Consider the following 57,671-nt stretch of genomic DNA (forward strand, 5'->3'; position numbering starts at 1 on the left):
TAGTATATCAAAAGGCGCAAATTTATAACTTGCTAGCCAAGGTTGGAATTATCTTTGAAAAGAAACTTGGCCTAATATCTAAAGTGTAATTATTTATTGTACTTTCACCAAAATTGATGAAGAACCCATCCGACCGAAATGACTGGCACAAATCAAACCGTAATATCCACACTGGAGATGAAATACTTAAATTAATGAAACTTTACGAAAGAAATCCTACTTTGAGAAACGAGAAAGGTATACATGATATTTTAAAACAAAACAATCATTTACTTAAAGGTGAAGATTACTATAAATCGATTTACGAGAAACAGTTTTACACAAAAAAAGGAAGAAGATATGTCGAAAGTGATTTCATAAACTTTATTTATGAATATAGCTTAAAAAAGAATGAGATATATGAAGTAAAGCTACCAAATGAGAGATTTATTACAAAGACTGGAGCACCCAGGATTTTAAAAAGTTCACAAAAATACTTCGATCAAGTTGGTATTAAGTACAATAATTATTTCTCATCAACAGAGAATTATGAAGAAATGTCAAAACGCTTACAACAAGAAGGTATTAGTACGTTTTCACATGATTTTAACTTAAGTCTTTTAATGGGAAGAGAAGAAGACCGAAAGGAAAATTTGGATCTTATCAGTAAAGGATTAGTTTACGGAAACAAACGAGTAAACTTAATTACATATGACAATCTAATAGATAGACATCAATACCTTCACCAGAGGGTTACCAGATTTGGAATAAATTAGCCTAAGGACTGATAATCCAAATAATAATAAAATAAAAAATCGAAGATAAGACTGAAATAACTAATCATTGCAATCAAGATCTTTTTTTACTTTTTCAAAATAATCATAGGCTTCTAAAATAAAAAACTACTATTTTAGTGAATTATTAAGGATTCTATATCCTCAATCAATAACGCTATTTTAAATGTCTGAAGATCAAAAGAAAATATTAGAGCAACAGCTCTGGAATATTGCCAATACCTTGCGCGGAAAAATGAACGCAGATGAGTTTCGTGATTATATCCTAGGATTTATCTTCTATAAATACCTAGCGGAGAAAATGGAAATTTATGCAAATTCTATCTTGGAGCAGGACAATATCCAATTCAGGGATATAAAGGAAAATACACAAAAAGGTAAAGAATATATAGAAGCCATCAAAGAGGAAGCTCTGGAGACTCTAGGATATTTTCTAAAACCTTCTGAACTATTTAGCGAAATAGCGAAACGAGGAAGCAGCGGCTCAAATACGTTTATTTTGGAGGATCTACAAAAGATCTTAACAAATGTCCAACTAAGTACGATGGGTACACAAAGCGAAGAAGACTTTGATAACCTATTTGAAGACATGGATCTCAATAGTACAAAATTGGGTAAAACAGCTGAGGCAAGAAATGCTATTATTGCCAAAGTCTTGGTACACTTGGACGAAATTGATTTCAAATTAGAACATACAGAACTGGATGTTTTAGGTGATGCCTACGAGTATTTAATTGGTCAATTTGCCAGTGGTGCAGGTAAAAAAGCTGGGGAATTTTATACGCCACAAGAAGTTTCTAAAATTCTTGCTAAAATAGTTACCACAGGTAAAAACAGGTTAAAATCTGTTTATGATCCAACATGTGGTTCTGGCTCTCTTTTACTGCGAGTTGCTCGCGAAGTAAAAGATGTTAATAATTTCTATGGGCAAGAGATGAATCGTACTACGTACAATCTTGCGCGGATGAATATGATACTTCATGGTGTTCATTATCTCAAATTTGATATCAAACAAGAAGATACGTTAGAGCATCCCCAACATCTAAACGATATGCCATTTGAGGCAATCGTTGCAAATCCTCCCTTCTCAGCGAACTGGAGTCCCAATCCATTATTCCTCAATGATGACCGATTTAGTCAATATGGAAAATTAGCGCCTTCAAGCAAGGCTGACTTTGCATTTGTACAACACATGATTTATCATCTTGCCGAAAATGGCACTATGGCAATCGTATTGCCACATGGTGTTTTATTTCGTGGAGCAGCGGAATTACACATTCGGAAATACCTAATAGAACAGAAGAATTATTTAGATGCTGTAATAGGTTTACCTGCTAATATTTTCTATGGTACAAGTATTCCTACTTGTATTTTGGTATTCAAAAAGTGTAGAGAAACCCCAGACGATATTCTTTTTATAGATGCTAGTAAGGAATTCGAAAAAGTAAAGAATCAAAATATGCTCAGAGAAGAGCATATCAATAAGATTGTAGATACCTATCGTAACAGAGTAGCAATTGATAAATATAGTCACCTTGCAAGTTTAAAAGAAGTTGCTGAAAACGATTATAACCTCAATATTCCACGTTATGTAGATACTTTTGAAGCAGAGGAAGAGATCGATATTCAGGCCGTAATGCAGGAAATCAAATCCTTAGAAGCCAAACGTGCCCAATTGGATCAGGAAATTGATGTTTATTTCAAGGAACTAGGCCTTGCCTTTTAATTTTTTTAATCCTTAATGTTTATACTAACAAAAATTAAAGTATCAAGATGACGACTAAAAAATTAAAAGTAGGTAACGTTCCTAATTTGAGATTTCCGGGGTTTGAAGGAGAGTGGGAAAATAAGAAGTTGGGAGAGATTGGAGAAATTGTTACTGGTTCTACACCACCAACTAATGATGAATCATATTATGGAGGAGAACACTTATTTGTATCTCCTGCAGATATTCAAACAAATAGATATGTCAAGAATAGTAAAACTACTTTAACCTCAAAAGGCTTCAAAAAAGGACGAAAGATAAAGAAAGGAAGTTCCTTGTTTGTCTGTATTGGTTCAACAATTGGAAAAGTAGCACAAGCATCGGAAGATTGTGTGACAAATCAACAAATAAATGCCATTGTTTCATTAGAACACAATGTTGATTTTGTTTTTTCTTTGTTAGAATTCAACTCTAAAAAAATAAAAATGCTATCTGCAGAACAAGCTGTTCCTATCATAAACAAAACAACCTTTTCAAATGTTAAAATTAATGTTCCATTGTTTTCTGAACAAGCCAAAATAGCATCATTCTTGTCACTGATAGATGAAAGAATTCAAACCCAAAACAAAATAATTGAGGAACTTAAAGTACTAAAAGTAACGCTTTCCAAAAAAATATTTTCCCAAGAATTGAGATTTAAAGATGAAAATGGAAATTTATTTCCTCAGTGGGAAGCCAAAAAAGTTGGAGAGGCTTATTCATTTAAAAGCACTAATTCCCTTTCGAGGGATCATCTCGTTTATCAAAATGGGGATGTGAAAAATATTCATTATGGGGATATTCATACAAAGTTTAGGACACTTTTTGACATTACTAGAGAAGTATTACCCTACATAAATAAGAATGTATCACTCGAAAAAGTGTCAGAGGAAAACTTCTTAAAAGTAAGTGACATGATTTTTGCTGATGCTTCAGAGGATCTAAACGATGTTGGCAAATCAATTGAAATTACAAATCTCAATAATCAAAGAGTGTTATCTGGCTTGCACACAATCCTAGCCAGACCTCAATCCGGTATCTTTAGTTTGGGCTTTGGAGGCTATCTTTTCAAATCTCCCCAAGTCAGATTTCAAATTCAAAAAGAATCTCAAGGTTCAAAGGTATTAAGTATTTCTTCGGGCAGACTATCAAATGTAAAAATATTAATTCCTAAGATTGCGGAACAAATTAAAATATCAAACTTTCTTTCATCCATCGACTCAAAATTGGATATCGAATCTGAAATTTTTCAAAAGCTAAAAGAACAGAAAAAATTTTTACTGCAACAGATGTTTGTATAAATTCTACACAAACATCTGTTTTAACAAAGATTGCTTTTGATGCTCAAGTTGCTTTAAAATTGCTTTTTCAATTTGAATTTTTTGATCAATATTTGATAGAAAAGAAGCTATTCGTATTTGTTCTCTAATTTCAGGGACTGGTATTAGCATCTTGGAAAAATCACTGCTAGAGAAACTCATTCTGTCAGCTCTTGCACCATAATTTGCTATATTTTCCATATGCCCAAACCAAGTATCAGAATTGAAGAAATGTTCCAAGTAGTCAATATCACCTTCTCTAAACCTAAACACCATATAAAGGGGAGAAATAACTCCTACACCTACTTTATTCCTTGAAATTGGCCCAACTGGAGCTTCTTTTGAAATTCTTGGATTATAAACAAAATCGTCCTTTTCCACAATATAGTATCCATTAATATTATTCGGATTTGCTATCTCCTTATCAAAAAAATCGCTTTGGTTCATTATTCCAAAAGTAGCAGAGTTTGAAAGAACTGTTTTTATTGCCATCTCTTTATTTTTGGTATTTATTTTTTTCGCAATACTACCCAATTCTACTATATTCCAATCAGAAAAATTATCACCTTCTGCATTTTTAAACCTTATTTTTTGTTTGAAAATACCATTTCTAAGATTTTTAATTAGTGATTGATAATGTAATAGTATTTTGTTTTGGGTTTGTATTTTGTCATCGATAAGAGAAAGTAGGCAGGATATTTTCTTTTGTTCGTTTTTGGTAGGAAAATATATATCAAGAGAACTTAATGAATCTTGATTTATATTTGTGTTAGCACTTGTAGAGCTTAGGGAAATTAAACGATTTCGAAAGCTTGAAGTACTAAAACAATACTTTTTAAAATTGATATTTAGTTGGATCTTATTATCTCTAAATCTGATTAAGAAGCCGCTATAAACTGTTTTATATAAATCTTCTAAAATAACCGAAGTCTCTCCAACTCCAGATCTTTTTACAGAAGACCGAATAAATAAAACATCACCTTTTCTGAGGTCATATAAATTTACTTCTCTATCATTAGCATTTACTAATGAAAATTCCTCTTTTGAGCTTATATTAGATTTTCCAAAAATGTCCATTAAATTGACGAAAGGTACGCCAAATCCAAAATCTTCGCTTGATTTATTGATTCCATTTTTAAAATCACCAATTTCCCCCAACTTCTTCGTCTCCCATTCTCCTTCAAATTCAGGAAATCTCAAATTAGGAACCTTAGCGCCAAATCCAGTTGGAGGATTTGCTATCCTTAATCTTAAATTACTTTTATTTGAGATTCAATAAATAAAAATATAATGATTGAACAAAAACAACTTTCAGAAGTAATTGAATTGTGGAAAACAAACAAAAAACAGTATGTGAAAAAGTCAAGCTTTGCAGCATATATGCTGCTGATAGAAAATCATTTGCTTCCAGTATTCGGCGACAAATATTTAATAGAAGAGGCTGATGTACAAAATTTTGTCTTCAAAAAGCTAGCAGCCGGTCTAAGCCACAAGACAATCAAAGACATTTTGATTGTCTTAAAAATGATTATGAAGTTTGGCGCAAAGAATAAATGGTTAGAATACACACCATTTGACATCCAATTTCCGACTGAACGCGAAAAACATAGTATCGAAGTACTAAGTCGGGCCGACCAAAAGAAAATAATGAATTATATTCAAGAGCACTTTACTTTTAGAAATCTAGGAGTCTATATCTGCCTAAGTGCCGGTATGCGCATTGGCGAAGTATGTGCGCTAACATGGGAGGATATTGACACCGAAAACGGTGTCATCAACGTTAGTCAAACAATTCAACGCATTTACATCATAGAGGATGGAAAGAGAAGAACTGAGCTCATTCTAGACACACCCAAAACAAAGAACTCCATCCGGGAAATACCGATCAGCAAAGATCTTCTACGGATTTTAAAACCTTTTAAAAAGATTGTCAATCCTTCTTTTTTTGTGCTAACAAATGACGCTAAACCTACGGAACCAAGAACATACCGCAGCTATTACAAAAACCTAATGAAAGAACTCAAAATGCCTGAACTTAAATTCCATGGTTTAAGACATAGTTTCGCGACTAGATGTATCGAAAGTAATTGTGACTATAAAACGGTAAGCGTTTTACTAGGCCATTCAAACATCAGCACGACACTCAACCTTTACGTCCATCCAAACATGGAACAAAAGAAAAAAGCCATCGAACAAATGTTTAAAGCATTGCGATAGTCAGTTAAATTATGAATTAGGAGGAGCAAATTATAAATACTTTTATTAAATTTATCCCTAAGTCAAATAATTATTACTCCTAATTCATAACGATCTTGAGCAAGCAGTCTGAACAAGTTTTAGAAGAACATTTAATTATCCAATTACAAAAATTGGGATATAAATATGTCGTCCTACCTAATGAAAAAGCTTTATTGACTAATCTAAAAAGCCAAATAGAGAAACACAACGGTATTATATTTAGTGAGAGCGAGTTTGAAAAAGTCTTAAATATTTTAAACAAAGGCTCTGTATTTGAGAAAGCGAAAACATTACGTGAAAAGAAACATCATATCATACGGGATAACGGTGATAATCTATATTTTGAATTTCTAAATGTAGAACATTGGTGCCAAAATGAATATCAAGTAACCAATCAGATCACACAAGAGGGTAAATATGAGAATCGCTACGATGTTACCTTGTTAATCAATGGACTTCCTCTAGTCCAGATAGAATTGAAAAGAAGGGGGTTAGAGATGAAAGAGGCCTTTAATCAGATCAATCGATATCAAAAACATAGTTTTGGTGCTGGAAAAGGATTGTTCCATTTCGTTCAATTATTCATTATAAGTAATGGAGTCAATACCAAATACTTCAGCAATTTCGGCACGCACAACCAGGAATTTTTACAGACATTTCATTGGACAGATGAAAACAATATTCCACTCAATAATATTTTAAATGGCTTTACGGATACATTTTTAGAACCTTGCCATGTCAGTAAAATGATATGTAAATACATCGTCCTAAATGAGACCGACAAAAAGCTGATGGTGCTACGCCCCTACCAATATTATGCGGTGGAAAGTATCATTAAAAAGGTAACTCAAAATGAGATATTAAATGGATATAATATTGAGAAAAATGGATATATATGGCATACGACTGGAAGTGGGAAAACCTTAACAAGCTTCAAAGCGAGCCAGATCTTATCTAAAATTCCAGCGATTAAAAAGGTCGTATTTGTTGTGGATAGAAAGGATCTGGATTATCAGACGAACAAAGAATACGACAATTTCAGTAAAGGTTCGGTAAGTTCAGCGACCGACACGGATGACCTAATCAGGAAATTCAATGATCCTGAAATAAGGATTATTGTCACCACCATCCAAAAATTGAATAATGCAATTTCAGGCAGAAATATATTCAAAATGAAATCCATTCAGGACGAAAGAATGGTGTTTATTTTCGATGAGTGCCACCGTTCGCAATTTGGTGATACACATAAAAACATCGTGAATTATTTCAGCAATATACAACTGTTTGGTTTCACAGGTACGCCAATATTGGAAAAGAATTCTGATGGGATGAGAACTACTGCTAGCTTATTTGGGAAATGCTTGCACAAATATGTGATAACGGATGCCATACGTGACGAGAATGTGCTTAAATTCTCTGTCGAATACATACAGACCTTCAAGAAGAAAGATCATATCATCGATCTAAAAGTGGAGCAGATCAATGAAAATGAAGTGCTAGAGGCTCCTCAACGGAAAGAAGCAATTGTCGATTACATCATTCAATACCACGATCAGAAAACCCAAAACAGAAAATTCTGCGCGATGATGTGTGTACAGGATATTGATGCTGTGATCCATTACTATGAGATATTTAAGCGCAAAAAATTAAATGGCGAGCACAACCTTCGCATAACAACTATATTTAGCTTTGCTCAGAATGAAGACGAAATGGAAGATGCCACTTACTCACAGTTGAGCGTGGCTGCGGAACCTGAAATGCAATACGGAAATCCTAAGCCACACCGTAGAGAGTTGCTGGAAAACTATGTTCATGATTTCAACGAAATGTTTGGTGAAGCGCAGGATATCAAAGACAATGAAGGTTTCTATAAATATTATAATGCGGTGGCGGGCAAATCTAAACACCCTAAACACGAATCTGATATTCTATTAGTTGCAAACATGTTTCTAACAGGTTACGACAGTAAGAATCTCAATACATTATACGTAGATAAAAACCTTCAATTTCATGGATTAATTCAGGCATTCAGTCGAACCAATCGAATTTTGGATAAGAATAAAACGCAAGGAAATATCGTCTGTTTTAGAAATCTGAAAGATAAGACCGATGAAGCCATTGCCCTATTTAGTAATAAGGATGCTATTGACGAAATCATTGTTGAACCTTATGTAACTTATGTAGAAAAGTTTAATCAAGCGACACAGAAGCTCCTTGAGATCGTTCCTGGGGTAGATAATGTTGATGGGTTATATACGGAAGAAGATAAACTTAAATTTATTTTAGCTTTTCGTACAATGATACGGTTGCATAAAAAGATGAGTCATTATTCCGAATTTACATGGGAAGATCTAGATATCGAAGAACAATTATTTGCGGATTATACAAGTAAATATTTGGATCTGAAAGATGGGCTGAATACGAACTCCTCTCCTGAAAAAACCTCAATTTTAAATGATATCGATTTCGAACTTGAATTGATCAGAAGGGATACTATCAATGTGACGTATATAATTCAGCTCCTTATTAAATTCAAGTCCAAAAAAGCAGGCAAGGATAGAGAAAGTATTGAAAAAGATATCGCCAATCTCTTGAACACAGAGGTATCGCTAAGAAGCAAAAGGGAACTCATTGAAAAATTTATTCAAGAAAACCTACCGCATATTGAGGATACTGATACTATCCCGGATGAATTTGAAAAATTCTGGAATATAGAACAAGAGAGCGCATTGCAGGAGTTAATCAAAACTGAAAACCTGCTAGAAGATGACACCGAAAGACTAATTGAGAACTACCTTTTCACGGAGCGAGAACCACTTCGTAAAGAAGTTCTTTCTCTTCGCGCTGACGGAAGACCTAGTGTCCTAAAGTCCAAAGAAATTGGCGATCGCATCTTAAATAAAATTGTCGGGTTTGTAGATACTTTCGTGAGTGGGATAACTGGGCTCTAGTAAAAAGCTTAGCTTAAAGTAAGAAAGTGCGATCAATAACACCAAAAAATGTTAATACAAGTATAATAAAAAGAACTATGGCATTATATAAATTAAAAGCACCTAGGCAATTTGGCGATATGCCAAAAGGCTATGAATTTCAAGTTGTCTCAGCCACTATACCTACACTAATGCGAAGGATGTTGAAAAAGAAATAGCAAGATTAGGATTTAATAGACAAGCCCAGGGATATAGAAGTCCTGGCAATTTTGAAGTAAAGAAGATAAGTTAGAAAATCACTGAGTGATACTATTCCCATAAAACATTATCAATCAATGATTTTCATAAGAAACTTAAACTTATATTTTATTCGGATATCTTTGAATTCAAAAGATCGTTCGGATTGACCACGGGTAAGATGATGCCATTTAGATTAGTTTCAGCCAATCTACTGTATAAAATCCCTCTAAGAGTAGAGTAAGATAAGCCAATCAATGTACCCAATAGCTGGCCCGTAAACGCGGCCCTGCCATCTTTTTCACTTAGGAAATCTAGCATATTGTCGACCTTAAAATAAAAATCATACAGATATTCAGCGAATATATGTTCAGTACATGAAAACGACACCAAAAAGGATATTTTAAAAGATTTCCTTTCTAAATTATGCTTGATCGACTGAGCAATATTCATTTGGAACTCTTTGTCCTTAAGATCAAATCCTAATTCTAAATTCTCCCTTATTGGCTTTATTTTTTCAAGTGAAATCTTCTCTGCAATAACTTTTGCCTCGTTCATAACTTACTGATTAAGCAGATACGTATTCACCAATTGACACCGACTCTTCAAACGCTTCATCCTGAGCGAAATCGCTAGAAGGAATCCGACTATGAACAGTAAAATATATGTTCTGGTGAATAGGTTCTACAAAAATAATCTCTGTATCTAAAGCAGCTTCAATCGTTACAATAGTTTTGGTCGTAAAAGTATGCTGACCAGAAAGCCATTTCGAAATTTCGGATTTTTGCTTATTCATCAATGTGGCTAGATCCGAAGCTTTCATGCCCTTACTTATTAAAATCTGCGAAATTTTATCTGAAATAGCCAAGTTTTTCTTGACCAATTTTTCTATCGCTGGATCTCCATGTTTCTCCAACCACTGGTCTATTATATTCACCTCCAGTAGACCGCTTTTCTCTTGATTGGCTTTTCTTCGTGAAAGTTTCATTTTAATAATTTATTTTAAAATCTCTATTATAAAGAATGTCCCGATAATCATCACTCCATTCTATATCATCATCTACAAAACTCTGATCAATTAATCTGGACAAAATGTTTGCCAAATTAAAATGCTCCCTCACATGTGGGCAATCCTGAGCTTTCTTAGCTGTTTTAATAGCTCCCCCATATAAAATCACTACATGTTCATTCAATCGATGGCAATATAAGCGCAAGTTATTACTCGTATTCTGATCTTCTTCGATATAGGTCGGCTCCTTGTTCATTCCATTCGGAGGAAGAGCTTCAGCGGCCATTTCATGTCGAAAATAACTAGCTTTTGCTCCGTACCAATTTCCAATTTGTCTTATCCAGGCTAAGATATGATTTAGTTTAGCAGATTCACCCTTTGTATGCTGCTTTACGAAAGCCTCAAATAGCGATTCCTCATCTTCCTCACCATTGATAACGACAGAGTAAAAAACTACTTTTTCATATTCTCGAATGAACTTTATTGAAGCAAAGCTACTCATATAACCGTATTATTCAAAACTTAGTTCACTTAAAAGTGAACTTTTAACATTATTTTAAGAAATCTCGTTTGGCTTTTAAGGCTAATAATGTCAAATATACAAACAAGAGTAGAGTTATACAATATCTAGCACTTCGACTTTGTAAAAATAATTAACTTTATATACAAGGTCAATAATGGCCATAAGGCTTTAGTGCTGCGTCTTGTAATTTTTGCCGTCAGATGTAGTTATCCTGAAACTCCGGACAACTGCGAGGGATGGATGTACACAGGCTATCCTCCATTATAGCTGTTCAAAAAATTAGCATGTTCATGAGCCATGAACATGCTAATTTTTTGAACAAATTGATTTTTAATTACGGTAAGATTAGTTAAGTTTACAGCTTAACCTATTTTATCATATAAGAATATTTATAATGACAAATGAAGAAATAGCGCATTTATGCCGCCGAATCGAAGATGTCGACAAAAATTTCGAGCAAAATTCCTATTCGGGCGATATGACGCCACTCAAACAAGATTTTGATATCAAATCACTAGGTGTACCAAATTACTATCTCGAGCTGATGGACGAAATGAACGATATGCTTCGGAAATCGCGCGTATTATTTTTACATACACGCAAAGATATCCGGCAGTAGCGTAAAAGTACCTCGCCATCAGAAGTATTGAATAAATTGAACTCCATGTTCTTACTTTAGTCTAAACAGGCATAAAACTGACTCTTCCGACGGTTATTCACCATCGTCCTCCTTTGGACCGATAACCCATAGTTCTACCAGCCGTCGATAGATATATTCCTGTTGAATAAGTATACGTTCCATACCCCTCGCCGCATTGTATCGATCGATCAGCTGGTCTACGTCAGCGAACGCGATCACAGTATAGGCAAATATAATCGCTCCTTTGGAAATATCCGATAGCTATCATCGGACATCACATGAAAGGACAAACTAAAAGCTGTGATCGCCAAGAACGCAAGCTTGATAAATGGCTTGAACAAATCGAGGAAGTGACCCTCTCCTATTCAGCATTTCAGGGCAAGTACATCAAGTTCTTACCTTTGCATCATACACAGGAAATAGTAGTCGACAATGAAGGGGAACTGCGCGTGAAACTCAATATGTATGTCACCTATGATTTTGCCATAGAATTGCTGTCTGTAGACGCCGAGGTCAAAGTTATTGCTCCCGAAAGTCTAGCGGATAAGATGAAAGAAGAATATCGTAAATCTTTACAACACCAATCCTAAAAGCCGAGCTGATATGCAGATCATTAAGTTAAAGGAGCGAAACATACTCCTGTTGTCGGACACGCATAGAATGCACCGCCTGTTGGATATTCCGCAGGGGATAGATATCGTTATCCATTGCGGCGATGTCTGCGATTCGGGTGATATGCAGCAGCTTTCAGATTACTTTGTGTGGTATGCGGGGCTTCCCATACCACACAAGGTATTTGTCCATGGAAATCATGATCTTCCCTTTGAACTGGAACCGCTGCAGAGCAAAAAATTGGTATCCGAAGGAATCCACTGGCTAAACGATACTTCGGTCAGGATAAGCGGCATTCAGATTATGGGCATCAGTGGTTTTCCTTTTTTTCACCATATGGAATCCGACGTGCAGATTGATATCATGGTATCACACTATCCACCATCGGGTATTTTGGACAATGGCTATGGCAGCGCGGAGATCCGTGAGTTTGTTCTGGAACGATCCCCTAGCTACCATATTTTCGGTCATAACCATGCAGGCTACGGTAAGATAAAGGTTAAGGCAATTAAGTTTATCAACGCTTCCTTGTATGAGCTGCTGAAAGGAAAGGCGTGATTAGCATGGCTATTTTAGCTCTTACTTATTACTTTCCACTAATCTTTCTAATATGTCTTCTAATAATCTTACTAATAAAATTAATCTTGATTTTTCCATTAAAAGCGATTTTGAATGGTTTAAGGAGGATTTCTGGGAATCTATTTATAGACTCTACTCATAAAATCATGTATTCTTTCTACTTAATTATTCTAATTGGCCTATATATCCACGACACGGCTAAAACAAATAAACGAACATAGTTTTAGAAAGCTATCAGTCTATATAACGCTTCAATTAGGTTATATTTAAATAGGAAATTACGGAAGTCATGGAACATAATAATAAAGGTATATTTTTGGATGATATCAGAGTACCATCGGATCTGTCATACTATATACCAAAAGAAGAAATAACTCCTTATCTGCTGACCAATTGGATCATTATTCGTAATTATCCAGATTTTGTGGCCTATATATCCAAAAATGGGATTCCGTCGATCATCTCTTTTGATCATGATCTGGGAGTAAATGTTGACAGCACAGAAGCAGAGTCGGGGTATGACGCTGTGAAGTATATCGTGGATCTAATTATTGAACAGGAACATCGGGTTTTGCCCCAGGTATTATGTCACTCGCAAAACCCCGTAGGCAAAACAAACATCCTTTCTTATTGGAACAACTTTATGAAAACTATTGATCAGAGTTAATCAAGGCATTAGAGATTAAATTGACAATCCATTCTGTGGTGAGAATTCGCTATTGTCAGAAAGGACCTTGCATCATGAATTGATGTTTCAGACGGACGATAATTAGTGCTATACACCTAAGATCATTTTGTAAAAATCATAAGACAATGGAATTTATACAAGAGTAAAACCCACTTTCCAGCCATCTTTATCAACCTCATATGGTGAAATCTCAAAACCTTCAATCTGATCGCTGAAACCTCTAAATTTTGAGGTCCTTACTAAAGCTGCCTCAGCAAGTTCTTTGGAGCTATATACTCCGATCAATTTAACGTCCTCACCCCCAGCCAATGTTTCATCAACATAGGCGTGCCATAATAAATAAACATGTTTCATAAAAAAAATCTTTTATATGATCTAATGATGTCTCTACAGATAAGCTCTTTAATAAATTTATGACTTTTTAAGACAATATCCTATGTAAGCCTTTCTGAACTATCAATACTGAACATCCGATACGATAAATGGCTCCCCTTTTATAAACCTACATACTCCATTATCAATGTTAAAATAAACTAAGACACAAAAACCTCCCATCCAGGATTGATCCCGCACCCAGATTATTGTCGAGAATGCATTTTTTTCAAAGTTGTAGAATGGTCTTTGTAGTTCAACTTGGTTAAAGTCATTTTTCGCATATACGAGTCTATTTTCAACCAACCCAACCCCATTAGTCTGTGTTAAAGTGAATTCACATGAATCATTTGCCATTGAAAACCCAGGAATTGACCAAGAAAGGATATCATGATAAATCTCGTGGTCAATAAAAGTATGGTATACCTTCCAACTCTTTTTTTGGTACAGCTGCCCTGTAAAGTCTTTATCAAATTCCTTTTCACCTATTTTCATTGCGTTTACAACTAGATCAGTGATATCTAACTTGCAGGTATTTTCTTGCGGAGTATGGGCGAACAAGAATGACATTAGAATAATCAAGATCTTCATACAGTTTAAATAAGCCAATATAATTTATCAAAAAAAAATCACTCCAATAAAACTATTTTCAAATAGCCGTTGTTCTTACCATACAAAACGGCTACAAGCTGCCTTTCGAAAGAAAGGTTCAACATAAAAATTGGCGTCGTACAGTGAAAATCCAATAGTCTTTAAAAACATTGGATGACGAAACAAAAAAGAGGAAACGATAGGAAACATAAAAATTACTGTACAAATAAACGCTAAGAGAAAGGGTCTGATGAGAATCAGGCCCTTTTGACGTAAAAAAGCCACATCTCCCGATATGGCTCTACAACATATATATTTATTTGAGATGGCTCTTATTTATAAGAATTGATCGATTTGGATACTTTCCAGTCATTACCTACACGCTCCAAGGTAACTAAATCTGTTTTGGTGAAATTCTCAAATTTCGAAGTTACTTTAGCCACCATATAGTCTGCCGATTCCTCGATGATATCGGTGCTTACTGTACAGTTTAGCTTCTCTCCTTTTTGTTTTTTCAAGGATTTAACCACTTCGCTACGGCTATTAGACTGTACATTGGTAGCTTGGATCTTTTGATTAAAATCTTCGGCGAATAACTGCTCTACTCCTGCTGATTCTCCCTCTGTAGTTACCGCAACATAGTGCTCTAAAGCGAAATCTGCGGTAAAAAGGTTAATGTTAGCTTTTGTTGCTTTTGCTCCAGGTCCTTCAGCTGCCATAGCGAAAGTAGATACTGCGATTAAAGCTGCTGCTGCGAATGTTTTTACTAGCGTTTTCATAATGTCTTTATTTTATAGTGTTAGTTCTGTTGTTCTTATTTGTTGACTCAAAACTACAACACAATACGCCCCTAGCCTACGGGCTTTAGACTAACGATCTAGAAAACTCGGTGAATGGCGGGAATGGGGAGGTGAATTTTATTTTAGCAATTTAAAAATAACCAAGTTCCTATTAAAAGAAAAAATAAACGCCAGTTTGCCTTTTCACAGCTTCTTCAAACAGGCAAATAATTTCTTCCATAAGCTCCTGAATACGATCATCTTTTAACCTTACATTTTTTAAATATTTTAACCCTTCCTCCAGCTGTTGCTTATTCGTAATAGCATCGTCTTCAAAATCATCTATTAAACAGCCTAGCATATTATTCAAATCTGAAAATACACCAAAAGCATCTAATTGATAAAATTGCGACTCTGAGAGAACTAACTGGATCAAATGATGATCTCCAGCTTCATTAAAATCCAATAACTCTTCTGCCCTTTTGTCTTTTGGCGTAACGATATAACGATTTTTCATATAAAAGTAATCCTACGGTTGAAATGCTATGTACTTTTAAAATACTTTATTGAGACAGCTGCCGTCATATCAAGTTATCAAAAAAAATTACTCCAATAAAACTATTTCAAATTGACTGTTGTTCTTACAATACAAACCGGCTACAAGCTACCTTTCGAAAGAAAGGTTCAACATAAAAATTAGCGTCGTACAGTGAAAATCCAATAGTCTTTAAAAGCATTGGATGACGAAACAAAAAAGAGGAAACGATAGGAAACATAAAAATTATTGTACAAATAAACGCTAACAGAAAGGGTCTGATGAAAATCAGGCCCTTTTGACGTAAAAAAGCCATATCTCTCCTATTCAGCTTGACTTTAAGGATATAGGACAGCTTCTAGATTTTTGTAAGCGGTCACGTGTTTATTCTCTGACATTTTATTTAAATTGATTAATCTCCATTTCACTGAAGGAAGTTCCGAGACTAAAGCTGCGTCCAATCCTAAGAGTGCCCAATCAGGTGTCTTATTTTTGACAGAGAGTAAAAATTTACGTTCACTATCAGTCATCTCCTTGTTGATATCTGCAATCAGTTTCTCCCGTACAGAAAGTAGCTCCTCTAAAGAAACTTCAAGTTCTGCCATTTGCGCAAACTCCATTTCATATATACCTGAGATATCTTTTCGGTTTGGATTAAGCAGTTCTGCCATCGGTCGAAAATGACTTATTAAAAATACAAGAAATGTTTTTCGTAATTCTTCCGTTAATCCTTCATTTTCGTATAACTGTTTTACATCAAACAAATCACGGGGATGTTGACGATCTAGGGCAGCGCAAAGTTTACCAGCATACAGATCTGGGTGTGATGCAACTAGCATTTCAGCATAACCAAATTCTTTTTCAACCTGCGGTCGCACTTCCATTCTGACAGCTGGGAAAAGGCTTCCACGTATAACAGGAGATAGTTCTTTTTTAACACGAACATCATTAAGTGAAACTATTATTCGTAAAGAATTATCCTGTTGTAGTGTTGTATTTTGAACTTGGGCACCTGCAATCGATTTCTTTATGGAATCTGTTATTCTCGCTAATGCAGCTCTGATATTTTCAAGAGAGGCGTCGCAATCCTCCATTGGCAGATACAACAAATCGATGTCTACGGAAAGCCTTGGCAAATCTCTATAAAACAAATTAATAGCCGTACCGCCTTTAAGTGCAAAACAGTCTTCTTTATCGATTATAGGTAACAATCGGATCAATAAACGGACCTGCTCGGCATATTCTTCTTTCTTACTCATAAAAATCAGGAACAGTTATTTTATATTTCTTATTTAGTTTCCCACCTGTGACGATCACACGATTACCAGATCCAAAATCTATTTTCTCAGATTGAAGTTTTGTAAACCAGGTATGATTTTGACGCTCGGCAAGGTAAAAGAAAAGCCTGCGAACTTTGATATTTGTGCACAGTTCCAATAATCTTTGGAGTGTCCTAGGAGAAAGCGTATTTAATCCTTGCATTAATTCATCCGCATGTTCAAATGATATATTTTGGGGAACTTGATTCATCACTTCCAAAATAGCTCTTTCAGGAATGGATATACGTAAGCCTTCCTTTGTATTTTTCCAACTGAAAGCTCTAGTAAACTCAAGTAATGCTAGCGGCCTTTCATCTTCAAAACTATTACCAAATAAATAGCCAGAACTATGCTTAAGAAATTTGATCCCTGTTGTAAGGTTATTTATCCATATGGGAAGATTATCCCGGCCATATAAATGAATCAAGCGTTGATTAGACATCGGGAGATAATGGGTCAGTTTCTGAAGTTCTAAAGCCGATAGGCCTCCAATGGTTAGATCTGTATCTAGCTGTTTCTGCAGGAAATAGACAATATCCCCCCATTCCACTTCTGCCCCTTCACGTTTATATACTCCATTTTTCACAGTTTCCAATAGTCGACTCTTCAATAAATTATCGATCGCATGGCCTGTGAGATCATTCTGCTGTAGCCAAGATCTGGTAACCAAAGCTCCCTCCGGCACTAATTTTAACACATCTTTCCTTCTCTGAGAATACATATTCATGTTTAAACTATTTAAATTTATCGGCGAAAAACGCCGATAAATCAAATATACATAAACTGATTTATTTAACAAAACTCATATTATCGGCGTTTTTCGCCGATAATAAAGAAATATATAAACAAGTAAGTCTTTTCGGAAAAACAAGCATAATACCGTTACTCCTGATTTTAGAGAAATGGATGTAAAAAACTCATATTGATATCATGTTATCTGAATTGACTCGCCGAGATCCTCCGCTCTACAAAAAATACACCGATTGTTGCCAGTCACCTAAGACAACCGGAGCATCGCCAATGGCCAAAATCGATCTTTTGATGCCATCGATCTCTTGCTTATCCAATTTGTTTTTCAGCCTTTGCAAGCGGACCTGATTTCGCCCGCTGGGCTTAATCAGCACCAGATCGGACACATCAAACTGCAAAGTGCCTTTGATAGGATCGTAAAACTGCTCATTGGCAAAACTCAGTGTATTAAAAATACTGATCTTGGTTCGTAAAAGCCAGTCTCCAGAGGTCAGATAAAATGCAAAAGCATTCCTCATCTTGACATGTTCTTTAATACAGTAGCTAGCCACCTGGTGCACAGGCATAACTTTTACGGGAAGCCGTAATAATCTGTAATTTTTTATTCTTAAAATTGACAATATTGTAAAATGGATTGCAATAAAACTCAAAACACATTGATTTTCAATATTTTATTATATAGCTTTAATTAAATCATTAACCCAATCAAATACTGATATTATGGAATACAAAGTAGTACCTTTTGTAGCATCGATAGACCCAAGGACAGGCACATCGGATCAAGTAGCAGAACAATTAGAAAACCTGATTAATCAGGGTGCATCAGGAGGATGGAACTATGTAAGACTAGAAAGCGTCACAACTTATGTACATGCCGAAAATGGTTGTTTTAATAATAAACCTGGATATACGACGGCAAGACAGATGGTGGTATTTTCAAGGCCATGAAGTCTCTCCTATTGACCGCGATCCGATTGTATTGGTTGATCATCCCACCTGAAAGAAGACGTAAGTGTATATTTAGGCATAGCTGCTCTAAATATGTATTTGACGTAACTAAACATGAAGGCTTTAGGGCAGGTAGGAAAGCATTGCTTTCACGCATGAGAACCTGTAATGGTCACTTTGACATAATCACGGATTATAAAAGTGGTGAGCGGATGATGTACCTGAAAGGCGGTGTAGTGGTTGGCGAGGCCGAGATCGCGGAGAGGTTGTTGTAAATAGTTTAGGGATGGAACTGGAAATTTTGTCACGGAAGTTACATATAATAGCAAGCCTGGTATTTTCTCTTCGGAACTTAAGTTTCAGATTTTTTAACAAGATTGAAGAAAAACGTGATTGAAGGCTGTCGATGATAGCAGACTGGTAGACGTGCGCGCTATTTTAAGTTCTTCAAGTTGTTTCCAGATCTGTGGAAACAATACCTCATATTCTTTCTTCTGGTGATAGTAGTGCCCGTTATTGCCAAGGTTGATCAGTTTCAGACCTTTTTCTGCTGAGAAAAGATTGATCAGAAATGCTTCTAAATGTAGGGTAACGGATTTGTTGAACAAATGCGAATAGATCGCATGTCGTATTAAAAGGTCTTTCTTGCTGTCGTGTCTATTATGGCTTGAAAAGCGGTTCTTGATATCGATAGATTCACCGATATAGATTGACCTTTTATCGTTGAGCAGATAAACAAGTGCGCTGTTATAAAAATCTAGTTTGCTATCTGTATCCTTAACCTCTCCTGCGCTACCGACGGGAACAATATGAACTTCTTTAATATCCAATTCTGACATGCGTTATTAATTACAGTTCATTATACTTTTTAGCAGTTCCCTTGGCTTTTTCTACAGGATATTTTTCATTGTTGAGTTTCATCTTGTCCTCCACGATCTCCTTAACATCAAGGCCGTGCTTATCGGCAAGCAATAGCGCATACATGAGTACATCGGCAAGCTCATTTTTCAACTTGTCAGGATTGGCATCTTCATTTCCTTTCCACAGAAAAAGTTCCAGAAGCTCAGACGCTTCAATGCTCAATGCAACTGCGAGGTCCTTAGAATTGTGAAACTGTTCCCCAATCTCTCGCATCTCTGAATGCTCTGATCTGTGCTATTAACTGCTGAATATCCGACATGATAAAATCCTTTAACTAAAAACTGGCCTTTGTCCAAATATCCGAAATATTGTTTAGGAATGAAAGGAAAAAGCCATATCTCCCGATATGGCTCTACAACATATATATATTTATTTGAGATGGCTCTTATTTATACGAATTGATTGATTTAGATACTTTCCAGTCATTACCTACACGCTCCAAGGTAACCAGGTCAGTCTTGGTAAAATTTTCAAATTTCAAAGTTACTTTAGCTACCATATAGTCTGCAGATTCCTCGATGATATCGGTGCTCACTGTACAGTTTAGCTTCTCGCCTTTTTGTTTTTTCAATAGTTTGACCACTCCAGTACGGCTGTTAGACTGTGCATTGGAAGATTGGATCTTTTGGCTGAAATCTCCGGCGAATAACTGCTCTACTCCTGCTGATTCTCCCTCTGTGGTTACCGCAACGTAGTGCTCTAAAGCGAAATCTGCTGTAGAAAGGTTAACGTTTGTTTTTGTTGCTTTTGCTCCAGGTCCTTCAGCTGCCATAGCAAATGTAGATACTGCGATTAAAGCTGATGCTGCGAATGTTTTTACTAGCGTTTTCATAATGTCTTTATTTTATAGTGTTAGTTCTGTTGTTCTTATTTGTTGACTCAAAACTACAACACAATAGGCTCCTAGCCTATCGACTTTAGACTAACAGACCGGAAAATTCGGTGAATGGATGGAATGGGGAGGTGAAAGTTCTAATTGCCGTACCGCTATACCCCTATCTCTTCCTTTTAGAACCTATGATAGCGTTTTCGAACGCTACATCAACTTTACGGTTTCCCTTTTTTATTCGCTTTATCGATGAGATATTTTTGAATAAAAAAACAGCAATATGATAAAGAGATTTTTTACGATAGCCATTTTACTAACCGCCTACAGCTGCAATGGTATTTCTCAAGATGAATATGAAAAACTCAAATCCGAAAATCAGAGTTTAAAATCAGAATTAAATGAATTTAAATTTGGTTCAGCGAACTTGTTATCCAATGCTAAAAGGATGATTACAGGAAAATCGTTTGAAAATGCAAAATCAGAACTAAATTCTTTATTAGAAAAACACCCCGATTCAAAGGAAGCCATAGAGGCGAAAGAATTATTAAAGGATGTTGAATTTAACATTAATAAAGAAAATGAACTTAAGGAAAAAGCAATCGTCCAGGCTGAAAGATCAAAAAATGAAGCAATAAAAAGCCTTAGACAAAAAACAGATGACATAAGAAATATCACCTGGTATTCCGACAAATCAACTCCTCAATACACTAATTCTAATAGCTTTCATTTATATTTTGGAACTAAAAAAGACACTAAACCCTGGTTACAGCTTGCTATCAATTATACTGCAGATGATTGGCTCTTTATTAAAAGATATATTATAAAAACTGATAATGATACTTATACTATTAACCCTAGCTATAGTGAAATAAATACAGATAACGGCGCTGGCGAAATATGGGAATGGTATGACGTACCGGTAGATCAGGAAAAATATAAAATGATAGAAGATATCATAAAATCTAAGAACGCAAAGATACGTCACGAAGGTAAGCAATACTATAAGGATAGAGCCATAACTCAAAAAGAAAAGCAAGCTCTTCAAAATATCTTAACAGCTTACAAAGCGCTAGGTGGTGAACAACCAAACGGCTAATATTATTGTCCTGCTCCTTAAAAGCATAAAATAAAGGCTACAAAATTGCAGCCTTTATTTCTTATCGAGCGCTATTCCCCAGGTTTTCTTACGACGAGTACCGAATCCATACCTGCATTGAAATAAAAAATATTATCTGAAAGCACTTTTGCTCCAAATGCATTGCTTGCTCTGTACCGATGGATCATTTGAAATCCCTGCCGATCCTTTAATATTTTACGTTGCCTTATCATAATTCTTTTTCTTTCCTCCATATCAGTACTTTTTGAAAATTCATTTTGCAGATTAAAATACTCAGCACCGGTCCCAATCATATCGATTGATTGCAATGAATCCAAAGATCCAAATTCAATAGCCTCATAACTTTTAGGATCATTTGCATACTTAAGTATATATTCTTTGATTAGAGCTTTAGCCTTTTCTTCATTAGAAGGCTTTACACACGCTACCAGTAACAAAAAAGGTGTTGCGAGAAAAATTAATCTTTTCATAATTTCTAGGCAATAAAATAACTTTTAAAATATATTCGGTTTCTAAAGGTTTCTGCGCATCATTATAAGGATAATCAGTAGTTAACGACTGTATCAACAATCTGCTCAGAGTATTTGTAAATATCATCCAGTGAGTCCAGATCATATTTAGCTTCCTTTTTATCTTTGTCAAACAAACCGATACGAAGTCTATTGGGCGTAAAATAAAAACGACAAATTGGTTTGCGATTGTTATCGTCCAGCAGGATACCACAATAGGATTGATTATCACGCATAAATACACGTCCCACTTCAATCTCCTTGCGTAAAATAGATTTAATGATCAAGTATCCTTCAATCTCTTCTTCAGTTGTGACAATCAGTGCCTCAGGTTCTACTGGTGTTATAGTAGTATTCTTTTCTTCGGCTTCGGTTTCTTTTTTAAGTGCGCTTTTTAGTCTTTCGGCGATCTGATCATTGATTATCTGTGTGAACACGCGCTTTACCAATGGCGTAAACTGTTCCAAAACCTTTGCTGTAACAACACTTGGATAGGCTTGCTTCGCAAAAAAACGAACGAAATCGTCGCTTGGGTTTTGCATCTCGCCCATCGCTAAAATAGTCAACTCGTTAAAGTACTTTAATTCGCTCGCAACGCTGGAAATGCTTTCGAGATCAAATTCGGTCTTATGAAATTTGCGCAATTCGGATACTTCATTATCCTTGATGTCCATGATCTTGAACTCGAAAAATGGCTTTTCATCCATCTTATTTGGTGTCACGAGATCAGTATAAAAACGATACTCTACTCCATTGGTCAACAATCCAAACTTTGCTTCGGTCGTATGGAAGTAACGGAACAGTTGTGAATTGTGGGGGTCAAGTCCATCAGCATAATGTTTGCATTCAATTAATATAACAGGTTTTTCGTCACGTAAAATGGCATAATCAACCTTCTCTCCTTTTTTGATACCAATATCGGCTATAAACTCTGGTTGCACTTCGAAGGGATCAAATACGTCATATCCCAATATTTTCAAAAATGGCATTACTAAGGATGTCTTTGTAGCCTCTTCTGTTTTGATCTGTGGTAAAAGTCGGTCAACGCGCTTGGCAAATTGACGAATCTCATCTTTAAAATCCATAGTTTTTTAATTTTTATTAATGGCTTATTTGATTTTGCTAAAACAGCAATACATTTCTTTATTGTTGATAGTCAAAAGTAGGTACTAGGTAAGAGGACTATTTACGGGAAACCATAAATACCCGAAAATCTTAGTTTTAATTTTGAACCATATTATTCATCCTATTCATTTACTATTAAACAGCTTAAACATGTATGATCAATGCGCATGGTGCAACAAAGAGATTCAACCTGGTAAAGGAAAAAAAAGTTATAAAGGCAAAGGCTTCACAATGAAAGTACTCACCCTAATGTTCGGCAAATCTTATTGTTGTGAAAGGTGTCGAAACTCAGCCGAAAGAAGAAAAGGGAAAAGAAAATAAAACAGTAAAATCATGAACAAAAACATTTTATACGTCTGTCTCTTTTCAACTCTTTTTCTCGCTTGTAAACCCAAAAAGGAAAAACAAACGCAGCCGTTCGCGGCCTTTACAAGTGGAACCCTGAGGAATGACAAGGGTATAACCGAAGGCGAATATCAGATCACCAAGGTTTCCGATGGAGACACTTTCTGGTGTGTAAACAGGGAAAGCAAAAAGATCAAGGTAAGATTGATCGGAATTGACGCTCCTGAACCCCGTAATTATTTTCATAAAAAGGAACAACCTTATGGAAAGGAGGCCTCGAAATATGTAGAAAAACTGCTTATGAACCAAACTGTACGCTTGGAATTTGATGTCAACCCATTGGATCAATATGGGCGTACACTCGCTTACGCCTATTTGACTGATGGCACCTTTGTCAACGAAAAGATTATGAAGGATGGTTACGCCGTACTGATGACCATTCCGCCGAATGTTAAATATGAACAACGTCTGGTAGAGGCCCAAAAATATGCGCGAAATCACCTACTGGGACTTTGGAAAAACCGCTTATAATTATGATAAAAGCTATTACATTGATATTGACTGCAACATTAACTTCGCATTTTGCATCTGCACAGACCACAAAAAACACGCTTGCTTTTTTAGAACATGAAGTCGGCCGCTGCACAGGCTCGGCCAACTGCACTGCCTGTCGCAATTGCAGCAAATGTGCGCACTGCAACAGTGGCGGCACCTGCGGCGTATGTGATCTCGATATGCACAAAAAATCGGCTCCTAAGATTGAGAAAAAAAACAAGTCTGTAAAAACGCCACCTAAACCCTCCGACAACGGCACATCGGGAAATCAGGATTATTACCTAAAAACTGTTGTATTGAACGTGGAAAAGATGGATTTACTTAAGGGACCGGCAGCTGATTTCCCCAAATTGACAACGATCTATAGAAATCAAAAATTGACATGTCTTTCCAATATCGGAAATTGGGCCAAAGTAAAAACAGACAAAGGCTTGATCGGATTTATTAAAAGTGATGCAATACGGTTAAGTAACAATTAGTCTATAAAAGGGTAATCTTCCAAACAGATTACCCTTTTATTTTTAATAGGTATAAAAAGCAGCGCTCGAGCCATAGGTTGTACCATAGGCATTTGTCGCATAAGCCCGTACGTAATAAGTCGTATACTTATTAAATCCTGTGACCGATTTACTAAAATATCCGACACTAATGCCCGATACGGTCGTCTTTGTTCCACTGGACAATGTTGGATTACTGGATGTGGAATATACAAAACCGCGCTCCGTTAATGTACTACCACCGTCTGTAGCGATATCTCCGCTAAAGGTAACATAAGTGCTCCCAGTATTACCGACTTGATAAGTCGTCACCCCAGTGGGTGCCGTATATCTTGTAGTGGTAAAGCTTATGAGATTGCCATAGGCAGTTCCGGCTTCATTGGTCGCATATACCCTGGCGTAATAACTGGTACCTGCGGATAGCCCTGTCAATGTAGCTGCGATACTTCCGATACTACTCCCTAAAGTAACTGATGTACTATTCCCAATAGTGGGATTTGATGTACTGCTACTATAAACAATGCCACTCGCAGAAATGATCCCTCCACCAGCCGAGCCAATATAACCCGACACATAAGCTGAGCCTGGTGTGATACTGACAGCTCCATAAGTACTCAGGCTTGATGGTAGGCTTGGCAACAATGTTTTGAACGTGTACACATTTCCATAAGTCGTGCCGGCCTCATTCGTAGCGTAAGATCGGACGTAATAAGTTGTATTTTGCTGCAATCCGGAAAGTATAAGTAAAAAATTACCTGTTCCTGAACCACCAGATACCCTTGTACCATTGGTTAAAGAAGGTAATGAGTTGCTGCTGCTATAAACCACCCCTTTGGCAGAAATAGTTCCACCGCCAGCGGAGCCAATATATCCCCCGGTATATGCCGAAGTCATAGTCACATTATAAGGGGTAGCTGTTGAAACGTTACTTGGCAGGTCTGGCATCGAAGTTTTAAAACTGACCACAGGCCCATAAGCCGTACCTGCGCTATTGGTAGCAAAAGCGCGTACATAATAGCTTGTATTTACGACCAAGCCCGTCAATTGACCAGAGAAGCTACCGGTTCCGCTACCTATATTCAAAATTGTCCCACTACTGACACTTGGCGTAGTATTGGAATTGCTGTAGCATATACCCCGAGCTGTTACAATCGATCCATTATCATCCAAAACAGTACCACCAACAGAAGCTGAAGAGTAAGTAACTGAACTGACCGCCGCGGTCGATATTCCTGATGCGACAATTGGCGGAAGTGTCGTAAAACTTACCACCTGCCCATAGCCTGTTCCAACAGATGAAGTGGCATAAGCGCGCGCGTAATAGATTGTACCCGCCTTTAATTTGGTTAGATTAACTTTAAATGAAGTACTCTCTGTATCAACACTTACCTTGTCATTTGAAATCGTCGGGAACGATGATATATTGCTATAGCAAACCCCTTTGCTGATCACCGGGTATCCGCCATCATCGGAAATCTTTCCGCCTAGTTCGGCGGTAATACGCGTGATACTGCTTGCAGATTGTGTTTCCAATTTAGCAACATAACCACTCTGCGTAGTAAAACTCAACGGATCGCCATAGGCAGTACCATTTTTATTGGTTGCGAAAGCCCTAAAATAATAGGTTGTAGCCGGCTTTAAATTTTGAGCATATAGCGTAAACGCTCCTGTATCCAGATCGCCTGTCTTGAGCACTTTTTCATTGTTCACTGTTGGCTTTTGGTGGGTAGCATAGCAGATGCCAACCTGTGTCAATGTCTCTCCATTGTTGGTATTTACACGTCCGTTCAGCGTAGCATCATTTTTGGTTACACCGGTCATCTGTAAGGTCGTTACCGCAACTTTATTATGCTGATTAAAATCAAACTTGTCTTTATCATCGCAAGATGTCCAGGGGAGGATCAGCATAAACAGGGAATAGAGATATCGTATATTAAAGTTTTTGGAATTCATTTTTATCGAATATTAAAAGTAATACCACCGGTAAATTCGGGCTGGGTAAATTTTTTAGAAGAGAACTGTTTGTCAATAGCCATCATGGAAGCACCACCTATGATATTTACGTACCGACTAAGTCGTAAAGTCACCCCGCCGTAACCGGCGACATAACCGGTTTTTCCATGGCCCTCTCGGTCTGCGTAATCATCACGAAATAAATGGGAATAAACTCCATAGCCACCCCCGATGTTCAACAGTAACCAATCGACTACCTTAAAATTTGGCCCTACAATAAGCTCTGTTTTATTGGGTTGGGACGACCGCGTGCTTGAGTAATAAGAATCGAGCTGGTTATCTGACTTCAGCCCATAACGCACCGTTGCAAAGAATCCAACAAATGCACCACCAGTTTCAAATCGTAGACCAATTGGTGCCAATTTTCCATACTCATAGCCGATATTGGTAAATAGCTTTCTTCTAGCCCGACGCACTGCCGCCAGCTCCTTCTTCTCTTCCCGTTTAACCATCGCATCGTAAGCGTATTGCGAAGTCGGATAATTTTTGTGCAGATCTCCTAAGGCAGCAGATACCTCAATTTTAGAGGTCAAATCTTCCTCATTAAACTTCGTTATATACCCTTCAAGAGCAGACTTCACCGTCAATAGATCCGAAAAACTGTAGTTTCCCTCTCGTTTAAACAGCTGGTAACGGCTCATAGCCTGAAAGTAGCTCACTTTTTGATTATCACGGGATCGGTCCGGAAAATCATTTGTAGCTAAAATGACTTTACCATACTCCTGTGCATTGTAGCTGTCCGATATCGCATCAAATTTACGTTGCATCGCTAAGGCATAGGCAGCAGCACGTTTATCCTCTTCTTTTTTTCTGAACTCGTCAAGCGATTTTGGTAATCCGGCAACAATATTTTTGATCTTTTCTACTTCGGCCGTACTTAACTTAGCCAGAGAATTATGGTCACTGCTTAAAATAGCATTTCCAAGTGCAACGATAGATTCTACTTCATGGTATGTCTGCGAGGGGCTCTGATCATATAGTTTGTACTTCACCATAAAATCATAATACTGAACAGGACTCTCATCATATCCAGATTCTTTGGCAACCTTAATGGTGGCTAAACTCTGGGCATAATCTTGCACCTCATAGGATTTCCTGATCGCTGTCAGCAAAATCTGTTGCCTTTCGGTCTTTTTCTCCTGTAAGATTCGATTCTTGGTATCGTCATAACTTTGCTGTGTCTTTGGATACTCGTCCATTTTGTCGAGTATCCTTTTGACATCACCTTGGTTGCGCGATTTTGAATAATTTTTCAAAAACAGAGCGGCTTGGCTACGTACCTTATTGATGATCTCAAAAGATGGATAGTCGCCATTATCCAGTAATTTGAAATAATTTACGGTCTTAAAGTAGTCCACGAATTCTTTTGTCTTTGTCTTGCCGTGAATTTTATTTAGGGTATTTATGGACTCTTCATGCAAGCCGTTATCCATTTGTGCTTTGGCCTGGGCCAATAATTCATCGTTGGTCGCCTGCGCAAAGCAAAAAAAGACCAGCCCCATTAAAAAAAGGGTTAATAAATATTTCATATCTATAGATTAATCTATGTAGGTTTTATCTGATACAGCCACTTTTTAGCGGAAGGATCCTATTTTATAAATTCATGTTCAAATTCCAGTTTTCGTAATTCCGATGAAATTGTTGCAGTTTGCTTACGCCAGTATTTCTAACGGCAAGAACAGATTTCTTTCTTTTGAGATTTGCATCTAGGTTTGGCATCCGCTCCAGTTCGTTCATTAAAGCCCTATACCCACTCTCATCAAATTCCGCGAAGCCTTGATTGATCAATGAGTTTACACGTTGTGGCAGGACTTCCGTATAGTGATTCAAAGCTTTAACTTTATTTTTGATCGTTGCAACCTCTCCCGTAGGACCAAAAGTACTTTCGAGATGAGCGACAAGAATATTAAGTTCTGCCTGTTTAACAGGGTCCGAACGAAGCAATTTATTACTGCGCTCGATGCTCAGTTGAGTATATCTGCCATTGAGCTGCTGAAGCAGCATGTCCTGAATCGCTTTATTAAACAGATTCTGTGAAGCTGCATTATTGATCTCGATCAGCAAGTTGTTGTACTGGGCCGGACTTACATTGTCCTCGGAAAGCTCCTTGATCTTATTTTCCAATATTTTATGCCCACTTGCCATTGTGATAGCCGATTGCTTCATAACGTCATGCTGGGCTGGAGATGAACTCATCAGCTTCATCGAACCAACAATCAGTAAACCAACCCCTAGGGTGGCTCCCAAAAAATAAAGTCCCCTATACTTTTGATTCATGGTCTTTGGTCCCTCCTTTCGCTGGCTGGCTGGATTGTTTTTCAGGCTTCTCCGGCTGTACTTTATTATTTTTTTCGCTGGTGATCTCTCCGCTATCTATCGGTCTTGAATTGGTCGGGGCAGGCTTATCCTCCGGAATATCGCTTGGAATCTGTGCGGTAAGCTGATCACAAAAAAGAAGGATACGATCCTCATTATGAAAAATTGAGCGTAACTCGGCTTTGGTTAAAGGTTTCGTATTCTTCTCCTCTCCTTTTTTATAGAACTTCCAGCCTTCAGCTTTTCCTTTGTAATTGAAAACGTAACCTTGCAAGGTGGAATCGGTAAACTCGAGGTAAAGTACCCTACTTTTGGCCGTATCGATTTTGAAGGCAAAATTCTCGGCGGGTATTTCCTCTTTTACAACAACAGTATCGTTAGCTTCTTGTCCCGTTCCAAAAAAATTCATAACGAGGCCAATTCCCCAATAACCGATGGCAATTCCCAAAATTGGTCCGATTATCCAGGCCCATACCAGTCCGCTTGAGCTTTTTTCGGGTTCCAGTACTGGACGTTTAGGCAATACAATCTCTTCGGGACGCACCTCCACTTCTCCTTCGAAAATATTGACGTCCTTATAACGTGAATCAAAAATAAGCTTGTATTGCACACGGTCGCCATCTTTGCAGATGATAAATTGATCCTTCGCCAAACTAATCTCTTGCTCGTTGATCTTTACACGCAATCCATTTGTAGTGGTATTATTAAATGTAATCTTACGAACCTTTCCAAATAAGTTTTGCGCCGACTGAAAACCGAACTGTTGAGCGACGCCCTCATTTTGTATTGACTGTTCGTCCAGGAAATAGACTTTGCTCGCATATACCAATTTGGGATTGTTGAAAGCATCACTCTGATCCAAAGTGAGATTCAAAAATTGATAATATATTGTTTTATCCAATTCAATCACCGGTGTAATGCAATTGACTCGTTTGATGTCTTTTGCAGCCTCTTCTAGAATAAGATCGTAGTTTTGATTATTTAAACTCCCGTCCTTCATATGATTTATAAACTGTGTAGTGATCTGCAATAGATATTGCATGACACGTGACAGCAGTTCATTGTGCTTAACAATCAAACGCACTGCAAAAAATCCATTACGCTTTGCATTATCCTTCATACTCGTATTGATAACCGAATAAATCAAATGCTGCGATGTCCGCTTGATAGAATAGCAATACCCCTCATTAAACTGACCGACTTGACTGGTTTCATCAAATGAAAGCTGTAACTTTTCTAATTCATTTTTATTCAGTCCGGCCGAGACATAATCATAATCCAGACCATTCAGAGTACGTTCAATAATAAGATGCACTCTATTTCTATAATGTGTACTTTCCATAAATATTTCTTAAAAAAATCTTTTCCAAAATGCGCCGCCTTTTACGACAAAACTATCTTCCAACATATTCTTCACCAGTTCTTGCGGATATTTATCTTCGATCGTAGTCACAATCTTTTCGTAAACAAGATCACCAATGGAAAAGGGCAGTATTTTGATCTTAAACTGGTTTCTGGAATTTTCCCGTGCAGTCTTGCAGTTTTCGATAAGGGACAAAAACTCCTGATTCATGTAATCGAGGGCCAATTCACTTTCTGCCCTATCGTCATCGCGATATCTGGTCTGTTTGATATAATCAAACTTATTGACCACAAAATATACCGCATCGGTATTATCCAATACCTTGGAGTCTTTAAAAATGGATATGATATTGGTGTAGGCAATGCTTTGGTCTAATGCTCCAAAGAATTGTTCATCTTCAAAACGCTTATCGTGAGATAATGCATCAATAATAAATACCAGGATTTTTTTGTTGTTACTTTTGACGTAATTGATAAATTGGGGGATCTCCGAATTGTCAAAGCCCTGATTAAAGATCTTCACATAATTTTCACCCGGAACCTCGACAATATTGAAGGGATGGGTCGTACCTTTTTGATCTTTAAATGAAGTTGCGATATAGTTGTAACTTGCACTATCAGTACGTATCGGCAATACACCGTAATCTAAATTTCTCTTCAGGGTTTCCAAATATTTATTCCCATCGGGATTATAGCTATCGTGCATTAATATCCCCTGCTTATTGGAATGTTTGATGAGACTTGCCAAGATCGTTGATTTACCTGAAAATGGCATACCCACCATATAAAGATCGGTCCGTCCACTTTCCATGGGTGGCAGGTCCTCAATTCGCTTAAAGATCGTAATAGCAGAGGCACTGCTATAGAATTTCAATGCCTGAACCACTCTCTTTTCGACACCAATACTTTCAAGATAGTCAAACGTCAGTTTCTTCTCCCCGATAAGCTTTTTGATATCGTCGGCAGAAATTTCATTGTTCTTGATTTGTTCCAGCAATGTTTCACTGGACTGAATCGGAGCACTTGGACTGGTCATCGTAGGTAACGGAGGCATTCCTGGCATTGGCGGCATCAGCGGCAGCTCGACATCAATAGGTGGCAAACCTGGGATCGGAGGTGGCAAAACAATTTTGCCATTTCTACTATCATCCAAAAGCTGCAACTCTTTCAATTTGTCCCTGGTTAGACCATGCTGTTCCAATTCATCAAATGCGATAAATCCGCCCACTATAGCTTGATCTAAGGCAGGCAATGGAACCATATTGCAGTTCGATAAAATATTTTGTTTTTTATGCTTATCCATCTTTTAGGTATTAAAGTTCTATTGTTCCACCACGATTAATAATTTCTGCTTCAGCGTCCTTTAAGCGGGGACTGTTATACTTGCGCACCCGATACGTGAAGTAGGGGATCAAAATAAAGGCATGCATAATCAGTATAATAATCAGTGGGAGGAGATAATCGGGCGAATAGATCTTCGCCAATGCAATCGGGCTGTCCAAGGGCAAATTCCGTTCACTGATCGTAACTTTTATCGGTTCATTGTCAACGGGTAGCTCCTTGATTTTTTCATTCACAAGCGTTGCGCTACTTTTAACAAAATCGTTCAGGCCAACGTAGTTCGTTGCCAAACTAAGCCTATCCCATTGCTGAAAGATCTGATTATAACTATCTGCTTTTTTGAATACCAAACTGTCCAATAACTTATGGTTGTTGTTATATTTAACTTGATAAGCGTTCAATATGGCATTGGTACTCGCCGACACGTCAATACTTGCTGACGGACTGTTCAATATGGCTTCGGGCAGGTTAAAAGGTGGATTTCCCAATTCATTGCGCAGTACATTTGTTCGTTGATTTTTATAGGCCTGTAACTTACCTTTAAACAGCGCCTCAAAAGTCTGCATCGATTCATTTGCACGTTTATCGTATTGTATGGCTAAATCTTTCACAAGCAAGACTTTTTCACCTGCTTCTTTCTGAATTGCCTTTCTGCTGTTTTTCTCAATATTGACCAAATGGATCATAAAGACATAGCTAATCAAACCAAAAACAACGAATACAATAAAAAACAAACTGGCGGTACTCTTCAGATACCCTTGATTGAGCATACGCTCTTTATTCCGTTTCAGCAGCTGCAACACAAAATAATAACAGACTACAATAATCAGGCTGACGGCTAGGCTCAGCAACATGTTACCCTCTGTCATATAGAGCATTCCAAAGAAATTACAGAGTAACAGGATGAGCAGAAAAATGGATGAAACCACATCCACAAACAAAAAATTCTCTTGTTTCATATAGGCTAAATTTTCTTTACTTTTAGATTCAAATATTAAAGATTAGGCTGGCCCACCGGCGGCGGATCTAAGTGCGCCATGGAGGTTGTCTGCACCATGGAAGCAGTAGTATGTCTATATCTTGTAGGCGTCGCCAGGACCTTGCCTCGTCTTACCGCGGTGCCAGCAGTAAGGCAAAAGATCCAAAAAAGTACGCTTAGCAATACAAAAAAGACCAGGACCAGGTAGTAATAAAAGGGGTATTTTGACTGTTTCATCGGTCTTTATTAAAGTGGACAATTAACAATGTACTCCCAAACGGTACGGGGTGTTGGTGCCGAAACTTCCACATAGCAATATTTGGGTTTGCCAGGAGCAACTTCATAAATCCATTCCAGCTGGCCGGCTCCAGAAACAGGTCCATCTGTATGAGCAATAGGTTTACCATCGTAATACACTTTGATCTCATCTGGAATTGTTTTCGTATCATACTGCAAAATGACGCGTCCCGATTGATCGCCCAGGATATGCTTGGTCTTGGTGACTCCCTGACCACCGGACTCTACCTTTGCATCACAGTTAACGATCGTATTTTCAACTTTTTTGTCGTCCCCTGGCAGCGCCCGATTTTTATCAAGTTCCCCTATTTGCAGCGAATCAATATTGCCAGGCAAGGTATTGTCGCCCCCATCAACCGGTCTTGTAGAAGAAGCGGCATGGCTATCCCTGCAATCGTTCAGTTCCTGTCTTAGCACCTCTATCGTATTCTCAGGATTCCATAGCAAGGCATACACAAGCAAACCGATAAGCAGAAACAATAGGGGATAAAATAGCCACCAGTTGTTGGCGAAAGATTTGTTTTTTACATGTTCCATTACGATCTGTGGATTAGAGATTTAAAAAAGAATACTAAACAGATCAACACCAGTAAAACGATCAGCACCCACCAATAAGTCACCGCTATATATTTTAGAAAGGCCAGAAAACTTTCTTTCTTGGCTATTTCTACATCAATATTTTCTTCTTTGACATCAGCCATAAAATACTCCCCGGGGGCAACCGGCGATGAAATGGGGGGTTCAATTGCAGGTACAGGCTCCAGGTTTTGAGATTGTTTTGGTGCACTAATATCAGCGATTGGAGGATCCATATCCGGAATCTGTGGTGGCAATGGGGTATCCTCCGGACTAATTGACTCCTGAAAGCTATCACCAAGAAGGTGCGGTTTCCGATTTTGGTTATTCTCAAACTTCCAGCCCCAGATGATGCAGATATCATGCCCATTGGTGAAAATAAGATTGTCTTCTGGATTAAAAACTGTCTGAAGAATTGCCCCCCAATACTGTACGTTGGCGTCTCTATTCCGCATAAGATCTTCGATACGTTTTTGAAGTTCCTCCATGACGAGCCAATATTGTTTGAGACCATATTCCCGATAAGACGAATGCTCTACCGGCTGAAGGCCCATATGTATGCTGTACCAATCAATATCATAGTTGTTTTTGACCGGTTTAGCCAAAAAATTCCGATACTTTTTATCCAAGTTAAAGACGAGGAAATTACTGATTCTATCATACTGATTAAACAGGTAAGCATTGTCAAACGATAAGGGAATGTACCTATCCGTTGCTATTGAATGAAATTTTTGCATTTTTAAACCAGTTGAAAAGGTGAATACTGTTCGACCAATAATTTTAATTCCTGATTGGCCTGCTCATCGTAATCGATATATCCTGCATTGACAAGGAGTGAAAGGCGTAAATATTCAATCCATTTGTTGTACTTCTGTAGTGCTATTGCGCGTACATCAATATTTTCGGCGTCGAATAAAGCAGATATCGCGCTGGCGGATGTATCAAGTTTTCGTTCAAAAAATCGATTGGGATTAGCTACCAAGATGTTTCTGGCTTCCTCTTTCTCTTCTTCCGTAAAGTAGCTCACGTCAAAATTAAAAATCAGTTCATTGATCACCAGGGAGAAGGTTTCGGTCAAAAATATTTCATAACCATGGTTAACATCTATCTCAGAAATGATATCATTTAACAATCTGACCATTTTGCTGGCGACATTTCGCTTTTTAAGCAGTTCCTTAAAGTAGCTCACAACGAAAATCAAACTGTTTCTATTCAGTCCATATGCGATGAAATCCCTGTACTGATCCAAGTTGTTGATCTTCGTTAACCAAGATTCGATAATCAATTGAACGTAATACTCAGATTTTGATGAATTGGTCTCTTCCTGCTGAAATAATTCAGCGATTTCGATACCACTGTCTTTTAAAAAGTCTTCAACAGCTTCATGCGATGAAAGCCAAAGATGCTTTTGCAGAATGGTCAGCATTTCTGCTTTCGACTTCGCCTGTTTTAGCTCCGGATATTGAACCAATAGAATGGACTCCTGTGTGGTTTCATCCAATATGCGACGACTTGTATCAACCACCATATGTTCATTCAGCAACTGAAAAATATCATTAGGGTTAATCGAAAGACAGTCTATAAAGGCGTTAAACAAGCCAAGATCTTTTACTAAGGCACTGTTAAATGCCAACTGAAACTGATTTACCTGACGCATCTGCGTTTCGCGCATCACAGTGACATCATCCTTATGAATAAAACGTTCGAGGTCCCGCTGTATCTTGGTCAGGATTGTGTTTAACTTTTGAAGGTTATGATTGATCTTGGTTTTATTCCCCGATACCTTCGCCAGGGATTCAATAATCAACGCAGACCCATCATGATTGATGGTAGCAACGTGTTGCCATGTTCTTTCAGCATCCTGGAAATGATTTTGGACAAAACCATAGCGTGTAAAGGACTGCTTCATGACTTTCAAAAAATTCTCCCTTTCGGGATGGATTGCGAGCTCTTCCCCTTCCTGTTCAAATCCGACAAACGTATCGTTTGAATACTTGTAATCGCGCAACAGATAGAAATTCTTGAACAGATTTTCTTGGCTTGTCCATTTTGTGTGCCAGTTACGCGACTGCGTAACGATCTCCTGTTCAAAGAAACGCTCAAAACGCGTGTGCCATTTGTAGTTTAATTTTTCAGCAGATTCCAGGTATTCACCGTCGTTTGTGGTGTCAAACTTGATCTGATTATTGAAAAAGGTAAAGATGACAAACAATGGCGGCAAGCTTGCTTCTTGAAGTGATTTTGATCGTTCTTCGACACTCCCGCCTACATTGTTCTCGATCCAGTTGTATAACAGCGATGAAATTTCGTTGACTTCCAGCTGCTTGTCATTGGTACAGAACAAGAGATTATTGATATTAAAATCAAGAGAGTATTTATTAAAAAGATAAGAGACCTTACCCCGCAATAACATGGCATCAATATTCTTTGTCGAGATATCCGATTGATCCAATGCCAAACGGCTACGGGCTCCCGGAAAGTCCAATAAATCATTGTATTTTAAAAACTCTTTGGATTCGACAAGTCTTTCGGGAATCGAAAAAACAAGTTCGGCAATCAGCGCTGACAATGCAGGGACCTCAATCTGAACCTCAGCACCATTCGTCAACTTGAAAATTGTGCTACCCTTTCCAGAATCGGCACTGAGTTCGCCCAAGCGTTTGACATCAAGAATGGCTCCCCCCTCACGCAGGACATTTTCAAACTTGATATACCCATGGCGTGCAAACTGTACCAATTTCAGCTTATTGATCAAGTTGATAAAAAGATCTGTCAATAGAATTTCCTTATTCCAGAGGATATCAAATATGCGCGACCAATCTGTAGCCTCATAATGATGGATAATGCGACCTATACGTTCGAAGAACCTTATTTCATAAAGACCTTCAAACAAGATGGTATGCTGTGAAAGATTTTTTTCAAAGTACTCCTTAATCTCAAGCACATCGAATTCGGTTAAAAAATCCTGCTGAGTTCCTTTTTCCTCAAGCTCCAGCTTTTTAAGATGTGCTTCAAAATCCCCTTTTGACGGAAAGGAAGTAATTTTCTTGAGATCCAGAAAAAAAGCATCAAGCAAAACCAAGAGTATATCTTTTGCTGCCAGCAAGTTCACCTTTATTGGAAAATCTGGGAACGAGGGATCTTGATCAATCGTAAATCGAGTGACCAAGCCCGTACTTTCGGCACCAGTTCCCGGCGGATTTATTTGCTTTAGGAAATCATATTGTTTACCGTCGTTTTCAATCTCAAAGGGCCTGTTTGTATCGCTCAACAGGTTTTTGATCAGATAGGATTTTCCCACCTGACTTGCCCCAAAGACAGCGATGACCGGTTTATTACCGATATTGCCCTGAACCTTTTTTATGGTATTCAAGCTGTTCTTCAAGCTGAGTAGCGCTTTATTACGTTCTTCATACTTTAGATTTTTGTCAGCCCATTGAATCGATCCCTGTATAAGATCGATCTTACCGGAAATAAATTCCTCGATAAGCTTGATTTCTAATTCAGAATAATTATTCGACATTTCTTTTCTATAAAACGAATTCACAAGTATCTAACCAATATCCCTGAACACTATCCAAGGTCTGATAATGGAGCTGGAAGAAACGCCCCGGCTTCTCATTCCCTTCATTATCTTCGATATGTTCGATCTTCAATATTTCCTTACTTTCATCCCAATCTCGGGCGATGGTCACCTTCAACGGTAGATGTCGTAATATTTCACCCCGCTCTTTATCGACCTGTTCTTCATAAAATGACTCATCGCGACCGACAAAACGGTTCTTGATAACCTCTTCAATCTGCCTGTGATCAATACTTAATCTATAGAGACCTGAATAGGTGTAGTTTCGCGATAGATATTTCGCATAGCCAAACTCAAAAGGAAGTGATTTAAGCAGAAAAGTCTGTTCATGTTTTTGTGGAGTCAAAATGACTTCTTTTCTATTCTCCACTTTGGAAATAATATGATCGGCTGTTGAACTCAGGTTTTTGATCAGCTCCGTTGTATTTAAATTGAAGTCCTGTATCTTCTTCAATTTGGCTGCCATCAAAGCGATAATTGCCCCCACGGCAACAATCGTCTTGGGATCTTCAACATTCCCCAAATTGTCTGCAAACGGATACCATTTTCCGATCCAATAATTATTGAGATTGATCACATTGGTCGGCGAAACAAACAGAAATTTTTTGAACAGTTCCTCATAGCTAAGCAGGGATGCAGGCTTTCCGGACAGGACCACAAAATCACACTCAAACTGGTTAATCACCAGACACATTTGACGAACCAATCCCTCAAATACACTAGAAACGATCTCATTGACGACCTTAGCCGATATTGTCCATCGGATTTCCAAAAAATTAAATCCTATTATCCGCTCAAAATAGTTGACAAGTGCACTATTTTCAAATTTGTGCCCTATGATTTCTTCGAAAGACATTTCCAAAGATTCTTGCTGATTGGCCTGTTGTAGGTACTTAAGTACAATAGGCTGTGCTACCTGATGGACAAATGATTTGCGCATCATCTTTGCGAGATAGCCCATATTATTGGAGTTCTCCCCAAAAAATCCGTTGATCCGACTTTGGATGTCTATAATTCCCTTTGATCTCCCATAATTTTCTAATCCTTCAATGGCCGAATCATCCGTTTTTAGGGTACTGCGAATAATCAGCTTTTGGATCAACTCCTTCATCAGATCATCTCCTGCCAATTTAAAACTATCCCAAAATAGCGGTTGGGGAATCAATTCCTGAATCTTATTTGAGGTCTTAAGCTGATATTGATTGATGATAATATCAGTTGTTCCCGCGCCGATATCAATGGAAGCAATCTTTAACGTATTCTTATTATTGAATAAAAAATGGTCAATCACATAATTGTTGCTCCGCAGTTTTTTCGAAAAGAGGCTGTAAACAAACACCAGCTGGCTACATGTTGCCTCATCATACATCCAATCTTTTTTATCTTCCAGCTGGCTGAGGGTCTTGGATATATCCTGAATAGATGGAATAATCTCCGGCTTTTTAAACCAGTTTGTATTTTCATCCTGATCAAAGTAGAATCGTTGGTATCCATCCAGTAATTCACAGGCTTCTGCCGCTGCTTGTCTTAGGGCGATCTGCTCATGCTGAATCATACCAGTAGGGCATGATATCGTAATCCTTTTGATTGTCCTTGGCATAGTCATCTCGCCGTGTTCCTCCCTAAACTTAAAAGAATTGATCTGCACGTGCGCATGCATCAATACTTCCAGAAAAACAAACTTCATTAGAGAAGCCCTTGAAAACATCGATTTTGCACCAAATACCTCTCGCGAACTCTTTAAGCTACCGTCTAGGCTCAGTTGCTCTGATATGCCATTCAGATACACTTTCTTTACCCGATTAGTCTTAAGAGGTTGAAACTCCCATTCGCGGTCACTTATCTGATCATCCCATAAATAGCGTTTCGGGCTCGAGTTGTAAGTCTTTAGTTCGTAACCAAGATCTAGATTTGTACTTGCTGAATGGATCAATTTTTCTGCTTCAAAACCAATACGGGTCAAACTGGGAACAATAAATTTATTGTTGTGGTAATTATCTTTATCAATATTTCCAAAACTAGATTCGCTAAACATCATGTTCATCGGAAATGAGTTATTGTATTCCAGATGCGGATTGGTATAATCTTGAATGATAAGTTTCTTAACGCTATCAAAGTCAAAACTATCATCATCCTTATTCTCAAATAGAAGCGCACAGGTAGCCGAATTGCCGATATCAATGACGAGATCTACAGTTTTCTTTCTGATATTATCCGTAAAGAGCTGAATTTCGGGTGACTCCGTTTGAGCAGCCAGCCACTTCATCAGAAGAACATATTTGGCGATGTATTTTTTTATCGGATGTGTATATCTTTCTTCTTCATTTTTATCATAAAATAAGTCGGCCAAATACCGATCAATCCATGCAACAGAGTTGTCCTGCGTAAATAAGAAATTACTCAGATTGATTTCATCAGACTGGAGTCTGAAAACATTCTCATCCGGATTATTGCTCAACTGAGGACCAGTTTTATCATTTTCACTTCTGGCTAAAGACGTATCTACGGCAATGACGATTTTTGCCAGTGAAAACTCTTCATCACAAGTAAAAAACACGCGGACCCAATCTGTAGGATACAGCAAGTCTCTATTAATGGCGTTCTCCTTAAAAAAAGGCAACGGAATCCATTTATTTTGGTACTGCTTAAGTGTCTGCTTCAGATTACTTTCTTCGTAGACTTCAGTAACGATACCTGTACAGGTACTCAAATCAGCTTCATCTTTGAGACGCTTATTGATAACAAATCCCTTATCGATCAGCTCCTGTAAACGATAATAATTCTCAGTACCTTCCTTCGTAACCTTAAATAAGGGATCGAGAATAAAATCGAAAAAATTGGTATCGAATGGTTGGTGGTAATAAAATCTATTTTCCTTGCCAAACTCAAGATCAATATTTACCTCATACTTGTAATATTGAATGCTCGAATTAGCAATCAAAGAAATCCTTTTCATCTATCTAATATGGTTTTGTTAAAATCTTGTTTGGAAATTATCGCCTTTGGGATTGGGTCCGTAGTCATTTACGAATCTGTCACTTTCGCCAAATGCCATCCAAAGACCGTAAAAAGGAATAATCTGGAACCACCCGGAGTTTCCACGATCGTGACATCGCTTGGCATTTTGGGCAATGAGGAACCAGTAAAAAGGCAGTATAAATAAAAAGAATGCACCGCCCCCACCCGATACTCGCTCGATCCTAGCCGTTACTGCGGCAAGAAGCAAAAAATAGATATAGGCGATTATATAACTCAGCCAGTATTCAGTCCTTCTGATTCTTCCTTTAAAACCAAATGGATTTGAGAACATAGCTTGCTTCGGATAAATCAATTGATGTTGCGCACTAGCGAATGGATCGTCAATACCATGATATTGATTCATGGAAGAGGTATACGCCTTCAGTTTACTCTCAACACTATTTTGATAAACTGCGGGTGCATTGTCTACTGCAATAACAGCATTTTCGGAAATGGCTTCTTGCGTGGAAACAGGTTCGTCTTGGATTAATGGCTCAATGATTTCGATTGAATCTAAAGAGTCTTCAACAATAGGTTTTGTTTCTTCCGGCGGAAAGGAAAGATATAAAAATTCCTCCAGCTCACCGGCAGGTTGCCAATTTTCCAATCCCTCGTACCAAACCAATGTCTCTTCAGAAATATCGGTGGCTTTAATTTCCTCAAAGGATAGCGGACCGATCCTTTTACCGTCAAGTATGTAAAAATATCTTTTCATTTGAACATCCAATTAATAATCGCTAACTCGTAATGGTTAATACAAAAGTAGCTGACAGAGTTCGCATGATTTTACGGGAAGCCGTAAAGCGATAATTAAGATAAGAGTGGACTGAAGAGAACTTGAACACTTCGTGTACAACAATGTCCGAACGATATAATTATGGAAATTTTAGATACCTTTAGAAAAATAAAAACCAGCAATTTATTAATCTATGAGTGCAAATGTTCCTATTGTAAGGTCAGTGTCCTGGCCAGCTGTTTTAATCCTTATTGTCTTCTGGATGGTCCTGGTGGTAGCTTCCTTATTCTTATTCCAACTTGAGGGCATGATGGTCGCCTCAGTTCTTTTTTTCATTTTAGTAACAGCATTGCAACAGCTCATTCCAAAGAGCCACAAAAAGGGAATGAAAGCAGTCAAACAAAATAATTTTAACGGTGCGATTGAATATTTTAAACAGAGTGTCGATTTCTTTACAAAAAAGGAATGGTTAGATAAATATCGGGCAGTTACCATGTTTAGCGCTTCAAAAATGAGCTATCGGGAAATGGCGCTCTGTAATATTGCATTCTGTTATTCGCAGACTGGGCAAGCCGAAAAAGCAAAGGCGCTCTACGAAGAGATCTTGGAAAAATATCCGGATAATGGAATCGCTTACTATGCGCTAAACTCAATCAATACCTTTTCAAATCAGGCTGATTAAATGATCGCGCATTCAGCTCTGGATCCATCCTAAGGCTGACTGTTACAAATGATCATAAAAACAAATAAGGGCTATCGGTGGATAGCCCTTTCTCATCATCTTATTGGTTAAAATATGGCACTAAATATCTTGAATGCATCAGATATCGTATTTTCGGCAAGTAACCCAATCTCGTTATTTACCTTGCTTTCACAAAAGTAGCACGATACCCCCAAGATTCTTTACGGAAAACCGTAATCCGATATCAAAGATTATTTATATAAAACCTAATTCCTTGCAGTGTGCAACAAGCTGTTCATTTTTGGTAAAACCTAGTACATCTTTCATGAGGTTGAGCCTTTTCTCGATACTACTCAGACTCGACGGGCGGATATCACGCTGCTGGAGATATTCGGGCATTTCTTTTTGGGACACGCCTTCATACAGGAGTTTAATGATATGCAGGTCAAACTGCGTAAACTCGTGCGAGTTCTGCTCCTGAATAAATTTTTTACTGTCGGGCGATTGGTACGTTCGGTTCTGATCAACCGCTTGGAGAGCTTCGCGCAGATGTTGGCCATCGCGGCGTGCTTTGCGTACCAGGCCATCGATCTCGTTGTTTTTGAACATATCATTGATCAAGGACGAGCGGTCCTTGGCCGTCAGGACAATAACCTTAATGTCTGGTTGTACAATCTTGACAGCTTTGATCAGTGAAAGGCCATCCTTTATCTCCTGCGGACTATCATCATCTTCAAATTCGATATCCGTAATGAGTAGGTCATATGGTTCGCCATCGCGGATCGCATTTTTAATCCAGGTCAGTGCATGATCGCAATAATAAACGTATTTGGTATTGTGAATACCGAGGTCGTGCAAGGTTTTCTGCACGGAAATGTTGGCTATCTCGTGGTCTTCGGCAATGAGTACTTTCTTAAACATACATTATTGTCTTTTTATAATGGGATAACGGTCGTGATATTGAGCCCTTTTCCCGGTTCATTGACAAAGGTAATTCTACCACCAAGGCTTTCAATACGGGAAACCGTATTGGCTAAACCTTTTCCATTCGATTTTTCTTCAGGAATTCCAACACCATTATCCTTATAGAATATATTGAGTTTTTGCTCCGATTTTTCAAAACGTACGACGACTTGTTCGGCCTGACTATGCTTCTTCATATTAACCATTAGCTCCTGAAGCACATGCTTCACTTCATCCTTAATACGTTTGCTAATATCGTCCCACTGTTCGGCATCATTACCAGCGATTAATACCTTCCGATGGTCAGCGGCAAAGGATTTAAGTAGGCTTGCCAGTTGCTCGTTATAAGGTGTCTCTGTGATCGTTTCCTGTTCGACATCGTGGGAGATATCGCGTGACTGATGGTACATATTTTCCAGTTTATCGAGCACACCATCACGATCCACTTCATCGCCATGTTCAATTTCTGACATTACCCGATAGATGCCATTGGCCACGACATCGTGAATCTTTTTGGAAAGATGAAGCTGTGTTTCTTTGACCCGATTCTGTGCTTCGAGTTCAAGACGTTGCTTGCGCCGTTTGTACCAAAGCGTTCCTCCACCAACAGCTAATAGGAGTAAAAAAATACTTGCACCTGTAATGGCACGCTGTCTAACCAGGCGGTTCTGCTTTTCGGCATTTTCTTTTTCCAGCCGCAGGTTATCGGCTTTATTTTTTTCAACTTCGTAGCGGATTAGGGCGAATTGGTTTTTGGCGGCTGCTCGGGCCTGCTGGATGCTGTCGGAAAGCTGCTTAAATTTTAAAAAATACAACCGGATATCATGAGGGTCTGATATTTCAATTAATTTATTTAATGCGTTGATTTGGTCCCCAGGGCTATTTATGGTTTTTGAAGTTGAATACCGTTTAATGGCATAAAATAAAGCCGAATCTTTATTTACAAGTTCATAGTATTCTGCGAGATGTGTATAACTTGAATTTACTCCCCATAAATCACCTTTGGACACACGAATTTTCATCGCTTTTAGAAAATCAATATTTGCAGGATATTCGTGATTTTTTAACCATCTTGTTTTTGCCAGATTTGTTAATATCCTAGGATATTCAGCGTCTTTAGGTTGAACTTGTTTAAAAATATGTTCAAAAATTGCCAATGCATCATCATAACGTTTTGCATATTGATAGCTTAGGGCAAGGTTATTTTCGTATATTCTGCGGTTTGCCGAATCTGTCGAAAAATTGATAGCCTGTTTGTAAAAGCTAATCGCTTGATCATAATCCTTCAAGTAATCGGTAACGGCTCCAAGATTGTTATAATTTATACTAAGATAAAAATGATGTTTAATATTTTTTTTGTCTAGATAATCTAAAGCTTGTAGAGAGGTTTCTTGCGATCCAAAATAGTCTCCTTCTTCTCCTTGAGTGATAGCCATATTTATGATCGATTTAGCTACAGACAAGCTATCATTAATTTCCAGATATATTTGTCTTGCTTTATTGAAATAAAGGTATGAACTATCAGATTGTCTTATATCTACAAATGCTTTCGCTTTATTGTAATATAAGTCGCCTTCTTTTTGCGAATTTTTAAGTTGATTATCCTTATCACTCTCTATTCGCGTACAAGAAAGAAATATAAAAAGTAAGGAAATATATAGGCTTAAGTATCTCAACTATATGATTATTTAAATCTAAAATAGTAAAAGTATTTTTGAAAACAAAGTTGATCTATTCTTTAAAAAAAAGAGGCGGTAAACCGCCTCTTTTGTATGGATTAATTATGGACGTACCGTACCTTTGTCCCCCCCTGTTCCTGTTTCAGGTCCAGGATCTGTTGGAGGCTGATCAGTATCTGCCGTTTGTACTGTTGGTGTTCCTGCGCTTGGCTGTGAATTAGACGGTTGACCGATTCCAAATAGAAAATATAATATTAAACTCCACATAACTCAAAAAATTAAAAGTCAAAAACTTGGTAGGTCCCGTGCCCCATGCACGGGATTGCTACAAATGTTTTCAGAAGGCCTTCTGAATTTTTTGGGAAGTAAGAGTGTCAATCGCGGGAGGCAGAAGCTGCTTCCCAAACCGGCTAAAGACTACCGCGAGATCTTCTCATTGTGAAATCAGATTAGTATCTTAGTTTATATTTTAATCGATCCATCATCTGACTTCGAGAACAAAGTTATAGCCGTTAAAACCCTTTTTATCAAACGCTTCCAATGCTTCACAACATTTCATGATGTTTCATGATGTTTCAAAAACTCTGGAAGGTCTTCCAAATTTTTCCAAACGGTCGAGATGATTTTTAGCGTTGCTAAGCGTACGGTTTCCCGTATTTTCCAATGCTGCATAAATATTAATTTTGGAATCATGTTTGAGAATTTTCAAAAAGCTGTAAGAGACAGCTACCTAGATTTAAAGAAAAACAGACAACTTGGTTTCTCCCGCGAATGGCCTTCAGCAGGAGATCTTAAGAATTGGTCTATACAATGTTTCGAGAAAGGGCTCTCTGAAGCGGATGAAATTGTATTTACTGATTATTTCAGAGAAAAAGATGAAAAGAAATTACAAAAGCAACTTGGTAAGTCACTCAGGGAAATAGTTAAAGATTCCGATACGGATAAATTCAGGGCTTTAAGAAATTTTATCATTGGAGATACAAAACGCAGCCCAGACAGAGATGTCGTAAAATTTCTCGCTGTGCTGATTAATTTTCAACCGCGGCCCTACGATTTTAATTATAGGAACGAAGTCCAAACAGATGGTGCAGCACCAATCGATGATGCCGATATTAACGATGATACTTATACCTGTCCAAGCAAAGACAACGGAGATGAATTAGTTTACGACAAAAGTTCGGACCACTTAGGAGTTGACATCAATGATATAAATGAGCTAGCCTCTGACATACCACCCGATCATCCGCAAGGATCTCTATTTCCTGAAGAAACTTGTAGCGTGAGTATTTTTGAATATAAACCCGATATCATTCCAACAAAATCGGAAGATCAAATCGAAGACATTATTGGTTCAAGTGATAGTAAAAATGAAAACAGTGAAAATTTAGAAACAGAAGAAATTCGACCTGTAAGTGATATAATTAATTCGGATGAGATAATTTTAGATAACAACAATAAAGGAAATGCGAGTCAACAAAATGATCCCCGATCATTTTTCAATAAAAATAAACTTGTATTGAGGTTTTCTAGTGTAGCACTTTTGGTATTGGCAATATTGACTACCGTACATTTTCTGACGCCTGAAGATTGCATGTGCTGGAATGGAGAAAAATATATTGAGGTAGATTGTCAGAGTAAGACACAGCCCTATCAAGTGATAGGCTTGGATAAAAACAAACTCGAGGGATTTGTGAAAATAACGAGACCAGATACCCTAGGTCCCAAGGATGTAGGAAGAGTATGGTATTCAAAAATCAATCATGAGGTGGAATTTTTTACTGGACCGGGTTATCATCCCACAGAATTCGGACGTTCCCTAAAGGCGGCCACCATGCGGATTTTAGATAGCTACGCAGGAGCAAACGCCAAAAGCGATCAAAACAAGAAATATGGAATTATGCAAAAACAATAACCGTTATTTAATTCCAAATTTCCAAACGCAAAAAAGCCGCGACTTACGGCGCGGCCTTAAATAAACATATGATTCACTAGTGGTTTGTCTTTAATTGCTGGCAAACCACTAGTTGTATAATTCTATTTATACGAATTGATCGATTTGGATACTTTCCAGTCATTGCCTACACGCTCCAAGGTAACTAAATCTGTTTTGGTGAAGTTTTCAAATTTCAAAGTCACTTTAGCGACCATATAGTCTGCCGATTCCGCGATGATATCGGTGCTTACTGTACAGTTTAGCTTTTCGCCTTTTTGCTTTTTCAAGGATTTAACCACTTCGCTACGGCTGTTAGACTGCGCATTGGAAGCTTGGATCTTTTGATTAAAATCAGCTGCAAATAACTGCTCTACACCTGCTGATTCTCCCTCCGTAGTTACCGCAACATAGTGCTCTAAAGCGAAGTCCGCTGTGGAAAGGTTAATGTTAGCTTTTGTTGCTTTTGCTCCAGGTCCTTCAGCTGCCATAGCGAATGTAGATACTGCGATTAAGGCTGCTGCTGTGAATGTTTTTACTAGCGTTTTCATAATGTCTTTATTTTATAGTGTTAGTTTATCTGTTCTTATTTGTTGACTCAAAACTACGACACAATACGCCCCTAGCCTATTGGCTTTAGACCAACGATCGGGAAAACTCGGTGAATGGCGGGAATAGGGAGGTGAATATTTTTTATTATATTGATATGAATCAACGATCAAATTATTTATGAATATACAGTCTAATACAGCTGCTAATCAAGCGAAAAATAAAATGTATGGAGCATTGTTTGGCATCGCGGTTGGTGATGCATTTGGTGTACCATTTGAATTCAGGTCGAAAGAAGAAATGCTAAAAAATCCAGCTACCGAAATGATCGGATTTGGCAGCCATAATCAACCTATGGGTACCTGGTCAGATGATACATCTTTAACCTTGTGTCTTGCAGACTCGCTGTTAGGTGGATATGATTTGGTAGATATCTCCAAAAAATTTATAGCTTGGAAGGAAGGTAAGCTGTGGACAGCAAGAGGAGAAGTCTTTGATATCGGCATCACCACGGCTAAATCGATCGGTGAGCTTAAAGATATTATCGGATCCGGGCAAATCGGAGAGCTACATTTGCTAAAATATCGGGCGAGAGAACAAGACAACGGCAATGGTTCGTTAATGAGAATATTACCCCTTTTATTTGAGATCAAAGGACTTAGCCCGTCGGAACAATTCGAGAAAATTTGGGAAATTTCCGCCCTAACGCATAAGCACATACGCGCTGCAATGGCATGTTTTATCTATCTTAAATTAGCCGAACTCATTTTGCTAGGTTTGGCCAAGGAGCAGGCTTATGCTGAAATGCGGAATCAAGTTTCAAAGTTCTGGACGGACATCAATTTCCCTGAGTCAGAAATAATTCATTTTAATAGCACCATTTTGCATGACATCCGATCTAAGACACATAATCAATTAAGGTCCAGCGGTTATGTGATCGATAGTCTAGAATCAAGCCTATGGGTTTTTATGGAAAAAGACAACTATAAAGACACTGTATTATCTATTGTAAACCTTGGTGAAGATACAGACACCGGGGCTGCGATTGCGGGCGGATTAGCTGGTTTGTACTATGGGCTGGAAAGTATACCTGAAGATTGGCTTTTGAGCATCGCCCGCTATGATGATATCAAATTGCTAATAGAAAAAATAGCGAAGAGATATTCGGATTAGAAATTCGATAATAATGTCTAACAAGTAAGAGCTTATTTCAAAAATGTCAATTTAAAAAATCGAAACATTTATTTTTAAAACTATTTTAAATCGACAGCTGTTCTTACTATACAAAGCGGCTACAAGCTGCCTTTCAAAAGAAAGGTTCAACATAAAAATTGGCGTCGTACAGTGAAAATCCAATAGTCTTTAAAAACATTGGATGACGAAACAAAAAAGAGGAAACGATAGGAAACATAAAAATTACTGTACAAGTAAACGCTAAGAGAAAGGGTCTGATGAGAATCAGGCCCTTTTGACGTAAAAAAGCCACATCTCTCGATGTGGCTCTAAAACACTTATATATTTTTATTACAGTTCGAATTCTGTCTGGAACATTCCGTTTGTCGACGCATATGCACCGCCAAAAGAAATAGGAACGCCATACACATCCGTAGTATAGACTCCACCATTTATAATGAAGTTCTGAAATTCATCAAACCCTTTAACCGTACGGACAGCATCTTGGCCACTTCCTCCTATGATACAGATCGTGATCTGAGCTTCGGATAGAATCTTTTTTGTATTCGCATCTAAGGATACAGAACCATTTACTATACCTGCTGTAAACGCCGCACGTACAGCTACAGATAACTCACTGTAGTTTACTGATGATTCTACTAGAATTATCCCTTTGCGCCCATAGTTAACTGAATTAACATACACCGGATTCTTCGCTAAAAATCCCTGTCTGGTTGGCTCATCTTTAAAAATATTCCCGTCATCTGGTATATCCATTGATACGTTAAAATAAGTCTGGCTAAAATCACAGACTAGCGCAGAGGTTTGCAGAATTTTGCCGCTGGCGACTGATGCACTCATTGAAAAAACAGAGGCGATATTTATATTAGCTCCAAAAGCAAGCTTAGCTTCTTTATAGTAATCTATCTGTTTCATTTTGTATGTAAAGACCTGTGATTGTCTTCCGCTGAAATCTTTATCTCCAATAGCATCAATAACAGCATTATTTAGACCTGAGCGAGTTGGAGAAATCTCCTTCGACCGTACTGGCAGTGAAAATGAAGCCGTAACCTTCGGCTTTAATAAACTGGTATAACCTACAGGTTCATACAAACCGCTATTTATTGATTGTGCACTAAGTACTGAGCCTAAAAATATGTAATTGGGGGCCAATGTTGCTATCTCATAAAATTGTTCGACATTAGCAGTATTTGCAGAAGCACGAAGTTTAGAATTTGCTGAAGGAGTTATATCAATTTCTTTTCCATCTTTAATGGTATAAACTTTATCCCATTGACCTTTGTCTTTTTTGGCAACCCCTTCTTGGGTTACATGAGCTGTATCAAGACGATTTGCTCCTTCCTTATTACATGAATAAAGGAGAATAGGTACAGCATAAATTAATTTAAAAATCTGTTTCATAATTATATATTTAATTTAATAGATAGTAATAAAAAATGGACTCGACCTTAAGTTATAATTTAATTGATAATCTGTTGCTTCCCAATATCGTCTGGGTTCATCCGGCATGGGTTCGGGGCCATTACTTTCATAAGAGGAGAATTCGGTCCCCACAACCAGTCTGTTCGAAAGATTAATATTTCTTAGTTTTAAGAGGTCGGAGCTGCTCTGGCAATCCATCAAAATTTCAGGCCAATTGTTTTGATTGGGCGTATAGATACATTTATTCTCATATTTTTGCACCTCAAAATAGATGTCAGTATAGGGATAAGCAGGTTTAGTCTTTTCTCTATCCTTAAAGAAGTTTAAAACAATATTCGCCCTAGAACGATAATTGTTGCTTGATGCGTCCGGTTCATAGACACTATTCTCTCTGTTTACTTTTACATACAAGGGCTCCACAAATGACGTATTTACAAATTCTGTTTCAACCAATTGATGTGTATTTGCATCTGAAAATGAACACGCAATAGGAACACCAAAACTTGTTTCGGTAAACTTCGAGTTGTAAATCAAATTCAGAAAATAAGAATACCCTTTAAAAGTCTGTACCGTATAATCGCTATCCGCTCCCATAATAAGGACTTTAAACGATGTCTCGTCAAAAAATTTCCTTTCCTCTGTTGTTAAAGTTTCTGTTTTGTTATAGAAGATTCGGTCAAATTCTTTTCTTATACACGTTTCGGCAAACTGATACTCTTTATCTGTTTCGATAACAAGTATTCCCATTCTGCCATAAGTAACTGAGTTAACATAAACAGGTGGTTCACCAGAAGTACCTTGGATCGGCTGATCTGCTAGTGGTGCTATATCCATATTTACAGTAAAACTACCCTGAAAGAATTTCACATAAAGTCCGGTAGACTGCAATATTTTGTGAGATTCCGTACTGCTGTTCTCACTCTTCGAGGAGAACAATCTTTGTGTATTGACGTCGGTACCAAATGCCTCCTTGATCTCATCATAAAAAGTAAAACGCCTATATTGAAACATAAATTTTTCGTTCTGCTTAAAACTTCCACCAATAGCCATTTCTTTGACGTAATCATCCAGCTTAGAGTATGTTGGATTTGTAATGATGCGGCTTGTCGGCTTAGGGGTAGTGTGAGTCAAGCTCATTGAAACTGTTATCGGTTTTCTATTCGCAAGGAAAATAGGATTATAGACCTGTTTGGATATACTATTCCCTTCCAAAATCGCCCCTGGAAAAATAAAGTTTTTTCCCTGATACAACATCGCTTCAGTACTTTTTACCGTATGTCTTTTTGAGAAAAAAGCTTCGTCCTCAGGTGTCATCCCTGCTATAGTCGCTTTCTTTACAAAAAGAGCGTTACTTTGGTTATTTTTAACATTTGATTCAGAACGGCTACTGTATTCCCGTGCCATGACTTTATATAAAGAATCACCTTGATAAGCATATGACGAGTCTATTTTGATTTGATATGGCTTGCGTACACTCGCATTCGGCACCTGACTATTCTCGGTATGAATGGATAGATTATCCTTGTTACATGATGCAATTATGAAAAATATAAGTGCACCACAAAAGGTCCTGAAAACTTTCATGATTAAAAAATAGGTTAAATAAGAAACAAAAAAATGGTTAATATGAATTATAAAAAATTTGGTGATTCTTTAAATAAGCGGCCTTATACGCAATAGGATCTCCGTAATTGTTTACATCCAACGTTGTATCAATATAATTTATTAGTTGTTGCAATAGTTGTCCGGCACTGAAATCTAAATCACTGTGACGCCCTCCAAGGAAAGCAACATGATAATTGCAGTTTGCGAGAACGGCTCTTTCTTTATCAGCAAGCTTGTTCCCTTTAAGCTGAGCGGATAACGCTTCTTTGACCAATGTACCAGCTAAGTCCGATTCGACGATAACAACGGCCTTTCTTCCGAAAGAAAGTGTATTGATATAAATGAGGTCATTTATATCGTATTTATTAAGAAGCTCTTTATTTGTGTTAAAAGTTCCTTCGGCAGGTAAGTCCATATCTACTGTAAAAGCAATCTTTTCCATATTGATAGCCAGTAATGTCCGTGGTTTCTTTGCCGTTTCGGTGATGGAGAACCAACTTGCCAGATCAATCTGCTGTCCAAAATAAAGAGAAACATCATTATAGCCATTCAATTCTTTTATATCAAATGAAAAGCGCCTGTTATCCGAGCGTTTCCCTTGTAGAGCCTCTTCAATTGCTTTGTAAAATGATGTCTTTTCGGTTTTTATGACTTTACTCTTAACATTTAAACCGCCAAAATTGACGACAATATTATCTAATATGACATTCAGAACCGGGGGGATCGGAGAATTGATTGTATGCTTTTCCAATACTGCTCCGACATATAATTCTTCAGGTGATTTAACCGTTATGAGGGTTGACTTCTGTTCTTGACTCACGGCAATCTTTGAAAATCCGGTTCCTAAAAAGAGAAGTAGTGTGATGTATTTAATCATTATTTGGTATTATTATATAGTAAGTCAATTTTCAGCCAAATAAAATCTGTATTCTCAGCATTTTTAGACAACAGGTGATCATAAGATTTTAGATTATATTCTTGCCCTATCAAAAAATTCTGTGATGACTGAGTAACACTTTTCTTTGAATAAAAGCTCATGCTGAGCACAAAATCTGTTTTGTTCTTTTTCGCGCCGATTAGCTTCCACGATGATTCGTCGCTATCCTGGAGATAAAGATCATCCTTCTCCCATTTTGACTTGTAGCGCTCTGTAATACCATATTGTTTAATGAGGATTGTGGAGTCCTTTTCAACGATAATTTCTTTAGGTATTGACAGATCAACACGATCCTCAAAGTACTTTTTTATTTCCGATTCCTCCAGAGAAGACGCTGCACTGGAGGAGGTGATCTTTTGAAAATCAAGCACCTTTTTTGAATCTAGCTTCAACTTCAAATCATTCGTTTCTATCGGTGGATCTACTGGTGGCTTCACAACGCCATTTTCCTTTTTACAGGCAGCAAGCAGAAGAAACACCATGGCATAAATACTAAAATACTTTATATTACTTTTCATATATATTATTCTATTTAAAAAAAATTACTACAAAATCATATTTAATTAAAAAAACCTACAACGAAAGCAAACATACTACATATTCGATAAAAAATAACATAAAGAGAAATCAACTACACAAAAGTGTTCAAACAGAAGAAAATTAAGGATCAATAAACCAATAATTTCACAATAGTTATCTATTACATCAAATAACGACAAAAAAAACATAATTAATAATAAACACCAAAGAAGTAAAAAACTACTTTACATACAAAAGTTGAGGTAAAGCATCCAATTAACGTCAAACCCTTTTGACGTAAAAAAGCCACATCTCTCGACGTGGCCTTAATAAACATATGATTCACTAGTGGTTTGTCTTTTAATACTGGCAAACCACCAGTTATTGGATACTACTTATAAGAATTGATTGATTTGGATACTTTCCAGTCATTGCCCACACGCTCCAAAGTAACTAAATCTGTTTTGGTGAAGTTTTCAAATTTCAAAGTCACTTTAGCGACCATATAGTCTGCCGATTCCTCGATGATAGCTGTGCTTACTGTGCAGTTTAGCTTTTCGCCTTTTTGTTTTTTCAGGGATTTAACCACTTCGCTACGGCTATTAGACTGTACATTGGCAGCTTGGATCTTTTGATTAAAATCAGCTGCAAATAACTGCTCAACTCCTGCTGATTCTCCTTCAGTCGTTACCGCAACATAGTGCTCTAAAGCGAAGTCCGCTGTGGAAAGGTTAATGTTAGCTTTTGCTGCTTTTGCTTCAGGTCCTTCAGCTGCCATAGCGAAAGTAGATACTGCGATTAAAGCTGCTGCTGCGAATGTTTTTACTAGCGTTTTCATAATGTCTTTATTTTATTGTGTTAGTTTTTAGTTCTTATTTGTTGACTCAAAACTACAACACAATAGCCCCCTAGCCTATCGGCTTTAGACTAACGATCGGGAAAACTCGGTGAATGGCGGGAATGGGCAGGTAAGAAATTACTATGCTTATGAACTTTGACTCTATTATTATTCAAAGAAGGTATATTTCAAATTAAATCGCTTTATTTCTTCATGTAATTGTTCATGCTATCTTCAATTCCTTTGATGCTTTTAAGAAGATCCGCCCATGTTAGACTTTCTCCTACTATCATATTTTCACGCATGGTTTTATAATCCGTCTCCCACTCTTTTATTATCTCTTCAGGCGGAAGGATACTTAAACTCCCTTTTCGATGGTTGGAATAGTCAATCCCCCGAAGTGATGTGACTGTTTTTCGATGCTGGACTATTGTGTTAAATAATTCTTCGTCTTTAATGGCCTCTGTTCCAAAATCAGTATTCATAATCTTATCTATATCATAGAAATGCCTAGTTAGCCTATCTGTCCTGATTTTGTCAATCGGCTTAGAGAACTCTTCATGTAATAAGAGAACCTTTTCTATAAAAGTCCGTGTAGGAATTACAACTTTAACATTAAAAGCTGCTTGAGCAAACCCGGAATCTTTATAATTATCATCTATAAAAGATAGGACCGGTTGTGTCTCGAACGGTTCAGTTAGCGATCTGGCCCCCATTTCCAACAGTACTCTTTGCTTGATATATGCGTGACCGACTGGCGCTATCGGTTGGTAATAAATTTCCAGCGTATTAGGATCGCTAGTATCGTCAACATAAGTATTATAACGAATTTCATAGAAATCCTTAGGAACTCCCAATTTTTCCAATTGAAGAATCAATTCCTCTCTAAACTCATTGATAATAAAACCTCCGGAGGCCTTTCTCAGTTTTTTAATCTGGGATTTTGAATCTAATTCGTCGAAACCTAATAGGTGTCAGTCGATTATTAAATCAATGTCTTCTGAAAAGCGGTCTATCAGTTGATATGCCTTGCTTAGTGATGTACCGCCTTTAAAAATAATAGACGCAGCATATTTCGTTGCAAACACAGCCCTCAGAACAATACAAACCCACCAGTCTTTTTCAATAACAAAAGCTGGTAATCCCATTATACTGCTTAGTTGGTCTAGGACAAGATTCTTTTGTTTCGTGTTAAGATTTAGCCACATAATTTTAAGATCAGTGAAGATTTTCGATTGCTTTTTGAATCCATACTGGCGCATATTTCAATTGGGAATCAATGACTTGCTTATCAACTTTTTTAACGGAAGTTTTTATGGTATCTAAGAATTCTTTGGTAATATTTCTTTGCCCCTTTTCCTTAAATGCCTGCACAATCAGATGTAATAATTCATCTTTTATGGCAAAGCTTTTTGGAACTGTCCTTTTAAATTTTATACTGCGATTACCAATCTTGACTTCACGCTGTGAACCATCGGTAAGATAAACTGCTTTTAATGGTACTTGAGTAGTCAGTCCTAATAAATAAGAGGCCATCACACCTGTAGCAGAGATGCGAGCTTTGTCCCGTTTTGCGATTTCCTTAGCAATTTCTTCGATATTGGGATAAATAATTCCTAACAAAGGGTCCCGGTTAGGTTTTAAATAAATACCCTGCGCTAATCGAACTAATAGATTATCTTTCTCCAATCGCGACAGTACTTTACGGACATTATCCGATGAACCAAATTGAGAAAAATCTTCAGCGAAAAAAAAAGCTCCTCTATATGACTTTAAAACCTTCGTTCTAATTTGATTAACAACACTTTCCAACACTATAAAGAATTTAATTTGTCACAAATTTAGTCAAAATTTGTGACAAAAAGATTTATTATCAAAAGGCATCATATAGATTGACTTAGGTAAGAGAAAAATCTAGCTTGCTATCTGTATCCTTGACCTCATCTGTATTCCCGACGGGAACAATATGGACTTCATTAATATCTAATTCTGACATACGCTATTAATTACAATTCATTATACTTTCTAGCAATACCTTTGGCTTTTTCGACCGGATATCATCCGAAAAAACATCCATATCCATCATGATCGATTTCATCCAACAATAATTGCAGATTAGTACACTCGGGTTTCGGTTCATAAGCCTCCCATTTGCCCGATCCTCGCATCCAATAGAGTTTCCAAATTTTAGATGCTTTCACAAAGCGAAGCTTTGCAAACGGTAATTCTACAATATTCGTTGGGTCATTCCATTGTGGTCTAATTTCAAACAGTAAAGCGGTTTTCCCATCCCACGAATAACCAAAATCCAATTTTTTGCGCACTTCTGCATCTTTTGGTCTTTTGGAATCTATAAAGCTTTTCAACTGAATTTCAATCATTGAAATAAGTTCTTTTTTATCCATCATCATTACAAATTTAAATTTATCGGCTTATTTTTCCATCTCATACCAATGATCTAACATACTTTGCTGAACTAAAATTTTTATTTGCGCTTATTTATAGTTCTTTTTTGTAAACAAACGGCTGATACTCCGATACAATTTTATCGATTAACTCATCAGTACACGATGGATTGATGAGATCAAAATTAGCATAGCGTTTCCCTAAAATTCTTTGATAATCTTCGGCACACTTGTTTTCTTTAACTATTCCCATACTGAAACCAGCCCTTTCATTACATACTTTACTTCATCTGGTCTCCTGCAGTATGCGACCATTTTCAAAGTTATCATTATCGCCGAATCGAAATACAATGATACCTAAAAAGCCAGATCGCCCGACATGACCTTAATATATAGATGTTTCACGAGATCAGCCTTGGTAAAAACTTCAAATTTCAACATTACTTTTGATTCGAGGTTATTATCCTCAAATTCTTTATTAGGGAAAAAAGTACAATACATATCCACCATTATCCATTCCATTCAAACCAAGCTGATTATACCTTTGTATCATAACTTTTAAACAATTTAAACATTAAAAAAATGAAAACAATTATTGCAACAATCAGCTTAGTGATGACTTTATTGAGCACTTCTATTTTTGCTCAAGGGAAAAGAGTACCAGCTTCTGCCGGAAGAGCAGAATACATCGAAGTAGAAAAGGGAGTAAAGCTCCATGTAACCGACCTTGGCGAAGGTAAACCTATCGTATTGATTCACGGTTGGCCATTGAGCGATGAAATGTACGAATACCAATACCAATATCTATCCCGCAGAGGATTCAGAGTGATTGGAATTACACTTCGTGGTTTTGGAAAATCAGATAAACCTTACGGAAAATATGATTTTGATGTTTTTTCCGATGATATAAAAGTGGTTCTGGAAAAACTGGACATACAAAATGCTACGCTTGGAGGGTTTTCGCTCGGTGGCGCAGTGGTGCTGCATTATGTAACAAAATATAACTCCGCCCATATAAGCAAGCTAGCGCTGTTTGGGGCGGCAGCACCATCGTGGAAACAGCGGGAAGGTTTTCCTGACGGATTGCCGAATGAAGTGGTACAAGGATTGATAAACGCAACCAAAACACAAAGAGAGGATCTAATCGCAAGTTTCGGTGCAGGCTTCGTGGCGAAAGAGGGCAATATCTCTAAAAACGTAGAAAAATGGTTGGAGAATATCAACTTGCAGGCCTCTCCTTATGCCATGACAGAATCGATCACCGCACTCCGCGATTTGGACCTACGCCCCCAGCTTTCAAAAATCAATATTCCTGTAACCATCTTTCAGGGAGTGTATGATAAAAACTGTCCGCTTGTTTGGGCCGAACAATTACAGAAAGGCATAAAAAATGCAACGCTTATCCGCTTTGAAAACAGCGGTCATGCCTTATTTGTCGAAGAAATGGAAAAATTCAATACTGAGCTGGAGAAATTTGCAAAATCATGATGAATTGCAAAACAGGAGAGCAAGAATATTATGTTCTCCTGTTTCTATTTGAACTGAGATTTGTATTTTTAACCCCATTAGTTTACCAATATGGCAAGTGAAAAAGTATTTCGAAACGACCTAAAAACCATAGGACTTATATCGTTGCATGAAGAAAATGTCGATTCCATTAATGGCGCGGGTTATAAACAATACATAAAAGTACTGCTTCTTTCAATGGGAACTGAGTTACAGGTTGATCTTACTGAATATTCCGTAAAACAGCCCTCCCTGTTCTTTATAAGCCCCAATCAGCATCTGCATATAAAGAAGCTCGGACAAGAAGAGGGACACTTCATTTTTTACAACCGCAACTTTTATTGTATCCAGATACATGATGAGGAAGTAGCCTGTAACGGATTGCTGTTCAGCAACATCTACAATATGCCGATGGTGGAATTGGACAGTGGCGAAATTCCTTTCTTTAGCTATATTTTCGGACAGATGACGGATGAGTTCGGATTGAACGATACCTCGCTGGAAGAGATGCTTCGTACCTATCTCAAACAATTGTTCATCAAATCTGCACGATTGTGGAAAAAGCAAAATCTCGATAAAGAACTTACTGAACAGAACAGCGACCTGGAGTTTTTCAGGAAGTTTACCTTGTTGGTTGACGAACATTATAAAGAAAAGCACCATGTTGCCGATTATGCCGAGCTGCTGTTTATGGCTCCAAAAACGATTAGCCATAAATTTAAAAGGCTCAATCTGCC

At 37.5% G+C, this 57,671-nt stretch carries 59 protein-coding genes and 1 pseudogene (1 of these 60 running past the window's edge); 19 read left to right on the forward strand and 41 right to left on the reverse strand.

Going from position 1 to position 57,671, the window contains the following annotated elements; all coding sequences use genetic code 11:
• Nucleotides 1-116: 116 nt before the first annotated feature.
• From M2419_RS11070 to M2419_RS11080, 3 genes are all read left to right on the forward strand, one after another.
• Complete coding sequence (locus M2419_RS11070) at nucleotides 117-755, forward strand: hypothetical protein (RefSeq protein ID WP_259255041.1); 639 nt, start codon at nucleotides 117-119, stop codon at nucleotides 753-755.
• 184 nt (nucleotides 756-939) lie between these two features.
• Entirely contained in the window at nucleotides 940-2,499 is a 1,560-nt protein-coding gene (locus tag M2419_RS11075; RefSeq protein ID WP_259255042.1) for a type I restriction-modification system subunit M, read from the forward strand.
• A 47-nt stretch (nucleotides 2,500-2,546) separates the two neighbouring features.
• Complete coding sequence (locus tag M2419_RS11080) at nucleotides 2,547-3,818, forward strand: restriction endonuclease subunit S (RefSeq protein ID WP_259255043.1); 1,272 nt, start codon at nucleotides 2,547-2,549, stop codon at nucleotides 3,816-3,818.
• Nucleotides 3,819-3,821: 3 nt separating this feature from the next.
• Here M2419_RS11080 and M2419_RS11085 read toward each other — a convergent pair whose 3' ends face one another.
• The gene (locus M2419_RS11085) at nucleotides 3,822-5,036 is read right to left on the reverse strand and encodes a restriction endonuclease subunit S (RefSeq protein ID WP_259255044.1); all 1,215 of its coding nucleotides are present in this window, start codon (nucleotides 5,034-5,036) and stop codon (nucleotides 3,822-3,824) included.
• Nucleotides 5,037-5,126: 90 nt separating this feature from the next.
• Here M2419_RS11085 and M2419_RS11090 point away from each other — a divergent pair, with 90 nt between their 5' ends.
• On the forward strand, nucleotides 5,127-6,053 hold the full coding sequence (locus M2419_RS11090) for a site-specific integrase (protein ID WP_259255045.1): 927 nt from the start codon (nucleotides 5,127-5,129) through the stop codon (nucleotides 6,051-6,053).
• Between the two features lie 95 nt (nucleotides 6,054-6,148).
• Nucleotides 6,149-9,025, forward strand: coding sequence for a type I restriction endonuclease subunit R (locus tag M2419_RS11095; RefSeq protein ID WP_259255046.1), 2,877 nt, complete (start codon nucleotides 6,149-6,151; stop codon nucleotides 9,023-9,025).
• Nucleotides 9,026-9,370: 345 nt separating this feature from the next.
• On the opposite strand, the gene M2419_RS11100 is transcribed toward M2419_RS11095, so the two are convergent.
• Genes M2419_RS11100 through M2419_RS11110 form a run of 3 tightly spaced genes read right to left on the reverse strand, consistent with a single transcriptional unit; the run spans nucleotide 9,371 to nucleotide 10,752 of the window.
• Nucleotides 9,371-9,799 (reverse strand): hypothetical protein, encoded by a 429-nt coding sequence (locus M2419_RS11100; protein ID WP_259255047.1) that lies wholly within the window; start codon nucleotides 9,797-9,799, stop codon nucleotides 9,371-9,373.
• 10 nt (nucleotides 9,800-9,809) lie between these two features.
• Entirely contained in the window at nucleotides 9,810-10,229 is a 420-nt protein-coding gene (locus tag M2419_RS11105) for a helix-turn-helix transcriptional regulator (protein ID WP_259255048.1), read from the reverse strand.
• Between the two features lies 1 nt (nucleotide 10,230).
• Complete coding sequence (locus M2419_RS11110; protein WP_259255049.1) at nucleotides 10,231-10,752, reverse strand: hypothetical protein; 522 nt, start codon at nucleotides 10,750-10,752, stop codon at nucleotides 10,231-10,233.
• Nucleotides 10,753-11,167: 415 nt separating this feature from the next.
• On the opposite strand from M2419_RS11110, the gene M2419_RS11115 reads away from it, so the two are divergent.
• Entirely contained in the window at nucleotides 11,168-11,392 is a 225-nt protein-coding gene (locus M2419_RS11115; protein ID WP_259255050.1) for a hypothetical protein, read from the forward strand.
• A gap of 93 nt (nucleotides 11,393-11,485) precedes the next feature.
• On the opposite strand, the gene M2419_RS11120 is transcribed toward M2419_RS11115, so the two are convergent.
• Complete coding sequence (locus M2419_RS11120) at nucleotides 11,486-11,632, reverse strand: hypothetical protein (protein ID WP_259255051.1); 147 nt, start codon at nucleotides 11,630-11,632, stop codon at nucleotides 11,486-11,488.
• Between the two features lie 59 nt (nucleotides 11,633-11,691).
• Between M2419_RS11120 and M2419_RS11125 the strand changes: the two genes are divergently transcribed.
• The 3 genes from M2419_RS11125 (at nucleotide 11,692) to M2419_RS11135 (ending at nucleotide 13,271) form a co-directional block, all read left to right on the forward strand.
• On the forward strand, nucleotides 11,692-12,003 hold the full coding sequence (locus M2419_RS11125) for a WYL domain-containing protein (protein ID WP_259255052.1): 312 nt from the start codon (nucleotides 11,692-11,694) through the stop codon (nucleotides 12,001-12,003).
• A gap of 13 nt (nucleotides 12,004-12,016) precedes the next feature.
• Nucleotides 12,017-12,583, forward strand: coding sequence for a metallophosphoesterase (locus M2419_RS11130; protein ID WP_259255053.1), 567 nt, complete (start codon nucleotides 12,017-12,019; stop codon nucleotides 12,581-12,583).
• A gap of 310 nt (nucleotides 12,584-12,893) precedes the next feature.
• Entirely contained in the window at nucleotides 12,894-13,271 is a 378-nt protein-coding gene (locus M2419_RS11135; protein WP_259255054.1) for a cyclic-phosphate processing receiver domain-containing protein, read from the forward strand.
• Nucleotides 13,272-13,424: 153 nt separating this feature from the next.
• Here the strand turns inward: M2419_RS11135 and M2419_RS11140 are convergent, their stop codons facing one another.
• From M2419_RS11140 to M2419_RS11170, 7 genes are all read right to left on the reverse strand, one after another.
• Nucleotides 13,425-13,646, reverse strand: a complete 222-nt coding sequence (locus M2419_RS11140) for a hypothetical protein (protein WP_259255055.1) — start codon at nucleotides 13,644-13,646, stop codon at nucleotides 13,425-13,427.
• 102 nt (nucleotides 13,647-13,748) lie between these two features.
• Complete coding sequence (locus M2419_RS11145) at nucleotides 13,749-14,255, reverse strand: hypothetical protein (RefSeq protein ID WP_259255056.1); 507 nt, start codon at nucleotides 14,253-14,255, stop codon at nucleotides 13,749-13,751.
• 332 nt (nucleotides 14,256-14,587) lie between these two features.
• Complete coding sequence (locus tag M2419_RS11150) at nucleotides 14,588-15,034, reverse strand: nuclear transport factor 2 family protein (RefSeq protein WP_259255057.1); 447 nt, start codon at nucleotides 15,032-15,034, stop codon at nucleotides 14,588-14,590.
• Between the two features lie 172 nt (nucleotides 15,035-15,206).
• Entirely contained in the window at nucleotides 15,207-15,551 is a 345-nt protein-coding gene (locus M2419_RS11155; protein ID WP_259255058.1) for a hypothetical protein, read from the reverse strand.
• Between the two features lie 356 nt (nucleotides 15,552-15,907).
• Nucleotides 15,908-16,828, reverse strand: coding sequence for a nucleotidyl transferase AbiEii/AbiGii toxin family protein (locus tag M2419_RS11160; RefSeq protein WP_259255059.1), 921 nt, complete (start codon nucleotides 16,826-16,828; stop codon nucleotides 15,908-15,910).
• Nucleotides 16,821-17,615, reverse strand: a complete 795-nt coding sequence (locus tag M2419_RS11165) for a type IV toxin-antitoxin system AbiEi family antitoxin (RefSeq protein ID WP_153846609.1) — start codon at nucleotides 17,613-17,615, stop codon at nucleotides 16,821-16,823. Before M2419_RS11165 ends, M2419_RS11160 begins: the two co-directional genes overlap by 8 nt.
• 238 nt (nucleotides 17,616-17,853) lie before the next feature.
• Entirely contained in the window at nucleotides 17,854-18,156 is a 303-nt protein-coding gene (locus M2419_RS11170; protein ID WP_147430552.1) for a hypothetical protein, read from the reverse strand.
• 202 nt (nucleotides 18,157-18,358) lie between these two features.
• Between M2419_RS11170 and M2419_RS11175 the strand changes: the two genes are divergently transcribed.
• Both M2419_RS11175 and yidD read left to right on the forward strand, forming a co-directional pair.
• Nucleotides 18,359-18,586: a hypothetical protein gene (locus tag M2419_RS11175; protein WP_070570510.1), complete on the forward strand. Its 228-nt coding sequence runs from the start codon at nucleotides 18,359-18,361 to the stop codon at nucleotides 18,584-18,586.
• Complete coding sequence (gene yidD / locus M2419_RS11180) at nucleotides 18,583-18,861, forward strand: membrane protein insertion efficiency factor YidD (RefSeq protein ID WP_120335546.1); 279 nt, start codon at nucleotides 18,583-18,585, stop codon at nucleotides 18,859-18,861. Before M2419_RS11175 ends, yidD begins: the two co-directional genes overlap by 4 nt.
• Before the next feature lie 93 nt (nucleotides 18,862-18,954).
• Here the strand turns inward: yidD and M2419_RS11185 are convergent, their stop codons facing one another.
• The 3 genes and pseudogenes from M2419_RS11185 to M2419_RS11195 all read right to left on the reverse strand — a co-directional run bounded on the left by M2419_RS11185 (nucleotide 18,955) and on the right by M2419_RS11195 (nucleotide 20,339).
• Nucleotides 18,955-19,425, reverse strand: coding sequence for a GIY-YIG nuclease family protein (locus tag M2419_RS11185; RefSeq protein ID WP_182982635.1), 471 nt, complete (start codon nucleotides 19,423-19,425; stop codon nucleotides 18,955-18,957).
• A gap of 10 nt (nucleotides 19,426-19,435) precedes the next feature.
• A pseudogene (locus M2419_RS11190) lies at nucleotides 19,436-19,766 on the reverse strand (nucleotide pyrophosphohydrolase).
• Between the two features lie 126 nt (nucleotides 19,767-19,892).
• Entirely contained in the window at nucleotides 19,893-20,339 is a 447-nt protein-coding gene (locus tag M2419_RS11195) for a nuclear transport factor 2 family protein (RefSeq protein WP_259255062.1), read from the reverse strand.
• A gap of 277 nt (nucleotides 20,340-20,616) precedes the next feature.
• On the opposite strand from M2419_RS11195, the gene M2419_RS11200 reads away from it, so the two are divergent.
• Entirely contained in the window at nucleotides 20,617-21,432 is an 816-nt protein-coding gene (locus tag M2419_RS11200) for a hypothetical protein (protein ID WP_259255063.1), read from the forward strand.
• A gap of 71 nt (nucleotides 21,433-21,503) precedes the next feature.
• Here the strand turns inward: M2419_RS11200 and M2419_RS11205 are convergent, their stop codons facing one another.
• Together M2419_RS11205 and M2419_RS11210 are read right to left on the reverse strand one after the other, a co-directional pair.
• Complete coding sequence (locus tag M2419_RS11205; protein WP_182329716.1) at nucleotides 21,504-21,923, reverse strand: hypothetical protein; 420 nt, start codon at nucleotides 21,921-21,923, stop codon at nucleotides 21,504-21,506.
• 74 nt (nucleotides 21,924-21,997) lie between these two features.
• The gene (locus M2419_RS11210; protein WP_182329718.1) at nucleotides 21,998-23,047 is read right to left on the reverse strand and encodes a type I restriction endonuclease; all 1,050 of its coding nucleotides are present in this window, start codon (nucleotides 23,045-23,047) and stop codon (nucleotides 21,998-22,000) included.
• A gap of 373 nt (nucleotides 23,048-23,420) precedes the next feature.
• Between M2419_RS11210 and M2419_RS11215 the strand changes: the two genes are divergently transcribed.
• Together M2419_RS11215 and M2419_RS11220 are read left to right on the forward strand one after the other, a co-directional pair.
• The gene (locus M2419_RS11215) at nucleotides 23,421-23,963 is read left to right on the forward strand and encodes a thermonuclease family protein (RefSeq protein ID WP_259255065.1); all 543 of its coding nucleotides are present in this window, start codon (nucleotides 23,421-23,423) and stop codon (nucleotides 23,961-23,963) included.
• A gap of 2 nt (nucleotides 23,964-23,965) precedes the next feature.
• Nucleotides 23,966-24,466 (forward strand): SH3 domain-containing protein, encoded by a 501-nt coding sequence (locus tag M2419_RS11220; RefSeq protein WP_259255066.1) that lies wholly within the window; start codon nucleotides 23,966-23,968, stop codon nucleotides 24,464-24,466.
• 42 nt (nucleotides 24,467-24,508) lie between these two features.
• On the opposite strand, the gene M2419_RS11225 is transcribed toward M2419_RS11220, so the two are convergent.
• From M2419_RS11225 to M2419_RS11275, 11 genes are all read right to left on the reverse strand, one after another.
• Nucleotides 24,509-26,437 carry a hypothetical protein gene (locus M2419_RS11225; protein WP_259255067.1) on the reverse strand — a complete coding sequence of 643 codons (1,929 nt, stop codon included), beginning with the start codon at nucleotides 26,435-26,437 and terminating at the stop codon, nucleotides 24,509-24,511.
• Nucleotides 26,438-26,439: 2 nt separating this feature from the next.
• Nucleotides 26,440-28,026: a hypothetical protein gene (locus M2419_RS11230; RefSeq protein ID WP_259255068.1), complete on the reverse strand. Its 1,587-nt coding sequence runs from the start codon at nucleotides 28,024-28,026 to the stop codon at nucleotides 26,440-26,442.
• A gap of 64 nt (nucleotides 28,027-28,090) precedes the next feature.
• Nucleotides 28,091-28,774, reverse strand: a complete 684-nt coding sequence (locus M2419_RS11235) for a hypothetical protein (RefSeq protein WP_259255069.1) — start codon at nucleotides 28,772-28,774, stop codon at nucleotides 28,091-28,093.
• On the reverse strand, nucleotides 28,758-30,155 hold the full coding sequence (locus M2419_RS11240; protein WP_259255070.1) for a hypothetical protein: 1,398 nt from the start codon (nucleotides 30,153-30,155) through the stop codon (nucleotides 28,758-28,760). The genes M2419_RS11235 and M2419_RS11240 overlap by 17 nt, the downstream gene beginning before the upstream one ends.
• 9 nt (nucleotides 30,156-30,164) lie before the next feature.
• Nucleotides 30,165-31,478 (reverse strand): hypothetical protein, encoded by a 1,314-nt coding sequence (locus M2419_RS11245; protein ID WP_259255072.1) that lies wholly within the window; start codon nucleotides 31,476-31,478, stop codon nucleotides 30,165-30,167.
• A 10-nt stretch (nucleotides 31,479-31,488) separates the two neighbouring features.
• Nucleotides 31,489-32,475 (reverse strand): hypothetical protein, encoded by a 987-nt coding sequence (locus M2419_RS11250; RefSeq protein WP_182329733.1) that lies wholly within the window; start codon nucleotides 32,473-32,475, stop codon nucleotides 31,489-31,491.
• A 266-nt stretch (nucleotides 32,476-32,741) separates the two neighbouring features.
• Nucleotides 32,742-33,329, reverse strand: coding sequence for a hypothetical protein (locus M2419_RS11255; RefSeq protein ID WP_182329735.1), 588 nt, complete (start codon nucleotides 33,327-33,329; stop codon nucleotides 32,742-32,744).
• A complete protein-coding gene (locus tag M2419_RS11260) occupies nucleotides 33,329-34,105 on the reverse strand; it encodes a hypothetical protein (protein ID WP_259255073.1) in 777 nt (258 codons plus the stop codon). The genes M2419_RS11255 and M2419_RS11260 overlap by 1 nt, the downstream gene beginning before the upstream one ends.
• A gap of 2 nt (nucleotides 34,106-34,107) precedes the next feature.
• The gene (locus M2419_RS11265) at nucleotides 34,108-36,891 is read right to left on the reverse strand and encodes a putative virulence factor (RefSeq protein WP_259255074.1); all 2,784 of its coding nucleotides are present in this window, start codon (nucleotides 36,889-36,891) and stop codon (nucleotides 34,108-34,110) included.
• Between the two features lie 7 nt (nucleotides 36,892-36,898).
• Nucleotides 36,899-39,907 carry a virulence factor SrfB gene (locus tag M2419_RS11270; protein ID WP_259255075.1) on the reverse strand — a complete coding sequence of 1,003 codons (3,009 nt, stop codon included), beginning with the start codon at nucleotides 39,905-39,907 and terminating at the stop codon, nucleotides 36,899-36,901.
• An 18-nt stretch (nucleotides 39,908-39,925) separates the two neighbouring features.
• Complete coding sequence (locus M2419_RS11275; RefSeq protein ID WP_182329743.1) at nucleotides 39,926-40,684, reverse strand: DUF805 domain-containing protein; 759 nt, start codon at nucleotides 40,682-40,684, stop codon at nucleotides 39,926-39,928.
• A gap of 214 nt (nucleotides 40,685-40,898) precedes the next feature.
• Here M2419_RS11275 and M2419_RS11280 point away from each other — a divergent pair, with 214 nt between their 5' ends.
• Complete coding sequence (locus M2419_RS11280; protein WP_259255076.1) at nucleotides 40,899-41,387, forward strand: tol-pal system YbgF family protein; 489 nt, start codon at nucleotides 40,899-40,901, stop codon at nucleotides 41,385-41,387.
• Nucleotides 41,388-41,642: 255 nt separating this feature from the next.
• Here the strand turns inward: M2419_RS11280 and M2419_RS11285 are convergent, their stop codons facing one another.
• The 3 genes from M2419_RS11285 to M2419_RS11295 all read right to left on the reverse strand — a co-directional run bounded on the left by M2419_RS11285 (nucleotide 41,643) and on the right by M2419_RS11295 (nucleotide 44,296).
• Nucleotides 41,643-42,308 (reverse strand): response regulator, encoded by a 666-nt coding sequence (locus M2419_RS11285; RefSeq protein ID WP_120335528.1) that lies wholly within the window; start codon nucleotides 42,306-42,308, stop codon nucleotides 41,643-41,645.
• Nucleotides 42,309-42,322: 14 nt separating this feature from the next.
• On the reverse strand, nucleotides 42,323-43,786 hold the full coding sequence (locus M2419_RS11290; protein ID WP_409049509.1) for an ATP-binding protein: 1,464 nt from the start codon (nucleotides 43,784-43,786) through the stop codon (nucleotides 42,323-42,325).
• A gap of 345 nt (nucleotides 43,787-44,131) precedes the next feature.
• Nucleotides 44,132-44,296, reverse strand: a complete 165-nt coding sequence (locus M2419_RS11295; RefSeq protein WP_156167661.1) for a hypothetical protein — start codon at nucleotides 44,294-44,296, stop codon at nucleotides 44,132-44,134.
• A 424-nt stretch (nucleotides 44,297-44,720) separates the two neighbouring features.
• Between M2419_RS11295 and M2419_RS11300 the strand changes: the two genes are divergently transcribed.
• Nucleotides 44,721-45,941, forward strand: a complete 1,221-nt coding sequence (locus M2419_RS11300) for a hypothetical protein (protein ID WP_259255077.1) — start codon at nucleotides 44,721-44,723, stop codon at nucleotides 45,939-45,941.
• Nucleotides 45,942-46,063: 122 nt separating this feature from the next.
• Here M2419_RS11300 and M2419_RS11305 read toward each other — a convergent pair whose 3' ends face one another.
• The gene (locus M2419_RS11305; RefSeq protein WP_259255078.1) at nucleotides 46,064-46,510 is read right to left on the reverse strand and encodes a nuclear transport factor 2 family protein; all 447 of its coding nucleotides are present in this window, start codon (nucleotides 46,508-46,510) and stop codon (nucleotides 46,064-46,066) included.
• A 178-nt stretch (nucleotides 46,511-46,688) separates the two neighbouring features.
• Here M2419_RS11305 and M2419_RS11310 point away from each other — a divergent pair, with 178 nt between their 5' ends.
• Nucleotides 46,689-47,681, forward strand: a complete 993-nt coding sequence (locus M2419_RS11310; protein ID WP_259255079.1) for an ADP-ribosylglycohydrolase family protein — start codon at nucleotides 46,689-46,691, stop codon at nucleotides 47,679-47,681.
• A 351-nt stretch (nucleotides 47,682-48,032) separates the two neighbouring features.
• On the opposite strand, the gene M2419_RS11315 is transcribed toward M2419_RS11310, so the two are convergent.
• The 9 genes from M2419_RS11315 to M2419_RS11350 form a co-directional block, all read right to left on the reverse strand.
• On the reverse strand, nucleotides 48,033-49,103 hold the full coding sequence (locus M2419_RS11315) for a thiol-activated cytolysin family protein (RefSeq protein ID WP_259255080.1): 1,071 nt from the start codon (nucleotides 49,101-49,103) through the stop codon (nucleotides 48,033-48,035).
• Nucleotides 49,104-49,118: 15 nt separating this feature from the next.
• The gene (locus M2419_RS11320; protein ID WP_259255081.1) at nucleotides 49,119-50,708 is read right to left on the reverse strand and encodes a thiol-activated cytolysin family protein; all 1,590 of its coding nucleotides are present in this window, start codon (nucleotides 50,706-50,708) and stop codon (nucleotides 49,119-49,121) included.
• A 37-nt stretch (nucleotides 50,709-50,745) separates the two neighbouring features.
• A complete protein-coding gene (locus M2419_RS11325) occupies nucleotides 50,746-51,606 on the reverse strand; it encodes a thiol-activated cytolysin family protein (RefSeq protein WP_153846957.1) in 861 nt (286 codons plus the stop codon).
• Nucleotides 51,606-52,184 carry a hypothetical protein gene (locus M2419_RS11330; protein WP_153846958.1) on the reverse strand — a complete coding sequence of 193 codons (579 nt, stop codon included), beginning with the start codon at nucleotides 52,182-52,184 and terminating at the stop codon, nucleotides 51,606-51,608. The genes M2419_RS11325 and M2419_RS11330 overlap by 1 nt, the downstream gene beginning before the upstream one ends.
• A gap of 392 nt (nucleotides 52,185-52,576) precedes the next feature.
• Nucleotides 52,577-53,023 (reverse strand): nuclear transport factor 2 family protein, encoded by a 447-nt coding sequence (locus M2419_RS11335; RefSeq protein WP_259255082.1) that lies wholly within the window; start codon nucleotides 53,021-53,023, stop codon nucleotides 52,577-52,579.
• 203 nt (nucleotides 53,024-53,226) lie between these two features.
• The gene (locus M2419_RS27495; RefSeq protein WP_409049510.1) at nucleotides 53,227-53,889 is read right to left on the reverse strand and encodes a nucleotidyl transferase AbiEii/AbiGii toxin family protein; all 663 of its coding nucleotides are present in this window, start codon (nucleotides 53,887-53,889) and stop codon (nucleotides 53,227-53,229) included.
• Between the two features lie 108 nt (nucleotides 53,890-53,997).
• Complete coding sequence (locus M2419_RS27500; protein ID WP_409049511.1) at nucleotides 53,998-54,285, reverse strand: nucleotidyl transferase AbiEii/AbiGii toxin family protein; 288 nt, start codon at nucleotides 54,283-54,285, stop codon at nucleotides 53,998-54,000.
• Nucleotides 54,242-54,838 carry a DUF6088 family protein gene (locus tag M2419_RS11345; RefSeq protein WP_153846962.1) on the reverse strand — a complete coding sequence of 199 codons (597 nt, stop codon included), beginning with the start codon at nucleotides 54,836-54,838 and terminating at the stop codon, nucleotides 54,242-54,244. Before M2419_RS11345 ends, M2419_RS27500 begins: the two co-directional genes overlap by 44 nt.
• 242 nt (nucleotides 54,839-55,080) lie before the next feature.
• Nucleotides 55,081-55,428 (reverse strand): DUF3024 domain-containing protein, encoded by a 348-nt coding sequence (locus M2419_RS11350; protein ID WP_153847035.1) that lies wholly within the window; start codon nucleotides 55,426-55,428, stop codon nucleotides 55,081-55,083.
• 582 nt (nucleotides 55,429-56,010) lie between these two features.
• Here M2419_RS11350 and M2419_RS11355 point away from each other — a divergent pair.
• Nucleotides 56,011-56,916: an alpha/beta fold hydrolase gene (locus M2419_RS11355; RefSeq protein WP_120335520.1), complete on the forward strand. Its 906-nt coding sequence runs from the start codon at nucleotides 56,011-56,013 to the stop codon at nucleotides 56,914-56,916.
• 90 nt (nucleotides 56,917-57,006) lie between these two features.
• On the forward strand, nucleotides 57,007-57,671 hold the 5' portion of the coding sequence (locus M2419_RS11360; protein ID WP_259255083.1) for an AraC family transcriptional regulator. The gene runs 193 nt beyond the window's last position; 665 of the gene's 858 nt are visible here — the first part of the coding sequence; the start codon lies at nucleotides 57,007-57,009; its stop codon lies off the right edge, out of view.

Origin of the sequence: Sphingobacterium sp. BIGb0116 (assembly GCF_024808035.1) — a bacterium.
In the GTDB taxonomy this organism is placed as follows: Bacteria; Bacteroidota; Bacteroidia; order Sphingobacteriales; family Sphingobacteriaceae; genus Sphingobacterium; species Sphingobacterium paramultivorum.

Bases quoted from the DNA above. Each gene is read 5' to 3' on its own strand.
- M2419_RS11150 (WP_259255057.1), bottom strand. From the start codon at position 15,034: ATGAAAACGCTAGTAAAAACATTCGCAGCAGCAGCTTTAATCGCAGTA.
- M2419_RS11160 (WP_259255059.1), bottom strand. From the start codon at position 16,828: ATGAGTAAGAAAGAAGAATATGCCGAGCAGGTCCGTTTATTGATCCGA.
- M2419_RS11210 (WP_182329718.1), bottom strand. From the start codon at position 23,047: ATGGATTTTAAAGATGAGATTCGTCAATTTGCCAAGCGCGTTGACCGA.
- M2419_RS11335 (WP_259255082.1), bottom strand. From the start codon at position 53,023: ATGAAAACGCTAGTAAAAACATTCGCAGCAGCAGCTTTAATCGCAGTA.
- M2419_RS11090 (WP_259255045.1), top strand. From the start codon at position 5,127: ATGATTGAACAAAAACAACTTTCAGAAGTAATTGAATTGTGGAAAACA.
- M2419_RS11140 (WP_259255055.1), bottom strand. From the start codon at position 13,646: ATGAAACATGTTTATTTATTATGGCACGCCTATGTTGATGAAACATTG.
- M2419_RS11130 (WP_259255053.1), top strand. From the start codon at position 12,017: ATGCAGATCATTAAGTTAAAGGAGCGAAACATACTCCTGTTGTCGGAC.
- M2419_RS11270 (WP_259255075.1), bottom strand. From the start codon at position 39,907: ATGAAAAGGATTTCTTTGATTGCTAATTCGAGCATTCAATATTACAAG.
- M2419_RS11300 (WP_259255077.1), top strand. From the start codon at position 44,721: ATGTTTGAGAATTTTCAAAAAGCTGTAAGAGACAGCTACCTAGATTTA.
- M2419_RS11175 (WP_070570510.1), top strand. From the start codon at position 18,359: ATGGAATACAAAGTAGTACCTTTTGTAGCATCGATAGACCCAAGGACA.
- M2419_RS11255 (WP_182329735.1), bottom strand. From the start codon at position 33,329: ATGGAACATGTAAAAAACAAATCTTTCGCCAACAACTGGTGGCTATTT.
- M2419_RS11200 (WP_259255063.1), top strand. From the start codon at position 20,617: ATGATAAAGAGATTTTTTACGATAGCCATTTTACTAACCGCCTACAGC.
- M2419_RS11075 (WP_259255042.1), top strand. From the start codon at position 940: ATGTCTGAAGATCAAAAGAAAATATTAGAGCAACAGCTCTGGAATATT.
- M2419_RS11265 (WP_259255074.1), bottom strand. From the start codon at position 36,891: ATGTCGAATAATTATTCTGAATTAGAAATCAAGCTTATCGAGGAATTT.
- M2419_RS11280 (WP_259255076.1), top strand. From the start codon at position 40,899: ATGAGTGCAAATGTTCCTATTGTAAGGTCAGTGTCCTGGCCAGCTGTT.
- M2419_RS11225 (WP_259255067.1), bottom strand. From the start codon at position 26,437: ATGAATTCCAAAAACTTTAATATACGATATCTCTATTCCCTGTTTATG.
- M2419_RS11185 (WP_182982635.1), bottom strand. From the start codon at position 19,425: ATGTCAGAATTGGATATTAAAGAAGTTCATATTGTTCCCGTCGGTAGC.
- M2419_RS11205 (WP_182329716.1), bottom strand. From the start codon at position 21,923: ATGAAAAGATTAATTTTTCTCGCAACACCTTTTTTGTTACTGGTAGCG.
- M2419_RS11310 (WP_259255079.1), top strand. From the start codon at position 46,689: ATGAATATACAGTCTAATACAGCTGCTAATCAAGCGAAAAATAAAATG.
- M2419_RS11230 (WP_259255068.1), bottom strand. From the start codon at position 28,026: ATGAAATATTTATTAACCCTTTTTTTAATGGGGCTGGTCTTTTTTTGC.
- M2419_RS11105 (WP_259255048.1), bottom strand. From the start codon at position 10,229: ATGAAACTTTCACGAAGAAAAGCCAATCAAGAGAAAAGCGGTCTACTG.
- M2419_RS11285 (WP_120335528.1), bottom strand. From the start codon at position 42,308: ATGTTTAAGAAAGTACTCATTGCCGAAGACCACGAGATAGCCAACATT.
- M2419_RS11290 (WP_409049509.1), bottom strand. From the start codon at position 43,786: ATGGCTATCACTCAAGGAGAAGAAGGAGACTATTTTGGATCGCAAGAA.
- M2419_RS11355 (WP_120335520.1), top strand. From the start codon at position 56,011: ATGAAAACAATTATTGCAACAATCAGCTTAGTGATGACTTTATTGAGC.
- M2419_RS11215 (WP_259255065.1), top strand. From the start codon at position 23,421: ATGAACAAAAACATTTTATACGTCTGTCTCTTTTCAACTCTTTTTCTC.
- M2419_RS11320 (WP_259255081.1), bottom strand. From the start codon at position 50,708: ATGAAAGTTTTCAGGACCTTTTGTGGTGCACTTATATTTTTCATAATT.
- M2419_RS11195 (WP_259255062.1), bottom strand. From the start codon at position 20,339: ATGAAAACGCTAGTAAAAACATTCGCAGCATCAGCTTTAATCGCAGTA.
- M2419_RS11070 (WP_259255041.1), top strand. From the start codon at position 117: ATGAAGAACCCATCCGACCGAAATGACTGGCACAAATCAAACCGTAAT.
- M2419_RS11260 (WP_259255073.1), bottom strand. From the start codon at position 34,105: ATGCAAAAATTTCATTCAATAGCAACGGATAGGTACATTCCCTTATCG.
- yidD (WP_120335546.1), top strand. From the start codon at position 18,583: ATGAAGTCTCTCCTATTGACCGCGATCCGATTGTATTGGTTGATCATC.
- M2419_RS11235 (WP_259255069.1), bottom strand. From the start codon at position 28,774: ATGAATCAAAAGTATAGGGGACTTTATTTTTTGGGAGCCACCCTAGGG.
- M2419_RS11325 (WP_153846957.1), bottom strand. From the start codon at position 51,606: ATGATTAAATACATCACACTACTTCTCTTTTTAGGAACCGGATTTTCA.
- M2419_RS11245 (WP_259255072.1), bottom strand. From the start codon at position 31,478: ATGGATAAGCATAAAAAACAAAATATTTTATCGAACTGCAATATGGTT.
- M2419_RS11250 (WP_182329733.1), bottom strand. From the start codon at position 32,475: ATGAAACAAGAGAATTTTTTGTTTGTGGATGTGGTTTCATCCATTTTT.
- M2419_RS11170 (WP_147430552.1), bottom strand. From the start codon at position 18,156: ATGAGGAATGCTTTTGCATTTTATCTGACCTCTGGAGACTGGCTTTTA.
- M2419_RS11315 (WP_259255080.1), bottom strand. From the start codon at position 49,103: ATGAAACAGATTTTTAAATTAATTTATGCTGTACCTATTCTCCTTTAT.
- M2419_RS11165 (WP_153846609.1), bottom strand. From the start codon at position 17,615: ATGAATATGTATTCTCAGAGAAGGAAAGATGTGTTAAAATTAGTGCCG.
- M2419_RS11305 (WP_259255078.1), bottom strand. From the start codon at position 46,510: ATGAAAACGCTAGTAAAAACATTCACAGCAGCAGCCTTAATCGCAGTA.
- M2419_RS11125 (WP_259255052.1), top strand. From the start codon at position 11,692: ATGAAAGGACAAACTAAAAGCTGTGATCGCCAAGAACGCAAGCTTGAT.
- M2419_RS11295 (WP_156167661.1), bottom strand. From the start codon at position 44,296: ATGTGGAGTTTAATATTATATTTTCTATTTGGAATCGGTCAACCGTCT.
- M2419_RS11110 (WP_259255049.1), bottom strand. From the start codon at position 10,752: ATGAGTAGCTTTGCTTCAATAAAGTTCATTCGAGAATATGAAAAAGTA.
- M2419_RS11080 (WP_259255043.1), top strand. From the start codon at position 2,547: ATGACGACTAAAAAATTAAAAGTAGGTAACGTTCCTAATTTGAGATTT.
- M2419_RS27500 (WP_409049511.1), bottom strand. From the start codon at position 54,285: ATGCGCCAGTATGGATTCAAAAAGCAATCGAAAATCTTCACTGATCTT.
- M2419_RS11155 (WP_259255058.1), bottom strand. From the start codon at position 15,551: ATGAAAAATCGTTATATCGTTACGCCAAAAGACAAAAGGGCAGAAGAG.
- M2419_RS11330 (WP_153846958.1), bottom strand. From the start codon at position 52,184: ATGAAAAGTAATATAAAGTATTTTAGTATTTATGCCATGGTGTTTCTT.
- M2419_RS11220 (WP_259255066.1), top strand. From the start codon at position 23,966: ATGATAAAAGCTATTACATTGATATTGACTGCAACATTAACTTCGCAT.
- M2419_RS11275 (WP_182329743.1), bottom strand. From the start codon at position 40,684: ATGAAAAGATATTTTTACATACTTGACGGTAAAAGGATCGGTCCGCTA.
- M2419_RS11240 (WP_259255070.1), bottom strand. From the start codon at position 30,155: ATGGAAAGTACACATTATAGAAATAGAGTGCATCTTATTATTGAACGT.
- M2419_RS11115 (WP_259255050.1), top strand. From the start codon at position 11,168: ATGACAAATGAAGAAATAGCGCATTTATGCCGCCGAATCGAAGATGTC.
- M2419_RS11350 (WP_153847035.1), bottom strand. From the start codon at position 55,428: ATGGATAAAAAAGAACTTATTTCAATGATTGAAATTCAGTTGAAAAGC.
- M2419_RS11135 (WP_259255054.1), top strand. From the start codon at position 12,894: ATGGAACATAATAATAAAGGTATATTTTTGGATGATATCAGAGTACCA.
- M2419_RS11100 (WP_259255047.1), bottom strand. From the start codon at position 9,799: ATGAACGAGGCAAAAGTTATTGCAGAGAAGATTTCACTTGAAAAAATA.
- M2419_RS11145 (WP_259255056.1), bottom strand. From the start codon at position 14,255: ATGAAGATCTTGATTATTCTAATGTCATTCTTGTTCGCCCATACTCCG.